This is a genomic window from Acinetobacter sp. 24-47-47 (assembly GCF_057737035.1).
Map to the genome: position 1 here is coordinate 2651441 of NZ_CM173216.1, position 57671 is coordinate 2709111.

The window sequence follows — 57671 nt, forward strand, 5'->3', positions numbered from 1 at the left end:
CGCGTAAGTTCCCTGACTTAAACAAAGCAGTTAAACGCGATCCTAAAACCAACAAACGTAGTGCAACCAACAACTGGGATTTTTGGACTTTACTTCCAGAAGCATTACATCAAGTGACGATTGTCATGTCAGACCGAGGTATCCCAGATGGTTACCGTCACATGCATGGTTTTGGTAGCCATACCTTCAGTTTCATTAATGCCAACAACGAACGCTTCTGGGTTAAATTCCATATGCGCACGCAACAAGGCATTAAGAATTTAACTGATGCAGAAGCTGAAGCGATTATTGCGAAAGATCGCGAAAGTTCTCAAACTGACTTATTTGATGCGATTGAACGTGGTGATTTCCCGAAATGGAAAATGTACGTCCAAATCATGCCTGAGCTAGATGCAGAGAAAGTTCCATATCACCCATTTGACTTAACCAAAGTATGGCCTAAAGGGGACTATCCTTTGATCGAAGTCGGTGAATTCGAACTTAATCGTAACCCTGAAAACTACTTCCAAGACGTAGAACAAGCTGCCTTTGCCCCAAGTAACTTAGTGCCAGGCATCAGCTTCTCACCTGACCGTATGCTTCAAGCACGTCTGTTCAACTATGCAGATGCTGCACGCTACCGTGTTGGTGTTAACCATTATCAAATTCCAGTGAATGCACCACGTTGCCCTGTTCACTCAAACCGTCGCGATGGTCAAGGTCGTACTGATGGTAACTATGGTGCTTTGCCACACTATGAACCAAATAGTTTCAGCCAATGGCAGGAACAGCCACAATATAAAGAGCCACCATTAAAAATTTCTGGTGCGGCAGATTTCTGGGATTACCGCGAAGATGACAATGACTATTTCAGTCAACCACGCGCATTATTCAATCTCATGAATGATCAGCAAAAACAGGCTTTATTTGACAATACAGCCGCAGCAATGGGCGATGCATTAGATTTCATTAAGTATCGTCATATTCGTAACTGCTATGCTTGTGACCCAGCATATGGCGAGGGTGTTGCAAAAGCATTAGGCATGACCGTAGCTGATGCACAGGCTGCACGTGCAACTGACCCAGCACAAGGAAATCCAGGCTTACTTTAATTAATATCTCCATAAAAAAACCGCTGTTATCAGCGGTTTTTTTTATTCAAACAATTAGTTTTTTACCTTCCCGAATACAATAAAACGGACTGATAAATTTAGATGCATTTTTCATCGCTTGGTGCAGATCCAACTCAGGTTGATTCCGATCTTCATCTGTCAACTGAAAAGTACGATAGTGAATCGCTAGTGAACGTTTTGCGTGTAAATCTTTATGTGCTTGGAATGCATCAGCAGGATTCATATGTAGATATTGCATCAATACTCTTGGTTCATATGCACCGATTGGCAGTAAAGCAATCCTTGGTGCACCTAAGCGCTGGTGAATCTCTTTAAAATGTTGTGCATAGCCTGTATCACCAGCAAAGTAACAATGACCATGCTCAGATAAAATTGAAAAACCACCCCATAATGCAAGGTTTTGATCACGAAGCCCTCGACCAGAACCATGTTGGGCAGGCGTGTAGACAATTTTAAAATCTTTGAATAAGGCAGACTGCCACCAATCCATCTCAATCACATGAAATGCTTTCGGCAAATAGGCTGCATTTCCTAGACCTGTATAGATCGGCATAGCAAATTTTTGATGTAGCCAATTCAAACTCGCTAAATCCATATGATCATAGTGATTATGACTGAGTAATACTGCGTGAATCTGTGGTAAATCTTCAAGTGCAATCCCTGCAGGGATAACACGTTTCGGTCCACTCCCGTGCTTTGGGCTTACATAATCCGCCCATACAGGGTCGGTTAAGAAGTTATATGGACCAATTTGAATTAAAACCGTAGCATGACCAACAAACCATACTTGCCAGTCTTCTAAATCTGCATGCGGACGAGCCTCAGGCTTAGCACGTTTGGTTTGAATAAAGTCCTGTTGCTCTTTCGCGAAATCACCTTGCCAGGTAAAGCTTTTACGAGCCATCAACCATTTATATAAATTCCATTGGTTGAGCTGTGCAGGACGTGGTTCCTGATTAACGAATCTTCGCCCATTATGGTGATCCAGTGAAACCAATTTAAGTTTTGGTTTAAACCACACATGCCGAATACAATCTTCAGTCTTTAGTTGATAGTGCAGATTAGAATCTTGCGGCTTCCGTCCAACAACAAGTGTAGACTCTGGATTACTCGAAGTCGTCGTTGGAATATCAGTCAAATTAGACATAATAAATGTAAGCACCTTAAACCGAAGCGATTTTGAAATAGTTGATTATTCAGTTATATAAATAGATTATGTTCATCATCTATTCGCATTTTTAAATTATGTTTTTAAAAGATACACTGTTCGTGTTTCATTTAAGACAACATCAATCTCAATTCCCATGAAGTGGTTATAATTTCATCAATAAATTGTGAAATAGAACACCACTCATCCCTCTATTATTCATCATATACAACTCAGACTTTCTTTTTGTTTATGATTTTGTTGTTTTTTTCTGATTTTTGATGTTTTTTTAATCACCCACAGAAATCTTAAATAGAGGAAGTTAAATTTTGTTTAGGATGTGACTTAACGCTGAACAACTGATCTCCCAAAGCTTCAACGTACTTTTCTCTACATTATTATTTTTCATAGACTTAAAGCCGAAACAATTGGTTTCAACTTTAATAGATACAATCTTTTCTAAACCTATACAAATCAGTCACTCATTCACGATGAGAGTTCGATCTTGAAATGTAAAATTTCTATCTAAGTAAGAAATTAAATGCATGTAAATTTTAAAATACATAAAAATGCTTCATTCACTAACTAAATACCAAAATACATCTACTTATTGATCAATTTCACTTATACTCATCTTTAGCAACATTAAGACATTTTTTAGATTATTCTCTGGAAGGCTATATGGAATTACGGCATTTGCGCTATTTTATTACAGTTGCAGAAGAGCTTAATTTTAGCAAAGCTGCACTTAAGCTCTACACAGCACAGCCTTCACTCAGCCAACAAATCAAAGATTTAGAAGAAGATGTTGGTGTGCGTTTACTAAATCGTACCAAACGAAAAGTTGAATTGACCGAAGAAGGCGCTGTGTTTCTGGAACAGGCGAGACTCACCATTGCTCAAGCAGAAAAAGCAATTAATATGGCGCGCCAAGTGTCTAAAGCAAAACAAAAAATGCTACGCATTGGTTTTGTGCCAGTTGCAGAAATGAAAATCTTTCCTTATGTATTACCTAACTTACGTGTTCAAAATCCCGAATTAAAAATTGAATTACAAAGCTTAAATAATATTGAGCAATTCAAAGGCATAAAGAAAGGTGAATTGGACATTACTTTTACTCGTCAACGTTTAGATTCTGAAGAGATCGAGAGTCGCTTTGTACTGCGTGAACCTTTAGTTTTTATTCTGCCTAAAGACCACCCTTTGGCAAAGTACGAACGTATTCCTGTAAAAGCGCTTGATGGCATTGATTTTGTTATTCCTTCAGATGAGCAATCTAAGACCCTGCATGACACCATTTTAGGCTTCGCTGAACAAAATGGCGTTTCTTTTAAAATTGTTCAAAAAGCTGACAATATCTTGTTTAACATTAACTCTATTGGTATTGGCTTAGGGTGTACGATTCTTCCTGGCTATATTATGCCACTTCTCTTGGAAAATAGTGTGACTCGTCCACTCGATGTAGAGCTACCTTCTCTGGATCTCTTTGTAAGTTATCGCAAGAATGCCACTGGTATTGCTGTGCAAAAATTTATGGAGTTACTTTCAAAAGTCTTTTATTTAGACTTTAATCAAAGTTCAACGTGAATAAAAAACCCGCTGAATTGAGCGGGTTTTTTATCGATGTGATTTAGCAAGCAACTGACTGATTAATCAAATTTTTTAAAAGTTGATGTAATTCATCAATGGAATCCACAACCGCAAGGGGATGATATTGCTGTAATACCTCAGGTACATGAACGCCATACGTCACCCCTACACTTGGCATACGAATATTCAATGCCATTTCAAGATCGTATGAAGTATCTCCTACCATTATCGCTTGATCTGCATTAAAACCAGTTTCGGCTAAAATGTCAGCCAACATCAACGGATCTGGTTTTGATTTTGTTTCACTGGCTGCACGTGTCGCTGAAAACAAACTCACACTCTGAGTTTGCCCCAGTACTCGATCTAGCCCCTTACGACTTTTTCCTGTCGCAACAGCCAAATGAATTCCTGATTCTTTGAGATCATGCAACATTTCAGCCACACCATCAAACCAACGATCATGTTTCGAGTGCTCAACATAATGCGCTGAATAAGATTGTAAAATTGCCTCGTGTAAATCAGGAACCTGAGGAAATAAAACTTGCGCAACTTCAGGTAATCCTAAGCCAATAATGCTTTTAGCATCCTCATCAGTCAAAGGTTGATTAAATTGTTTAGCGGCAAATTTTAAACTTTCAACAATTTGACCCACTGAATCAAACAAAGTGCCATCCCAATCAAAAATAATGAGTTTTACCGCTGATGTCATATTTTGTATCCTAATTTTGATCGGGCAGATGCCACTTAAATATCATCGTGACATATTAAGATCCCATCGTTGCATGACCTCGTCATGACACAACGATTCAATCTTTACACAACCACTGAGACGCAATCAGTCTTGTTGAGACTGCACTACAGGTTTATCCGCTTTTTGTGCGCGAAGTTGTGCAACCAAACTTTGCATATCCTCAGGCAAGGGTGCTTCAATTACTGGATATCCTGGAATCTCTAAGCGCATTGCGTGTAAACATAAACGACGTGGTTTAGGTCCACGATATTCCGTCTCATGCCCGTACTTTTCATCACCCACCAAGGGATGACCAATACTGAGTCCATGTACGCGAATTTGATGTGTACGACCAGAAAGCGGTGATGCATACACGAGTGATGCATGCATAAAGCGTTCTGCTACCTTCCATTGGGTTTTTGAAGGCTTTCCTTCTTTAGATACACGCACTCGACGTTCACCATTGGCTAGCTCATAGCGATGTAATGGTGCATCGATTAATTGGGAATCTAGTGTTACTTGGCCTTTCACCACAGCAGCATAAGTTTTTTGAATCTTGTGTTCACGAAGCATATCTTGAAGTGTTTTTAACACGCTCCGCTTTTTAGAAATCATCACCAAGCCTGAAGTATCACGGTCAATACGATGGATCAATTCTAAATATTTTTTCCCTGTCGCTGCGCGTAAGCCTTCAATTAAGCCATACGCAACACCACTTCCACCGTGCACCGCAATCCCAGAAGGTTTGTTCACCACTAAAAGACCTTCATCTTCATAAATCACACGGCTTAACAAGCCCTGCGCGACTTTGTCTGATACTGGAGCTTGAGATTCATCTTTTTGTTCATAACGAATCGGTGCAACACGGATTTGATCGCCAATATTCAATTTAGTTTCCGCTTTCACACGCTTTTTGTTGACCCGCACCTGACCTTCACGAATTAAACGATAGATTCGACTTTTCGGTACTCCTTTAAGACGAGCGAATAGAAAATTGTCGATGCGTTGCCCCAATTGGTGCTCATCCACTTCAAACCAAGTGACGCTTTGCCATTCTTGCGTAGAATTCATACAGTTACGTTGACCTAAAAAAATACTAAATTCGATTAAAAACTGATCATTTAGACTACCCAATTGACTAGAAATGTCTGTGTAGCCCATAGGCAGATGATCTAAGGTTTGCTATAGTCAGCGCACGGATACCGCCGTAAGTGAACATTTGTTTAGAGATTTCAAAATTTTGAAATTCAAACTAAATTTTTGTTTAGCATAAACTCGGAATGGTCCCAAAAGAATATGCCAACGCCGAAGGCTTATTATATCGGCAAAAAGACAAACTGTTGCGTTTAATTGTGCTTTTGCACATAAATCAGTTTGTTTAAAAAAATATGTCGCCAACAAATTATGTTGGTTTTTAAACGTTAACTGATACACATCAGAATGGTCGCAACCTGATTTCTCATTCAGGCTATAACGTTAGATGCATTGGATCTGCACAATTTGTAAAGATACGACGATAATTCCGTATCAAGACACTCTATCAAAAAATTGAAGAGATGATCTTCGAGCAATGTGACAGTGAAAGTAACGAACATCCAATGCACCGTTAGTCCGCCAGTGAATGTTCAGGCTTCTTTAATCAGTGACAGGATTAAAGCCGTATTGCCATCATCAATACGTGAATCAAAATACCGAAGCCCATCAATAAAGGCCGGTAATACACTTAGATCAATCTAATTATGGTGATCTAGGAATTGATCCATGCGGGTTGATGTTCGCTACGTAAATCGCGATGTTTTGCTTGTGTATCACTATTAGGTGTTACACCCATGAAACGTATGTTGATCAATGCAACACATGCCGAAGAAGTTCGCGTTGCACTCATCACTGGTCACCGTCTTTACGATTTCGATTTAGAAAATCGTACTCGTGAACAAAAGAAAGCCAATATCTACAAAGGTCATGTGACTCGCGTTGAGCCATCTCTTGAAGCTGTGTTTGTAGAATATGGTGCAGGCCGTCAAGGCTTCCTTTCAATGCGTGAAATCGCAAACTCATATTACAAAGCTGACCCTCGTCAAACTTCAAACATTCGTGAGTTAATCACTGAAGGTACTGAACTTTTAGTTCAAGTTGAAAAAGAGGAACGTGGCAACAAAGGCGCTGCTCTCTCAACTTTTATTTCCCTTGCTGGTCGTTACTTGGTCTTAATGCCAAACAACCCGAAAGGTGGTGGTATTAGTCGTCAAATTTCTGGTTCAGTTCGTGAAGAATTGAAAGAAATGTTGGCGTCTTTAAATGTACCTCGTGGGATGAGCGTGATTGTACGTACTGCAGGGATTGGTCGCTCACAAGAAGAGCTGCAACTTGATCTTCAGCACCTTCTCGATCTTTGGGCACGCATCCAAAGTACAGCAAATTCTGGACCTTCTCCAATGTTGGTTCATCAGGAAGCTGGTGTAGTTACTCGTGCAATTCGCGACTATTTACGTGATGATGTTGCAGAAATTTTAATTGATTCTGAACAAGCTTATAACGAAGCCTATAACTTTGTTAAAGCCGTGATGCCGAACCAATTAGACAAGTTAAAAACATATACTTTGAATGAGCCTTTATTTGCTCATTTTGGTATCGAAAGTCAAATTCAAACAGCTTACGAGCGTGAAGTGAAACTTCCTTCTGGTGGTTCAATTGTCATTGACCAAACAGAAGCATTGGTTTCGATCGATATTAACTCTGCAAAATCTACTCGTGGTCACGATGTAGAGGAAACTGCGCTTAGTACTAACTTAGAAGCAGCAGAAGAGATCGCTCGCCAACTTCGCTTACGTGATATCGGTGGTCTGGTCGTGATTGACTTCATTGATATGACCAAAGAACGCAATCAACGTATGGTTGAAGCGAAACTGCGTGAATCAACTCAAAGTGATCGTGCACGTATCCAGTTCGGTCAATTGTCTCGTTTCGGCTTAATGGAAATGAGTCGCCAACGTTTACGCCCTTCTTTAGAAGAAGCGACTGGCTATGTATGTCCACGTTGTCATGGCACAGGTATGGTTCGTGACTTGCGTTCTCTTTCACTTTCAATCATGCGTAAAGTTGAAGAAATTGCACTTCGTGAGCGTCAAGGTGAAGTTCAAGTAGAAGTTCCTGTTGAAATTGCAGCATTCCTTCTCAATGAAAAACGTCATAGCCTCGTATATTTGGAGCAAACTTCAAATGTACGTGTGACTGTACTCCCTCACCCGCATTTAGAAACGCCACATTACGAAATCTCCTATAATCCTGAAGGCTTTGCACCAACCAGCTATGAACGTACTGAAGCGACTCGTTCTAGTGAAAAAGAGTTGGGTTATGAGTCTTCAGAATGGCACTTAGAAGAAGAGCATACAGCTCCACCTACGCATGCCCCTGTAACGCAGGAAAAAGGCAATAAGCGTCATAAAAACAATCAAAATGCTACACAACCTACGGTAGCACAAAAAACTGCCCCAGCAGTAGCTGCTCCAGCAACTAGCCCATGCGCATGGTTAGAAAATCTTTTTGTTCAAAAACAAGCGAGTACGATTGACCAATCGCGTACGGCTAACTCTGCAGCGGCTGCAATTGAACAAATGGTGAACGGTGGTGCAGTAAGTCGCGGTCAATTCGGTCAAATTGCACCTGTGACACCTGTGGCAATTGAAGCATCTGCACCAGTTGAAACAAATGCGTATATTTCACATACGCCTGTTGCGAAAAATGATACACGCGACCAAGAACGTCAAGCTGAAAAAGACGAGCGTCCACAACGTCATAACAAGAAAAATCGCAATAAGCAACGTGACACACGCGAAGTTAACGCAGATCAACATGTGATTGAAGAAGTTGTACAGGCACCTCGCCATGAACAACGTCAAGACAATCGTCATGAGTCACGCAATGAAAACCGTCATGAGCAACGCCAAGAACAGCGTGATCAGAAACGTCATCAAAAGCGCCCTCAACAAAACGAGACAGCTTTCGAAGCACAAACTGAACAAGCTGTGCCACGTCGTGACCGTAATGCACAACGTCCACAACGTCCAAATCGTCACCGCGATCAAAGTGTATTAAATCAAGAGCAATCTTCAGCACCTGTTGCTCTAGAAGCTCAAGTTAAAGTTGATTTAATTGATGTACCTCGTAATGATGAGCTTAAAACAGCGTTAGTGGTTAATGTTGATCAAGCACAAAGTGAGATTGTTGCATTAACGCCTGAAGTAGCAGCACCTGTAGCAACTGCTCCAGCACCTGTTGTGACAGACGCTGAAGTGTCAGCACCTCAAGTGGAAATTACGGTTGATGAACCTGTCATTGAAGCTGAGGTTAAACCTCAACAAGCACCACAACGTGCAAGTAACGACCCACGTCAACGTCGTCGTAACAAGCATCAACATGACCAGAAAGCAAAATCAGATGCGCCGAAGCTTCGCCCTTCACAAGTGCCAGCTTTAGCACAACATACGGTTTTAAGTTTAATTCAACATGTTTATGGTGCGGATTGCTCTGTATTGATTGAGCAGTTTGGATTAATTCCAACCTTCAATCGCGCATTGCAAAAGTTCACTGAACAGTATGCAGCGAGTTTAAATACTCAATCTACTGAACCTGCTACTGAGAAAAAACCAGTAACACGTGATGTCGCTGTTCAACAAGCTCCAGCTGAAAAAGAGCCTGCACCTGTGTTGGACTTAACACCTCCAAAACCAGTGTCTGATAAGCGTGTTGCAAACGATCCACGTGAGCGTCGTCGTCTTGCAAAACTTGCAGCAGAGCAAGCAAAACAAGCGCGCCTTGAAGAAGTTGCAGCACTAGAAGCCGTGAAAGTTGAAGCACCTGTTACGGATGCTCCACAAGCAGCTGATGCAACATCTGAAGTTGCACATCAAGAAACAGCAACACAGACTGCTGAAGTGACTCAATCTGAAGTGAAGACTGAAGAAAAAGTTCAAACTTCTTCACAACAGCAACCTGAAGAAAAATCTTCTGAATCAACTGAAGTTGCGTCTACAGAAGCAGAAACTGCGAAAGTTGAAGTGGCGGAAGTTGCCGTAAGTGCTGAAGATAAATCTGCACAAGCTGAAGCAGATAAGGATGATGCAGAACAGCAGGAAGAAGATAAACCTGTTCGTCCGCGTCGCCCTCGTGGTCGCCCACCAAAAAAAGCAACACCATCAGCTGAGTAATTTGCTTAAACTACATTAGCTTTTGACAAACCTAGTCATTACGGTGGCTAGGTTTTTTTGTTATGGTCTTTAAAGTTTTGACTGAAAAATCCTGTTCAGAATTGATCAATTTTTCAAAATGGATAAGATATTCAGTGACAAAACCAAGTAAAAAACTTGCGAAAAATTAAAGACTAAACGGAATATCACAAAAAATAGGACCAGTATGAGCCAGACTTATCAAAACGATCTCATTGGAATCAAAGACGTAGCAGCACGACTCCCACATTTGGTCACGAAGTTGCCAAATATTCTTGTCGGGCTCAAACAGGCTTATTTACGTACCCCTAAAACGCCAGCAGGTCTTGCCCTCGCTTTTGAGCGTGCAGCGCAAAAAAATCCTCAAGGTATTGCGCTGTTATGTGAAGATCAGAAATATACCTACCAACAACTAAATGATTGGGCAAACCAAATTGCACACTACTACATCGCTAAGGGTGCAAAAAAAGGTGATGTGATTGCGGTCATTGTTGAAAACCGTAGTGAACTTATTGCCACCGTCATTGGTCTTGCAAAAATTGGGGTTGTTTCAGCGCTCGTCAATACGTCTCAAACAGGTAAGGTACTTACCCATAGTATTAATTTGGTTAAACCAATCGGCGTAATTGTCGGTGAAGAATGCCGTGAAGCTGTCGATGAAGTACGCGAACAACTGACTGTCGCAAAAGATAAGCTCTATTGGTTTGCTGATCAAAATACACGCCAAAATGCTGGTCAAGCACCTGAAGGCTATCATAATCTTGCACAAGAAATTTTATCTGAATCTAAAGATAATCTAGCTGAAACACATAAGGTGACTGGTGCTGACGGCTTATTCTACATCTATACGTCTGGCACAACAGGTTTACCAAAAGCCGTAGTCTTTACCAATAGTCGTTGGATGTTAGCGTATGGCACATATGGTCATGTCCTCAATCTAAATAAAGATGACGTTATGTATGTCACTTTACCGCTTTATCATGCTACAGGCATGGTGGTGTGCTGGTGTGGTGTAATTGCTGGTAGTTCGACACTAGCGATTCGTCGTAAGTTCTCAACCTCTTCTTTTTGGAAAGATGTTCAAAAATTTAATGCATCAGCAATTGGTTATGTTGGTGAGCTATGTCGCTATCTTCTAGATGCACCTGAATCACACCAAGATCGCAATCATCGCGTCACCAAGATGATTGGTAACGGCATGCGTCCAAATATTTGGGATAAATTTAAAAATCGCTTTGGCATTGAAGAAGTACTCGAACTTTATGCTTCAAGTGAAGGCAATGTCGGCTTTTCCAATATTTTAAACTTCGACAATACCGTAGGTTTCTCTCCTATTCCTTATGCCATTATCCAATATGACAAGGAAAAAGAAGCTCCTATTCGTGATGCAAAAGGTCATTGTATTAAAGTCAAAAAAGGTGAAACAGGCTTATTGATTGGTAAAATTACCAATCGCTCGCCCTTTGATGGTTATACCGATCCAGAAAAGAATAAATCCTCGATTATGCATGATGTTTTTACCAAAGGAGATTCTTATTTCATCACAGGTGACCTCGTGCGAGATATCGGGTGCCGCCATGCTCAATTTGTTGACCGTCTCGGTGATACCTTCCGCTGGAAAGGTGAGAATGTCTCTACAACTGAGGTTGAAAATATTTGTAGTGATTATGAAAAGATCACAGAAGCAGTGGTATACGGCGTTGAGATTCCAAATACTAACGGTCGTGCAGGTATGGCAGCCATCACTTTAGCAGAAGGTGCTGAACTAAATGAGCAAGATTTATCCGATATGGCTCAGTTCTTTAAGAAGTCTTTGCCTAGCTATGCAGTTCCAGTGTTCTTACGTGTACAGAAAACACTCGAAACTACAGGAACATTTAAATATCAAAAGAGTAAGTTAAAGGAAGAAGCTTATTTTCCAGACAAAACTTCAGATCGTATTTTGGTTTTATTACCAAATGAAGATGCATATTGCGATTTAAATGAAGAGATTCTGAAAAATATTGAACAGTATAAATATCGTTTTTAAGCTAAAATCGATTGTTTTTTGGCTAGAAAACACGAAATTGTGTCATTTCTAGCCAAACGTAACAAAGTTTTATATTTTTTACTTGCGCTACTCAAATAACTTGCTAAAATACGCAACATCAAAACGAGATGGGTCGTTAGCTCAGTTGGTAGAGCAGCGGACTTTTAATCCGTTGGTCCCGCGTTCGAGTCGCGGACGACCCACCACTTATTTTGAAACCCCTATGGGTCGTTAGCTCAGTTGGTAGAGCAGCGGACTTTTAATCCGTTGGTCCCGCGTTCGAGTCGCGGACGACCCACCAGATTCTTAAAAAAGCCTTTCATCTTGAAAGGCTTTTTTATTGCCTGCAATATAATACAAGCTACCCTCATAGAGGATCAATTCTTATATCTTCAAAGCTTTTGACGTTGCAAAGTATATGCACGTGACGGAAGCGGATTGTCTTTAAAGAAAGTTTGGTTCACTTCCGTTGCATTGGCAATTTTATCAAGATCCATGACCATATTACCCTGCTCATCCAAATCGTAAAAAAACTGAACCCCACTCTCTCTCAAAATAATGATTTGATGGTGATGCGGATCATACAACCAACGATCTTGGCGATATTGACGTTGCGTTGTAAATTCAACCTTACCACGATGCATAAAAATACGATGAGCTGTGCCATCAGCCAATAAATTGATAATAAACTCAGCTTCACCCTTATCACAACGAGCAAAGCCATCATCACATTGCATGGTGGTTTGGTAACGACCTACAAATTTCTGCCATTCTTTAGCAACAGACTGCGGTGTTGTATCCACATTCTCTTGAACTGGAGGCCGTGCCTTACCTGCGACATTCGTTAATGAGTTAGAAGACTCAGGCGTATGCGACTCCTGAATTTGGTTGATGTGTTCAATATGTGGCGATTCATTCTGGCTACATGCCGCAAGTGCAATATTCATGATGGCGATAATGCTGAACATTGAGACTGAATGAACTTTAAAATTTAAATTCATCATTTTATATCTTGAGCCATTTCATAAATTGCGATGTATAAAAATATTATCCTTATAAAATAGGGATATACAAGTATTAGACTGATCTGACTATTTATGCAGAACCTATACCACATCAAGGTTTTATCTTTTTCATTACATAAAATTACGATATTTTTTGAATAATCTCCTTTAAAACTAAAAATTATTCTCCATATAAAATGTATAGACAAACGTTAAAGAAAAATTGCGAAGTCTATTTCATGACTATTTTAGGTTCTAAAGGAGAACTCAATGGCCAATGTTGGTTTATATCGCTCAAACCGCTCTAACATGATTGCTGGTGTGATGGGCGGTATTGCTGAACGTTTTGGTTGGAATGCGAATTTATTACGAATTATTTTTGTTCTAGTGTCAGTGATGAGCGCTGCATTTCCAGGAATTTTAGTGTACTTAGTGCTTTGGTTAGTGATGCCAAAAAATAAAGTTCAGCACGAACATTCAAATACTTATGATCGTCCAATGCGCACTGTACATCAGGACAGATCACCGCTTTAACTTGAGTTTACCCTCAATCACCCACACAACCTCGGGTGAGTTTTTTAACACGATAATTTCCCCCAATTATCGTGTTTTTTTTATTCTCATTTTGCATCTTTCTCAAAATAGCGCTAACTTGAACAAAACAATAAATATGGACAATCAATGGCACAGTCGGAATGGATGGTATTGTGGCTATGCGCACTGGCCGCATTATTACATGGCCTGAGCGGTTTCGGCTTTCCCATGATGAGTACCGCCGTACTCTCTACTCAACTCCCGCTCAGCCTCGCTGTCACTTTGGTCATTCTTCCCTGTCTCATTTTAAATTTAATTCTGCTAACTGCTCACCCTCAGTATTCAATATGGCAGAGCATTCATCACTACAGCATAAGATTTTTTCCCCTTATTCTAAGTAGCTTAGTTGGCAGTCTGCTTGGGGTGAAACTTTTATTGTGGCTCAATGAAGGTTATTTAAAGCTTTTACTTGGCATGGTGATGGTACTGTATGTGATTGATCAATTACGACAACATTCATTCACCGTCAGCCCGTCAGTGCTCAATATGCTGATATTCGGTCTGTTAGCAGGCATTATCGGTGGTGCTACCAATGCAATGGCACCATTTCTAATGATGTATTTACTCAGCTGTCAGCTGAGTAAAACCGATATTGTGATCGTGAGTAATTTAAGCTTTATCGCCAGCAAATTGATACAACTCCTTCTACTTTACCCAATTTTGGTCAATATTGATAAGCATCAACAACTTTTAGTCATGTTGATCTGTGTTTTTGCAATATTTGGGGTATGGATCGGAGGATGGATCAGGCAACACATCTCTCAACAGTTTTTTAAAAATACAGTATTGATCCTATTACTTTTGCTCGGTATTCAAGCCCTGTGGCAAAGCTATAATTTATTAGAACAATCGATTTCATTGTTTAAATAGTATATTTTGAAAAGTGATAAGGATATTCATTCTTCAGAATTAAGAAGTTTAATACATGCAACTATAAAACCTATAGCGACATTCAAAAGGAGCGAATATGACGGAACAACTCGCGACCCCAACCAACATGATGCCAAAAGGGCTCATCAAAGGTTGGGTGTTGATACTGATCGCCGCTTTTATTTCTTATGGACTCTATCAAGTCTTACCCTATGATGAAAACGCCAATAAAGGGTTGGCATTACTTTGCTTTATCGGCATTTTATGGCTGACTGAGGCCATCCATATCACGATTACCGCCCTATTGGTACCCGTACTCGCGGTTCTTCTCGCGATGCCTATGGCTAAAGGCGATGAGCTTATACCAATCACAACACAAGCGGCATTAGCTACATTTGCAGATCCTGTGATTTTTTTATTTTTTGGTGGCTTCGCATTAGCGACCGCGCTGCATATTCAAAAGCTCGATAAAAAAATTGCGATGTGGATCATCTCTATGTCTGGTGGTCATCTCGGCATCTCTGTAATAGCGATTTTTGCTGTAACAGCACTTTTATCTATGTGGATTTCAAATACGGCGACTGCAGCAATGATGCTTCCACTTGCCCTTGGTTTACTTTCACATTTAGATGTCAGTCGAGATCGAAAAACATTTGTTTTTATCCTGTTAGGTATTGCCTATTCTGCAAGTATTGGTGGCTTAGGGACCATGGTTGGCTCTCCACCAAATGCAATCGCGGCTAAGGCTTTAGACTATGATTTTGCAGATTGGATGAAAATCGGTTTACCGATGATGCTGCTCATTTTACCTGCCATGCTCTTGAGTCTCTATCTGGTACTTAGACCTAAGCTCAACCATAAAGTCCAATTTGTGACTGAGGATATCCCTTGGACAGGAACTCGAATTGCAACAATGATATTGTTTGTCTGCACAGCTATCGCTTGGATCTTCAGTAAAAAGCTCACCGATACTTTTGGTATCACTCAACCTGATACCTGGATTGCTGTGTTAGCAGCATGCTTGGTCGTGATTATCGGTACTGCAACATGGAAACAAGTCGCTGAAAATACGGATTGGGGCGTTTTATTTTTATTTGGCGGTGGTTTAACCCTCAGTGCAATTTTAAAAGATTCAGGCAGTTCATTGGTGCTTGGTCAAACCCTAGCCAATGCCTTTGGTGATGCCTCCCCACTCCTCATTATTTTCGTCGTTGCTACGTTCATTATCTTCTTGACTGAATTCACCAGTAACACTGCATCTGCTGCACTGTTAGTACCAGTCTTTGCAGCGATTGCCGATCAAATGGGTATGCCCAAGGAAATTTTAGTTATTGTGATCGGCATTGGTGCTTCTTGTGCATTTATGCTTCCTGTTGCGACACCACCAAATGCCATCGTATTTGGTACCGGACATATTCAACAGTCTGAAATGATGAAAGTCGGATTCGTCCTGAATATAATGTGTATTTTCATTGTGTCACTATTTATCTATTGGTTCTTTAGCTAATTTAAAAAATGTTCAAAAAAGAAAAAAGCACGATATCGTGCTTTTTTCTTGTCGATTCAAAGCCAGTCTTTTATTTATTTTGCAACACCCAACCAAGTGAATTTTTGTGGTACGGCATCTAGCTTGATACTGCGTTCAATCTTGGCCAATTTCAAATCAATCTCATGAATCTGTTTCGTCACCACATTATTGATGAAAACACGATCTTGCTGACCATGCGCAATCAGCGCTGCCTTCTCTATCGCTTCTGAACCTTGCTCAATCACTTGAATACGATGTTTCACTGTCCAAGACTCAGTATCTAAAATCACCAATTGCCCCAATGAATCGAGTATCACGAAATAATCGCCAGATTGGCTATACGTCTGCTGAAGACGTTTCACATTGGTATCTTTCTCAGTCCATGGAATTTGTTGAACCAACTTATTTGCACCATTGATAATGAATAAATCAGGTGTAGCGGATGCCAATCCAACTAGCTCTTGCGCATTGGCTTGGCCAACGACTGTACCAATACGAACGTCCAACTTAATCTTCGAGTCTTTAAAAAGACCTGCAACACCATGCTCGACAAGCAATACGCCGTCTTCACAGCCAAATGCACTATAACCTTTAACCGATGAAGCCCCGTGCAAACCTGGACACGTATTTTCTAAATTATTTTGACCATGGAAATGATCACCATGCAGTTCGTAATTTCTCACCACACTTGCTAATGTTTCGCCTGATCCTGAATATGAACTCAATACATACTCACCCAACGGTTCAGCTACACCATGATGTTTAAATGGCAGCTTTTGCGATGCCACATTTTTTGAAGCGATTCCTGCATCTGTAAATACATCAAATTTTGATGTTTCAGTCTCGCTACCATCATAAAAAATAGCAGCCTGACCATTAAAATTCCGATAATGCGTAGGTGCAGCACCATTGAGTTGGAAGTTCAATAACTGAGGTGAAGCAGTTCCCTTATCACTTAAACCGCTGTCATAAAAATTAACAGTGCCACCAACTCGATCCATCAAGATGCCATAACGTGAACTGGGACTGCTATGTAACGCAAATGGCATCGTCTTCAGTTGTTTAACATCGATGACTTTTTGCTGTTCTAAATCGAATAAACTCAATTCTGGTCGATCGACTTGATCATTGATGATCAAAAGTCTCCCCTCTTGATTTACCACAGTTGTTGGTTTTTCAGGTGGATTATTCTGATTTGATTTGTTGTTATCACTACCACCACAAGCTGTCAGTAAAATAGCTGAAAGCAAAATGCTGATCTTTGGTAATTGGTTTTTCATGGAGATCATCTCTTATTATGACAATACATTACACTTGGAATGTTATAACATAACATTTATAACATAGTGATACAGAGATTCAAAGATTTATTCATTATCTCAGATGAAATATCTCCACTGAAAAGCCAAAAGTTAAAGTAAAAATGAAATCAACTGAGGTTGATTTCCTGCCATCTGATTAAAAACTTCAACATGTAGGCAAGAACACTACAGATGTCGTTCTGCTCCAAGTATGCAAACTTTTTAGCAATTGAGTTGGCCGCACAAATTTATGGACTAACCTTTGCCACTCCCTGCTAAAGCCCTTATAATTGAGCGCAATTTTTCTCTAATTTTAAGTGGAAGACCATGAGTCGCGCCATATCGCATATTGATACTTTCCAAGGCTTAATTCTTGCCTTACAAAACTACTGGGCGGAGCAAGGCTGCGTCGTGTTACAGCCTTACGACATGGAAATGGGTGCAGGTACATTCCACACTGCAACTTTCCTACGCGCATTAGGGCCTGAAACTTGGAACGCTGCATACGTTCAACCTTCACGTCGTCCGAAAGACGGTCGTTATGGTGAAAACCCAAACCGTTTGCAACATTACTACCAATTCCAAGTGGTACTTAAGCCAAACCCAGACAACATCCAACAGCTGTATCTTGACTCGCTTAAAGCGATTGGTATTGATCCGTTGGTACATGACATTCGTTTCGTAGAAGACAACTGGGAATCTCCAACGCTTGGCGCGTGGGGCTTAGGTTGGGAAGTATGGTTAAACGGCATGGAAGTGACTCAGTTCACTTACTTCCAACAAGTCGGTGGTGTTGAGTGCTACCCTGTTACTGGAGAAATCACTTATGGTTTAGAGCGTCTTGCAATGTACTTGCAAGGTGTAGACTCAGTTTACGATTTGGTTTGGACTAAAGGTCAGTTTGGTACAGTGACTTATGGTGATGTATTCCATCAAAATGAAGTTGAACAGTCGACTTATAACTTTGAATACGCACCTGTTGATAAACTGTTTGAACTCTTCGACTTCTATGAAACTGAAGCAACACGTTTAATCGAAGCAAAACTTCCACTTCCTGCGTATGAGCAAGTGGTTAAAGCGTCGCATAGCTTTAACTTACTCGATGCACGTGGTGCGATTTCTGTGACTGAACGTCAGCGTTATATTTTACGTGTACGTACATTAGCGCGTTCAATTGCAAATGCTTATGTGACTGCACGTGCGGAACTTGGTTTCCCAATGGCAGAACCAGCATTACGTGATGAAGTATTGGCACAGTTAAAGGCACAAGTTGAAGCAGAAGCAAAATCTGAGGAGAGCAAATAATGTCTAAACATACAGTATTGTTCGAATTAGGTTGTGAAGAACTACCACCAAAAAGCTTAAAAAAATTACGTGATGCACTGCAAGCTGAAACTGTAAAAGGCTTAAAAGATGCAGGCTTGGCTTTTGATTCTATCGAAGCATATGCAGCACCACGTCGTCTTGCCCTCAAAATTGTCAACGTTGATGGCGCGCAAGCGGACACGCAAAAACGTTTTGATGGCCCTGCTAAACAAGCAGCGTTTGATGCTGAAGGTAACCCAACGAAAGCGCTTGAAGGCTTTATGCGTGGTCAAGGCATCACGGTTGATCAAATCTCGACTTTTCAAGCGGGTAAAGTCGAAAAAGTTTGCTATTTAAAAGATGTCAAAGGTCAAAGCCTTGATGCTTTACTTCCACAAATTTTACAAAGTGCATTGGACAATCTTCCAATTGCGAAACGTATGCGTTCAGCGGCAAGCCGTACCGAATTTGTACGACCAGTAAAATGGGTGGTATTGCTTAAAGACAACGACGTTGTTGATGCAACAATTCAAGATCACAAAGCAGGTAACGTAACTTTCGGTCATCGTTTCCATGCACCTGAAGCAATTACTTTAACGCATGCTGATGAATACTTAAGCAAGCTTAAAGCGGCTTACGTTGTTGCATCTTTTGAAGAACGTCAAGCAATCATCGACGGTCAAGTCAAAGCATTGGCTGATGAAGTAAATGCGATTGCGATTGTGCCTAGCGACTTACGTGACGAAGTGACTGCACTGGTTGAATGGCCTGTTGCGCTTCGTGCAAGCTTCGAAGAACGCTTCCTTGCTGTTCCTCAAGAAGCACTCATCACAACAATGCAGGACAACCAAAAGTACTTCTGCTTAGTAAATAGCGACAATAAACTTCAACCGTACTTCATTACTGTGTCAAATATTGAGTCTAAAGACCCGACACAAATTATTGAAGGTAACGAGAAAGTGGTTCGTCCACGTTTGTCTGATGCTGAATTCTTCTTCTTACAAGACCAAAAACAACCGCTTGCTTCTCGTAAAGAGAAATTAGCAAATATGGTCTTCCAAGCAGAATTGGGTACGCTTTGGGACAAATCGACACGTATTGCAAAACTCGCTGTTGCTTTAGCACCTATCACAGGCGCAAACCCTGCGGATGCTGAAAAAGCTGCACTTCTTGCGAAATGTGACTTAACCTCTGAGCTTGTGGGTGAATTCCCAGAGCTTCAAGGGATTGCGGGTACTTACTACGCACGTCTTGAAGGTGAAAATGATGAAGTTGCTGAGTCTTTAGGTGAGCAGTACTTACCTAAATTCGCTGGTGACGTTTTACCAAAAACTAAAACAGGTACAACGATTGCCCTTGCTGACCGTTTAGATACGCTCACAGGTATTTTTGGTATTGGTCAAGCACCGACAGGCTCTAAAGACCCGTTTGCGCTTCGTCGTTCTGCAATTGGTATTTTACGTTTAGTGACTGAAAACGAGCTTGATGTGTCAATTGAAGACTTGATCAAACTTGCACTTGCTGCTTATGGCGATGTATTAAAAGACCACGACAAGACTTTAAACGATGCTGTTGCATTCCTTGAAGGTCGTTACCGTGCGAAATACGAAGACCAAGGCGTTGCTGTTGATGTAATTCAAGCTGTTCAAGCGTTGTCACCAAAATCTCCTCTTGATTTTGACAAACGTGTAAATGCGGTAAATCACTTCCGTGCATTACCTGAAGCGGCTGCGCTTGCTGCTGCAAACAAGCGTGTTGCAAACATTCTTGCGAAAGAAGCTGCACCTGAAGGCGCTGTGGTTGAAGCAAACTTGGTTGAAGATGCTGAGAAAGCATTGTTCGCTGAACTTGCGAAAATTACGCCTGTGGTTGGGCCGTTATTTGTTGCGAAAGACTACACTGCTGCATTGTCTGCACTTGCTGCTCTTCGTGCGCCTGTAGATGCGTTCTTTGACGGTGTAATGGTCATGACTGATGATGCTGAATTAAAAGCGAACCGTTTACGTATGCTTGCACAGCTTCGTGATTTGTTTACGAAAGTGGCTGATATTTCGGTGTTACAGCACTAATCATTCAGCATTAAAAAACCCACTTTAGAGTGGGTTTTTTATTTTTCAAAATTCTTATTTATGCTATAAAAACAGAATGATAATAAGAATATAAAATTATGATAGACAGTATTTTTACAGAAAGAATAGAAAAAGATCCAACTCGTATCTTCAATGGAAAGGTGATTTACCCTACATTATTAGATCCAGGTATTCATTCACTTACATTATCCCGTTTAGAAGCAACTGTTTTAAATCCATTTGAGGAGAAAAGAACTCGCTCTCATCTATGTAACCGTTTAAGGGCACTTATTCAGGAACTAGAAGCCTTTAAGGTGGAAATAATTATTTGGATAGATGGTTCTTTATGTTCCACAAAACCCCATCCTAGTGATATTGATATAGCTCTATTTCTGAATGAAGATGATCTCAACAAACTTTCATCCGAAAAATATAATGAATTACTTTCATTTTTAGAAAATCGTAATACAATTCGCGCCCGATATGGATGTGACTTGTTTTTCAACACTATGAGCGAAGTAGATCGCTATCATTATTGGCGTAGTCTATTCAGTTACAATCAACTATCTGAAGCTAAAGGTTTCATTCAACTTCGAGTAAACTCTCATGAACATCTCTACTCTTGAAGAACAAATACGTTTAGCTGAAGAAACACTCAATAAGAGTAGCCATACTGTAGATAAAAATGATCGCTTCAAAATGGCTGCATTCAATTCTTTTAAAGAACATATAAATAGCCTTCGAAAGCAACTCTACGATCTACAACTCCGTAGAGAAAAAGAAATTTTAGAAGTTCGCTTCATAGGTGATAAAGCTCATCATGGCTCACTTCCATTAATGCTGCATGCTACTTTGTCAAAAGGTTTAGCAGAGAGTCTAATTACTCTTTCTACAAAAGTAAGAACCCCTAAGAAACATGCTGATTTTATTAATCAATCTGAGTTAGATCTTCGTCTCGCTAATATTGTTCCAGGCTCGACAAAATTCATTATTAGTTTAGAAATTCAGCCTGACTTATTCGGATGGAGCCTATCTCAAAATACCCTTTCTTATTGGTTCTCATTTTTCCAATCATTAGAAAATCCCGAGAAAAATCAGGAAATTTTCTCACTTATGGGTGATAGAGGCATTGCAAGTATTAAATCTATGCTATCTGCCTTAAAAAGCAATAATTTAGACTTTGAAATTAACTGGAACTCTCACCACAATGAGAAACATTACTGGATGGGAAATGCACAAAAAATTGAAAATGCTTTGCATTTTTTGAATGAATTAGAACTTCTTGATCCAATTGTATGTGAAATTACAGGAAATATTCAAAGTCTGGATCACTCTGGAAAAATTAATCTTATTGATGAAGATAAAAAAGTCTATCGGATACGTTTAGAAAAATCATTATTATCTGAAATTGAGAAATTACATATTAATCAATTCGTGACTTTGAAAGTAATTAAACATCTAAGCACCCATCCAACTTTTGAAAAAATTATTGAAAGTTATGACTTCATCGAAATCATTTAGATATCAATTCATTCACCCAAAAGTACAATTTTTTAAAGATACATAACTATACTCAAAACATTAATTCTATAGCCAATTTTCATTCAAATCCCTATACTCAATCTGATAACACTCAACAAGAAACATTCTTATGCAATTCCAAGGAACGGTATTTATTTCTCTTATCGCTGTATTTGTTAGCGCTTGCTCAACAGCTCCATCAAATCCAAATACCCCTATCGTATTAGAACAACACAAAAACATCGCTGTTGAACCTGAAACTCAACACAATATTGCTCGCCTCATTAAACAAAAAGACAACTGCCTCATTGAATTTACAGGCAACTTTGAGACAGGCAAAGCTACTGAATACTGGTTCTTCCAAGGGGAAAAACTGATTTCAGCACATTCAAATTTAGATGCAGATGTCGAGAACAAACAGACCATATTTGATATTCAAGATTCAGTAAAACAAGCCAACTTTAACGCGCTCAAAAACCACTTTAAAGCGAAAAATCTTCAACAGTGTGAACATTTCTAAGAAGCTAAAACCATTCATCTGATCATTCATAAACTACGACAGCACAATTGGCTAAAACCAACTGTGCTTTTTTTATAAGTGGGGAGTATAAAGTGACTCGACCAGTGCCAAGTCTCACAAAAGATAGGTTTGAGTGAAAGGCTATCTCAGGTAGTTTCACATAAGATTAAAAAAATCGAATGATGCAAATTTCAATTATGACTTGGATTTGATTATACCTAAACCGTAAAGTGGCCATTTATGATTAGGTTTAATATTATTCACAATCATCGCAATCAATACTAAAGCCACAGATCCTAAAAGCACAGGAAATATGAGGAAATTCCATCCATAGCTGATTGAATCTGCTGTCAATAAAATGACCAATGGATTTGCTCCTGCTGGAGGATGCACACATCTAAAAAATTGCATTAAGGCAATCGCACAACCGACTGATAAAGCTACAGTCAAAATCGAATCATGAAAGAACTTAAGAAAAAATAGACCGATAAAAGCAGAAATAAAATGACCGAAAATCACATTTCTAGGTTGAGCTAATGGCGACTGTGATACTGCATAAAGAATTACACAAGTTGCGCCAAAAGGCGCCATGATATAAATATTTCCCGTTAATTTACTCAACAAAAGTAGCAAAAAAATACTAATTGTTCCTCCAATAAAGCTCCGAATCATTTCGTGCGGTTTAGGAAAAGCAGTAAGTTTTTCTTTTCCTTCAAAAATTGAAAGCATACTGATATCGCCTTTTTAATATTGTTTTAAAAGCATAATACAGATAAAATAAAAATAGTACAGATCTGTACTATTTTTATTTTCAGGATTGCAAGGATGTCAAAATCAGCATTAAAAATTCTTGATACAGCAGAAAAACTATTTAACCAAAATAGCTTTGTTGGCGTTGGTGTAGACTTAATTCGAGATCAATCAGGGTGTTCGAAAACCACGATGTACACGTACTACAAAAATAAGATGCAGTTGGTTGAATCCGTTCTCAAAGCTCGTGATGAAAAATTTAAAGCGAGTTTGTTTCAATATATCGGCAAATCAGAAGGTCTTGCTGCAATAAACAAAATTTTTGATTGGCATATGCAGTGGTTTCAACAAGACTCCTTTAAAGGGTGCTTATTCGTTAGAGCTGTTGCTGAATCGAACCAAGATGATAAATCTATAATCTCAGTTGCTCAAAATCATAAGCAATGGATAAAAGAATTAATATCAACACATTGCTTGAATATGGGCCGACAAGACTTATCCGAATTAATTTACACACTAATAGAAGGATTAATTAGCCGATTCTTGGTAGATGGATTTGATCCTCAACTTGGTGCTCTGATTAAGAAAAATATAAATCATCTATTAGAGGAATGACTTTGATTTAAAGCTACGCATATTTTGCCTAAATCAGTTTTGCTTCAGATATCAAAGTAAAAAAATTTGATTAATCACGATTTTTTCATAAAGGTGAAAGTCTCACATAGCGCTGAGTTTCTACAGTTTCAATAAAAGCTCCTGATTGGCATAAATGCTCACAATTTATAATTTTCTTTAGAAATCAGATAGAAGAAATATCTTCTAAATTATGATTAATTTATATACAGTTGTATTTTTTAAACTGACCCAATCAATATTTTTTTATATTAAAAATAAAATACTTAATCAAAACATCATTGCCAATCCGACAAACAGCAAGACCCCAACTTGTTAGTTAAACTAAACAGTGATACAACATCAAAGCCTAATCTGAATTATCTTTTTTGATCAGATTAGGAGACATAAAAATAAAATGAATGGAACGATTTTGCTTTATGCATATTTCATTCTTCACTCAAGCACTACTAAAAAAATGAAAAACAAAAAGGAATTATGTAATGAAGTTGCTAAATTCTTTCTATGCTGCTGTTGGCATCGGTGTCACGATACTTGCGACCACCATTGGCATAGCGAATAAAACAATTAATCCAACTCCAAATGTGACACCAGACTTAAGCTATTTAAGTCCTCAACCCGACCCGGTGACCTCCCCAGATGTCACACTCCCAGGTACTCCCGTTGCATTAAAAAACACCCGACTCGGAACTAGACAATCTCCGAGTCAACCTCAAGTCCCATTACTTTCCAATGCCAATGCTCAATGGCAATTGTATGATCGACCTGCTGAATATCCTAAGTCGGTGACCTTGCCAGCACAGTGGATTACCATGCGTGATGGAACGCGAATCGCCACTTATGTCACGCTCCCTGCGGATGAGTCAGGTCGTCCTATCAATGCAAAATTCCCTGTGATTGTTATTCAAACGGCCTATAGCGCAGGGGTTGCAGGTAAGGTTTCAGCAATAGCAGGTGGTGCAGACCCTGAAATGGTGAAACGTGGCTATGCAACAGTCGTTGCAGATGTTCGCGGAACAGGTAACTCTACAGGCAAGTGGGAAGCTTTTGGCAAAGTCGAACAACAAGATGCTTATGAAATTATTGACTGGTCAAGTAAACAAAGCTTCTCTGATGGAAATGTCGGCTTATATGGCGTTTCTTATTTAGGAATCACTGCGATGCTGGGTGCAGCGACACAACATCCAGCAATCAAGGCAGCGTTCCCAATCGTACCTATGGGTGATGCGTACCGCGATATTCTTTTCAATGGCGGGCAGCTAAATACGAACTTCATTCCACTTTGGATGAGTTTAATTACACTGTTGGGTACTTTACCGATTGATACCTTGGTGCAAGACCCGATTACTGGAAAACTGACCGCACTCGACAAAATTATTAACAGTACAGAATTCCAAATACCGCTTTTTGCCAATGCTCTAAAAGGCAAAGCTGATGCATTTGATAATGACTTTTGGCAAGAAAGATCGCTGTTAGAACAAGCCAATAATATTGAAGTTCCGACTTTTATTGTCGGGGGAACACGTGATTTGTTCCAACGCAGTGAACCGCTTTGGCATGAAGCATTAAAAGGTCATACAACTGTTAAAACCTTCATTGGCCCTTGGGCACATATTCAAGCAGCGCAACTTTTCCCAAGTTTGCCTAAAGGTAATGTACCGCGTTTAGACAAAATGCAACTTCAATGGTTTGATCAATATTTAAAAGGCATCAACACTGGCGCTGAAACTCTACCTAATGTCACACAATGGGTGCACGGTTATGAAGATTATGTCGTCAGTACGGATTGGCCGCATGTAGCATTAGAACCTGATCGTTTATTCTTAAATACACGTGGAAACCTTGCAAAAGATCGACCAACGTCAAGCTCTGGTGAAAACTACTTATTACAAGCACCAACTTTCGGTTTATGCTCAAGTACCGTTGAACAAGTTCTCATTGGTGCAACATCTATCCTACCGTTCCCATGTCTGGAAAATAGCAACTTAGCGAATATTCCTGCTTCGGTCTTTAACTCAGTACCTTTAACTGAAGACTATTATTTAAATGGGCCGATGCAAGCTGACTTGTGGATTTCATCCAGCTCTAAAGACAGTGGTTTAGTCGTACGTGTATCCGATGTGGACCCAAGAACGGGCAATGCTAAAACATTAAGCACGGGTATTATCACAGCGTCCATGCGTAAAGTTGACGAATCACGTTCTCGTTATATCAAAGGACAAATGATTCAACCTTGGCATACATTTAAAGCATCGGATATTGAGCCTTTAGAAAAAAACAAGCCAGTCTTGGTCAATGTTGAGATTCCAGCAACTGCTGCGCTTATTCCTAAAGGACATCGTATTCAAATTTCGGTGGTTTCCAGTGATGTATGGAAAGGCGTTGCCCCATTACCAAGTTTAACTTCATCGCTTTTGGGATCGATTTCGATCTATTCGAATTCACAATACCCATCCAGCGTGGTTTTACCAAAAGTCCCGACTCAATATCTGAAGCATTGATTTTTAGATTTCTTATAGACAGCGTCTGAGCATGAATCCTTGCTCAGACTTTTTTATGTTGAATATATTGGTTTGATCAACACCTGTCTTAGAATCGGAGGATAAACTTTACTTTTAATTTTATTGTCCACGATCCAATGCACACAATTTAGTGTTGTATCCTAAAAGCCTTTAAGCGATGCAAGATGAATAAAAATTGTAGCTTTAATCATTAAAACTGCCGAAGCACAACGTTACAGATACATTTCAACATTGAAACAGCCCCATCGCTCATGTAGTTTGCTTGGAAACTGATAAAAAATTCAAAAGTTTTGTACAGATGAGGCGATTGAGTCACAGCGCCACCCATACAGAACCGAGAAGAGGATCCTTCATGAATATAATGAAAACGATGCTGGTAAGTTGTATTACGCTATACTCAGCAACTACATTTGCTCAAGACTCTACTTTAACGGGCAACAATCCTGCTTACGGTGACAATCCAAATTTAGCCAAAGTACTTGCAGTCAAAGCACAAGAGACTTTGCAAAATACAGCCAACACCGTTGATGATGCGACCAAGCGTGGTATTGCTAAAATCAAACCATCCGTCGATTCAGCTTGGCAAAACACCAAAGAATTCACCAATGAAAAAGCGGTTGCATTACGTGACGGTGCTCGTCAAGGCGTAGATACAACTGTTAAATCTGTGCAGCATGTTAAACAGAACCTCGTCGGAGCAGGTGGTGTTCCCATCGAAAGAGGCAGTTTGAGTCAACCTAACCCAACGACAGCACCTGCTGCCATAGCCTCACCTGCTCAAACCACTGCATCGGTCGCTTTACACGTTCAAGAAAATTCAGTCAACCTTGAAACTGCGCAATCAGCCAACACCACGCTAACAAGTCAAAATCAAGCACCTGAAGCAGAACCGACCATTCAGCGTCAAAGTGTTGCTTTACCTAATAGTGGAGCTACCACCTCTAGTCCAGCTGTAGATGACAGTGATGCAGGTGTCCCACGTTAAACCATGTCGTTTTATTCAAACCTAAGTGGAGTTTATTTATTAGGTTGAGTTTATTTATATCTCTTCAAGAAAAAAGGTGCTTCTCACAGCACCTTTTTTATTACTTAACTTCAGTTAACTTGACGGATCGGTTGACCCGCTTTAAATGCAGCTGCGTTTTCCTGTACTTGTTGCACAATACGTTGACGTGCTTCAACACTTCCCCATGCACTGTGTGGTGTAATAATGAGATTAGGGATATCCGAATTCAATAACACATTGCCTTGCTGAGGCGGTTCTATACTCAATACATCAGTCGCTGCCCCTGCGATTCTCCGATTTATTAGTGCTTCCGCCAATGCTTGTTCATTCACAATGCCACCACGGGCACAATTAATTAAATATGCACTTTCTTTCATTAGACTGAATGCTTCCTCATCAATTAAGTCGCGTGTTGTTTCAGTTAATGGACAATGTAAGCTAATAAAGTCTGATTGACGCAGCAAGCTTTCTAAACTGACACGATCAGCGGCTGCAGGTCGTCCCGGTAAATGAGCCACAATCACCTTCATACCAAAGGCTTCAGCCAGCTTCGCTACTGCTTGACCAAGTTCACCATAGCCCAAAATCCCTAAGGTCTTACCATTCAATTCAGCAATGGGGAAATCTAATAAACAGAATTGTGATGCTTTATTCCATTCACCCGCACGAACTGCACGATCATATTGAATAAAAGACGTTGCCAAGTTCAGCATCAACATCATGGTATGTTGAGCTACAGCGGCAGTACCATATGCCTGACAGTTACATACCACAATGTTTTGAGCTTTTGCTTGGATTAAATCGACATTATTGGTGCCTGTGGCTGAAATTAAAATTAATTTAAGCTGCGGTCGTTGTTGCATCATGTCTGCCGTAATCACCACTTTATTGGTCACCACCACATCTACATCCGCAATGCGTTCAAGCACTTGATCTGGATCAGTGCGCTCAAAGAATGTTACCTCATCAAAGACTTGATACCACCCCGAAAAATCTAAATCATTCTGATCGAGAGAGAATTGATCCAAAAAAACAGCTTTCACGTTGAACCTCAGCAATATTGATCTGCATTTCGACTGCAAGATTTTCATGATAATTCAACTGATTGTAAGCTTAATTGTAGGTCAACAATAGCTGATTTGACTGGTTTTTTGTCTCAGATTGCGTCGTTGCTGCACGCTGTGCTTTTAGGGAAAATTGATCTTCTTTCAGCGCATTTAAATATGCCGTTGCCAAACGATACGCCTCCTCACAAATACGTTCAGAAATCCGATCTTCTGTGTAATAACCATGTTTCATACAAGTAAAGATCATTTCAATAATGATCAACATACTGTCAGGTTGTTGTGGTAAATAATCATCTACCCGAATTGCTTTAAGTGCATCTCTTAAATCTTGACTGAACTGTTTGAGTTCCATTTGATGACGTAAATACACTTGTCGGTTCAGTGGACCTGACAATATTAATAATCGTGCCACAGCAGATTCATTATAAAACTTGGCAGTGGTTTCAATCACAGCTGCAGCCACCATTCGACCATAAGCCGCCATACTTTCGTGCGGATGTTCGCGTATGACGTTTAAACCAGCTTCCTTGAGCAAGCTTACTAGTTTCTGCAAATGCAACTGTGCCATATGATGCAACAGATCATATTTTGTCGGAAAGAACTGATAAATACTCGCTCTTGGAATGTTTGAAGCATTGGCAATTTCAGGAATTGAAATTGACTCTAAGCCCATTTTAACTAAAAGTTTTTCAGCGGTTTGAATCACCTGCATAACACGACGATGTGTACGCGATTGTTTTGGAGGATTCATTCCTGTTTCAGTTTTTGCAATTTTCTTTTTATTCATTTGTCCCACCTAAATTCCATTTATATGGGTTTTTTTGTGCTCAAGTAGACACGTGAAAGATGCATGAATATTCCGATATTCATGAATACATCATCATTTGAATCATTCAAATTCGTTATATATTGCCTGATCTTAGCAACGAAACAGAGTCATTCCGTCGCTTTCGTTACAAAATAAACACGGGTAAATTTTAAACAATATCACTTTTTATGACAGATTGAGACCTATCACACACTCTATCTTTTTTACTTAAAGATAAAAAAAGCGCCGAAGCGCTTTGATCAATAACTATGAAAAATTCAGCCTTACTCCACTGAAAATTTTTCTGCTTCACCAACAGTATCTGATTCAAAAATACAGTTTCCTAACTCATCGCAGTGCATATAGAGATGCTTATAACTGATGCTAAAGAAACCTTCGCCCTTTTTCACAATCAAAGGGCTCATATCCGCACTGAGCGCATCATCCATTTTGATCAATTTGGTGACACGGCGATCATTCATACAAATGAGATAGTGCTGTTTTTTAATTTCAATCTGGGCCAATCCAGTACTTTCCACATGTAATGGAATAATATACTTACCATTAATATCAATCACATGTTGTTCATAGCTTTCTAGTTTTTGGGTGATCACGTTAAAGACCAACACTTTGCCAAAGCTGTCATGAAGTTGTGTTTTATTTTCAAACGGCAAATGAATCGAAATACCGAGCTTTTGTAGATCTTGTTCATCTACTCGTTTGTTGGTCAGTAAAATACGGGTAATCGTCTGTTTAAGACTGGCATCAAAAAAGCTACTGTCTAGTTGTAGATCGATGGTTTTTAAAATATTACCTAATGCTTCATTGTGGGTGCCAAGCAGATGTGCGATCACGCTTCGATAGTAAAATTTACTGTTCTTTTTAACTGCTCGAATCTGGCGATAAAAGTAAGTTGCATCAAATTCATGTTCAATAAAATCATGCAATAACGCAGAATTTGCTAATACAGCAACCGCATCATGACCCGTATAAGGTAAATGAAGTGTATTGAGTTGAGGAATAAGTGGCTTAATCTTTTCATAATGCTCGCGATCCAGATCAAAGTAAGGATCATAAACCACGATATATTCTGCATCGCACGCAATATCTGTAGCGGCAATTTGCATGTCAGCATTGACCTTAGGATCGTAAAAATCAGTATAACGGCGGTCTTCAATTTCAGCAGGATTAATTGAATATTGCGGCACCATTGAAACCACACGTGCTGCGCCCAATAACTTACTGTACTTAATCGCTGCGTAGCCGCCCATAGAACCACCATAAGCCACGACACGCTGAAATTGATTCAACAAAGGCGATATTTGCTCGATCAAAGCTTGCATGCTCTGTGATGGGAACCATGACTTTTGTTTTGGCATGATACCTATGACATTGTAGTCATATTTGGCTAAGGATTTTTCAGCATTAATGGCATTGCCTTTGGCACGACTGATCAAGTCACCAAAAGAGAGAACCAATGTTTCTGTTGTTCCTTTTAAATAAATTGCTCTGATGTGTTCGTCTTCAAATACTATTTGCTTATCCATTGCAATTCCAAAAAAGGGTTCTCATCATCTGGTTTGCAAAATGAATCAATCGTTCACTTGCTTACATCACATTGTCGGTGTCATATTTTATAGATACTGTTCAGATTAAAAAGCGCAAAATATGACACATTCACTTCATCCTGCTGCTGAAAATGGGTTTAGTTCTGCGGCTGAACTTTATCAACAAGTCCGACCAAATTATCCACAGGCTATCGTCACGTGGTTGAAAGATGAGTTGAATATTCATCCTGATGCAGTTGCGATTGACTTAGGTTCAGGGACAGGAAAATTCCTGCACTATCTAAAACAAGTCACCTCGAACATAATCGCCGTTGAACCGATTCCAGCAATGCTCGAACAATTGAAAATAGTACATCCTGAGGTGAAGACACTACAAGCATCAAGCCATCAAATTGCGCAATCAACGCATAGTGTTGATGCTATTTTATGCGCACAGTCATTTCATTGGTTTGCTGAACGACAAACATTGCAAGAAATGCATCGCCTTCTTAAACCCCAAGGGCATTTAGGTCTAGTCTGGAACCAACGAGATATCTCAGTGGATTGGGTCAAAGCATTGGCGGATTACATCGCACCTTTTGAGTCCGATACGCCACGCTTTCATAGCAACCAATGGCAAAATGTATTTCAGCAGCAAGAATTATTTGAATTCCAAAGTTTAAGTACCTTCACTCAGCATCAAGTCGGCAGTGTTGAACAGGTCGTCAGCAAACGACTGTTATCTACCAGTTTTATTGCGGCAATGTCAGCAGCAGACCAAGCACAAATGAAAACAGTATTTGAATCGATCGTATTTGAACATACGGGACTCATGCCCCATGATGAGGTTTCCTTTCCTTATATCACTTATGCCTATCACTATCGTGCGCGATAAACTAAACTTAATCTCGATCATTCATTAAAAAACCAACAGAGGTTTGACTCTCATGACGGCAAATCTTCACCCTATTCGACTTTCGATATTTGCACTCTGCTTGAGTATGCCTTTCATGCTCATTGGATGCCAAAAAACAGAACAAAACCCTCAGACCGAACAAAAAGAATCCGTTGATCCATCTGTTGAATTGAAAACACAAATTGAAGCACAGCCGATCAAATCGTTTGAATCCACTCTAAATGACGCACATGACGTTGCTTTGCTGAATCAATATGATCAAAGTTTTGAGCAATTAAGTGATGAGCTAGACGCAGAACTTCAGCAATTAAAAGCAGATGGCAATTTAAATGCGGATATGGAGTTTCAGCGTAAACGAGATCTCATTCAGTCCTCCCTCAATATGTTGAAAGACTTAGATCTTAAGACGGAACAAGGTAGATATATTCAAGGCTTATTTTATCAATACTGGGAAAATCAGATTGAGGTCTATCAAGAGCTCGAACAGTCTCCCGAAGATGAGCTTCGAAATCCTAAAGATGCAATTCGAAATATGAGTGATTATTATACTGCGAAAGCCCAACTCCAACATTGGAGTCAAAATACTAGTGTCACGAAAGAACAATAGCGTACATAGTAAAAGTACAGCACAATTTTAGAAACGGTCTTCTGCCTGCTTAAGAAATACGTACTCGACATTGCCACGATGTTGGGGCATCTGTTTGAGTACGGTCTTGAGCAACTTCCCAAGGTCGCACATACGCCAATTCAATGAGTTCCTGACCAGGATTTAGCGCAGTCAGCTTCACTGTCTTTTCACCTCCAACGCCTACCATCGCTTTTGATTTTTCAGTCGCCAAATATTGTTCTTCAACTTTAAAGAGATGAAGCGGTTGCATAATTTGCCATTGATAACCCGTACTTGGATTTTCTGCTGCATTAAATTCTAAGGTTTCACCCACTTTCATCACCAATAGTGCAGGACAATTTTGCTGATCAGTATAGTGATGGGACTCCGCTTGCACTTCAGAGACTGGGTTTTGACATGCGGCAAGACTACTCCCGAGTACGCCAATACATAAACTTATCCATAAGGATGTCTTGCCAACGCTCATGATCCACACTCTCTCATTTCTCTAATGATGAAGACTTTGAGCTGAAAGTCATTTCAAACTCATCAATCTCAAATCCTGTTTAAATATTGCGCTTTTCTAACCATTCAATTGATTCGACGCGAATTAATTTGCATGCACCATCGCCGATACCATTCCAATCCAAAGCTGACTTCCACACCAAATCTTTGGCATTAATTTGCACCAATTCCCCTTCTAAGCGCACCAGATCACCGCGTTGAACTTTCTTAATCTCTTTCGCAATTTCTGGATTAGCTGGGATAATGTGCATGTTACTCACCAACTGTGTTGCTAAGCGTGGATGAATCGGTGGTTTTGCCATTTTCCAATTTAAGTAGCGGTCATACTGATTAATCGAAATTTGTCGTGCAATTTCAGGTTCTGTGAAAATACCGCGGGTCACTGCATAATCGATGGGTGAAAATTGGGCTTGCGGATCATCGGTATATTCTTTTGAACCAAGAATACGAAATTCCCCTTCAAAAGGTTCCAATACCGAAATTTTTTGATCTGCCGAAGCTGGCGGCAAACCATTGGCAATATTAAAGTCGCTCGACTTCACACTGGCAGAGCTATAAGCCGAAACACCACCAAGGGCGATACATAATGCGAGAACTAACTTTTTCAACAGACATCCATCCTTCTTTCTAAGTGTCAAAAACAACTCAACAGCAGCACATACATCTACTATGGACAACATCCGACTGAATTGTATTTAACCTAAATCTATATGATCTATGTTAGAACTTCATTCTGAAAAGGAAATTGATGAACAGTAACAATCTATCGTGATTTAGTCACAATTTTGTCTACTGTTAAAAGTGTATTGAACGTGTAAAATAATCAAATAATGGAAGATGTTAAGAACAAAAATGATCTACAAATTTTATCAGCAACGAGTATTCCCTCATATTCTGAATCAAGTCATGCAGTTACCAAGTATGATGGACAGCAGACGCCGTCTTCTGCTTCCGATTCAAGGTGAGGTATTAGAAATTGGTTTTGGTACAGGAATTAACCTGCCATTTTATCAAGCTGTGGACAGTCTCTATGCGCTTGAACCGAGTCTAGATGTATACAAATTAGCTGAACAACGTATTCAAGATGCACCGTTCCATGTGGAACATGTTCATGCTAAAGCGGAAAATTTACCTTTTGAAGATCAATCTATTCAACATGTCGTCAGCACATGGACATTGTGTAGTGTGAGTCATGTTCAACAAGTTCTACATGAAATTAAACGTGTATTACGCATCGGTGGCACTTTGCATTTGGTTGAACATGTCGCTTACGATGCACAACAGCAAAAGAGTTTAAAGCGTCTTCAAGATCTTTTAACGCCAGTACAGAAAGTGATTGCTGATGGTTGTCATTTGAACAGAAATATCGAGCAAGCACTGCTTGATGCTGGCTTTGAGATTTCTGAACTCGATTATTTCGAAGCAGAAGAAGTGCCCAAAGTAGGTCGTCGCATGATGCTTGCTCGCGCGACTAAAACCAACTGACCACTTCACATAGTGGATTATTGATCCAAGCTAGTCTTGAAAGTCGATACGTATCGTCTCAAAACGCACACGCCCTTCGGCAATTGCATTCGCAATTGCCGTCTGACCTTTGGTGAGCCGTGCTCCACCACTTTTAATATCAATCAATACAACTTCAATATCTTCTGCCGCGCCATCACCATCACGGAAATCTGTATATCCATCAAATACCACATAGTCGACAGGATCACCTAAGAATTTAGCATCACTGGGTAAATATTGAAATTCTGGCATAATCGGTGCTAATTGTTCAGCCATTTTACCTTTCAGTACCGCACGACTGGTATTTACACTGCGTTTTTGAGCAGCAGCTAATGCGTGTTGATGCTCAAGTTCAAGCTCTGCAATATATTGTTCATATTCTGCTTTGATACGGCCATTGCGGGTCGAGCTCAACATCATTGTGGTGATTACCACGCCAATACAGGCGCCTATTAACATTGCCATCCAAATGGACATTGACGTTCTCTATGACTTGTTATGCGGACAATTTAAACAAGAACTAAACTTTTGTCATGTATGCGCGTTTTGGCTGATTTTAATGCTAAGCTAAGATCAGACCTTATTTGAAGCATGTATAATTTTAAACTCATGAAAACGATACTGATTGCCAACCAAAAAGGTGGCTGTGGAAAAACAATTTCTGCGATTACACTGGCGACAGCACTCGCACAGAAAGGTTATAAAGTTGCATTGGCGGATGCGGACAATCAAAAATCTGCATTACAATGGTTAAAGCAGCGCCCAGAATCAGCAACACACATTCAAAGTTTAGATTGGCGCCATGAAAAATCGATTGGTGATGCACCGAAGAATCTTGATTATCTGATTATTGATGCTCCAGGTGCATTAACAGGTGAACACGCTGAACAATTAATTGCAGAATGTCATGCAGTGGTCACACCTCTGCAACCTTCTTTTTTTGATATCGACAGCACGCGTCGTTTCTTAAAACACATTCATGACATTAAACGTATTCGAAAAGGTAAAGTTCAAGTTCATTTGGTGGCAAATCGTGTCAAACCAAATAGTCAGAGTGCTCAAGAGATCCAACAGTTCTTTGCCAAGATTGAACAACAACCTGTTGCTTGGATTTCTGAACGAACAGCTTATGGTCAATTGGCGATGCAGGGTCTCAATATTTTTGATAAAAATCAAAAAACTTATTTATCAATACAACAACAATGGCAACCCTTGTTAGATGTTTTAATTGATGATCCAAGTGATTGGTTCTAAATAAAGAATACAGATTGTCATCGCACTTTTTTTTCATTTTCATATATGATGTTAAATGCATACTCGAAATGAATCAGATGTGCGGCAGATACGTTTGAAAATCAAGAATATAGATCAGAGACTTTAGTGCAAGATTTTAATCCAACTTTACAGCGTGTACTTTTATTTGGCTTGTTTTTTATTCTGCTTTATTTGGGATATGACATTGTCAAATACTTTATCGTACCTGTGTTATGGGCTTGTATTATCGCCTATATGACTTGGCCTTTATACAAACGTATTCTCGCTTGGTGTGGTAATCGACCTACATTGGGTGCGTCTGTTATGACGTTCTTATTGGCACTCGTTGTCGGTTTACCGTTCACCTTTGCTATCTTCTTACTTCAACATGAAGGCCGAAACTTATTCTTTGATTTACAGCGCCAACTGGCTTCTGGTCATATCACCGTTCCTGACGTGATACGTGAGTTACCCATTGTAGGTAAAGAAGTTTCTCGAATTGTACGTGACATCAATGCCGACCCAAATGCACTTTTTAGTAATATTAGTGTATGGATTCAAGGACATCTAAATTACGGTAAATTCGTGATTAGCGAAATTACCAAAAATTTAGTCAAACTTGGTTTTGCCATGCTCTCTCTCTTTTTCTTTTACCGTGATGGACAAACGATTGTTCAACAGGTCAGTAAAGCGATGGAGAAAGTCATTGGTCCACGTATCCAACATTATATCGACACGATCTCTGAAACAACGCGTGCAGTGGTATATGGTGTTGGTTTGACTGCCGTTGCACAGTCGATATTGGCAGGAATCAGCTATTACGTTGCTGGTGTTCCAAATCCAATGCTTTTAACCATTATGACCTTTATCATGGCGCTAATTCCTTTTGGTCCTCCAGTGGCATATGGTGCTGTTTCACTGTGGTTATTTTCACAAGGTCAGACCGTTGAGGCGATTGGCGTAATGGCTTGGGGCGTTTGTGTGGTGAGTACAGCCGACAATGTCATTCGTCCTTTGGTCATTTCAGGTGCTACTCAAATTCCGTTCTTATTGATCATGTTTGGTGTATTGGGTGGTTTAGCGAGCTTTGGTTTAGTTGGACTCTTTATTGGTCCTGTAATTCTCGCCATTCTTTTAGCCATTTGGCGTGAATGGTTACATGAAACACTGGAACCAGAACCCGTGCCTAAAGCTACGATGGCCTACGATCAAGACAATGAAACACCACTCTCATAAGTGGTGTTTTATTTTTACTGATAAGAAATCTATACAATCAAATACTTAAATCATTCTTGTTGCTAAATGCCAAATTTGTTTCAATGCGTTATCACTTACATGGAACAAGGATAGAACAGCATGCAAATGCAATCGAAAGTTTCAGCATTCAAAGTTTCTATGCTCAGTGCATTGCTGAGTTTAGGCTTTGTGGGATGTGCAGCAACGCAAAATACATCTGCATCCAAAGAATCCAACTCTAAAATCCAAACCATTCCTGTAAATGCGGTGAGTGCTCAAGGAGTTCATGATCAAATTGGAACGATTAGCTTCCAAGATAGTGACAAAGGTCTTGTGATCACAACGGACTTAACTAAATTATCACCTGGATATCACGGGTTCCATATCCATGAAAAAGGCTCATGTGAACCTGCTGAAAAAGATGGAAAAATGGGTGCTGCGCTTGCCGCTGGTGGACATTACAATCCAAATCAAGCGCCTGGGCATGGTACGCCAAACGATGGTCATCTAGGTGACTTACCAGTGTTAAATGTTGACGCGTCAGGTAATGCAAAAACACAAGTGATTGCACCACGTCTCACACTTGCAGACATTCAAGGTCTATCCATCATGGTACATGCAGGTGGTGACAATTATTCAGACCAACCTAAACCACTAGGTGGTGGGGGTGATCGTGTAGCATGTGGTGTTATACGCTAAGCTACACTCAAGACTCATCAAAGGATTAAGCTCTAGCTTAGTCCTTTTATTATTTCACTGATGATCTATAAAATGTTGTGAGTATCACTTCATATTCATCTTTATAGACATGATTGACATATTAGCTTATTTTTAAATCTACTATCATAAAAAACGATTATTATAAATTATATTTCCCTTAAACAATGCGATCTAGTCCACATAGATTCTAACTTTGCTATAACAACGATTAGGTAAAATAGGATGTCTTCTTTTGTGGGGTTTGAGAATGAATATTAAGTCCTTACGTATTATTGGTTTACTTGAAGGGATTTCATTCCTACTACTGCTCTTTTTTGCCATGCCAATGAAATATATGTTAGATCAGCCTATTTATGTGAAATATATTGGCATGGGACATGGCGTTCTATTTGTGCTGTTTTTAGTCGTATTATTTGTGGTATGCGAGAAGCAAAAGTGGTCTATCAATGTATTTATTCTTGGGCTGATAGCTTCCGTTCTACCCTTTGCCCCTTTTATTTTTGATCGTAAACTCAAATATCTCGAACAAATACAATGATTAAAAAATCCTCCACAAGGAGGATTTTTTTATGCTGAAGTGGCTCTTTCTTGCATGATCTGATGAACAATTTTTCTTGGAGCACTAAACCACAGTGCAATAAGGATAAAACAAGCCAATGCATATGCCATCGTGCCGTAAGATTCATACATAATGCGTACAATTTCGATCACAACAAAGAATGCAATCATCATAATCATACCTACTGCGGCAGCAACAGTTCCTTTAGATACCTCAGATGCATCTAAACTGAAACGATAAAGCACAGAAAAACTGCAGCCCTCACCAAAACTGATTAAGGTCATACCGATAATTAAGCACCATAACAAATAATCCTGCCAAATCACACCTGCCAAAACAATAAGCGTTCCAACCAACATCAACGGCAATGCAACTAGCACGGTCTTTCCTACCGCATAGCGATCAATGACGCGAATCAGGACAATATTTCCAATAATTAAACCACCCAATACAGGCACCTGTGCATAGCCATATTGCATATTGGTCAGACCGAGCTGTTCGACCAAAATTACAGGTGACATAGCGATCCACAAAATCAGTGGAATTGAGACCATGGGTACTGACAAAGCCAAGCCCATAAATTTTTTATTTTTAAAAATGGCTTTGAAGTCATCCCATACATAGCTTAATGGTTGCTTAGGAATACTCAAATGCTGCTCAGGCATTTTTGCTTTAAGACCAAACCAACTTAAGGCTGCTAAAAAGGCAATCCCAATGAACCCCCAATGCCAAGACACATGGTCTATCATAAATGCGCCTAGCACAGGACCAAGTAATGGTGCGATCAATGAAATATTCGCCATTAAAGCCATGACTTTAATCGCATCTCTTTCCTCAAAAATTTCTTGGATGGCAGCATAACCCACAGCTGAAATAATGGTCAGCCCAATCCCTTGTAAAAAACGAAATGCAAGAAATTGCTCTATAGACTGGGTGAATAAAATGAGCAAACAACAGACCACAAAAAAGAAAACACCTCCAAGGAGTACTTTTTTACGACCTAAGCGATCTGATAACGGACCTAAAAACCACGCCAAACATGCTCCACCCAATAAAAAGAAAGACATGGATGATGGCGCCCACTCACTGCCTACACCAAACTCACGTGTAATCGTAAGCATCGCAGGTTGTACAAGATCATTACAGATATAGACTGAAAATTCGAAGAGCACCAATGCCAAAGGAAACATAATTGTTGCCCGACTTAAGGTTGCTTTACTCACCTTTTGCATGTTTTTTTTCACATGTTTGAATATTTTTTGGAAGCGTAGTTTACGTGAAATGCATCACAATGCCATGACAAAGTTTTGCGTTTTTGTAACCCTGAACTACGAAACAAAGTCTGAAAATTAAACGAAAATTTAGCCTTTATCTTAAATCAATTTCTCACCCAAACATTGACATCATTTGGCATCAATTGCATGGCTTTTCAAAAAAGTACCATGCTTCATTTCCTCAATCGCTTCAACAATCTCATCTTGCGTATTCATGACATAAAAACCACGCCCGACTAAAGGTTCATTTAGTGGCTGTCCCATGAGATATAAAATTTTGCTATCAGACAATGTGGTGAATTCAACGTTTTCACCATGACTTGAAAATACTGCCATTCCCTGATCAGTCAGTAATTCATCATCTGTACCAAATTCAACTTTACCACGGCGCATATACATCAGTGTGGTATCCAAATGTCCTGCTGGTAATATGAGTGTGTGACCTGCTTTTAAATCCAAATCCAAAACCAGCAAAGGACTATGGACTAATGCTGGTCCTTTCACTTGCATAAAGGCTCCAGCAATGACACGCGCAGTACCCGCATCATGAGCTAACTCTACAACCGGGATATTAGATTTGAGTAAGCTTTGATAACGCGGATTCGATTTTTTTGCAGTTGCTGGCAAATTCACCCACAGCTGAATCATTTCAAATCGTCCACCTTCTCGGGAAAATGACTCACTAAATTTTTCTTTATGAATAATGCCTGATGCAGCAGTCATCCACTGTACATCACCTTTCTGAATAACACCTCCACCACCTTGCGAATCCCAATGCTCTAACTCACCTTCATACACGAACGTGACTGTCTCAAAACCACGATGTGGATGTTCTTCAATACCTTTACGCAGTTGAGAAGGTTTCAACGTACCGGGACCAATATGATCGAGAAGCAAAAATGGGGATACTGTATTTCCCAGTTCATAGTGTGAAAAAACAGATACAACCGGATTAAAGTCTCCAACTGAAAAATGACTGTCGTTACGATGGATAAAAGCGAGTGTTTTCATTTTTTATCTTATTTATTGAATAACTTTAGTTTAATGGGGTTTTAGATTTTCCTCTACGTTAATTTTATGATGCTTTCAGTTGTGTTTTATCAATTGAAATATTTTTGTCATCAAAATTTGATGCAATTTGAAACATATAAAATGTTAGAAATCATCTAATCTCAACATTCACCACTGATCAATATGAAACTTTTAATTACTTAATGTTCATGTGGATTAATTCCACAAAGCAAAGGATCTGCAGACTCGATAAAACACTTGTTTTGTCGATGTAATCTCTCAGTACACCTTGAGCTTTTAGAACTATGTCAAAATGCTACATACCAATTAAAAATCGCTGGCGACATCATCATGAAGCTTCGATTCTATCGCTCGTCGGTGGTTGGCTAAATACCGTTGGATTTATTTCATTATTTGGCATTTATACCAATCATGTTACTGGCTATATCGTGACTGCAGGCAAAGAAACGATCTTAGGAGGATTAGGACTGTGGGCTCTTTTTATTGGCATTTTCGTAGTTACGATTGGTATTACTGCGTGGTGTGAACAACGTTGGAAAGACAAGTATCCAAACATCTTACTGGGGTTCTTTATTGCAGAGACAATACTGTTAACGCTCTTCATGCTGGCGGGACTTAATTTCAGCCCCTTTTATACTTTGGCTGAATTTGGCGCAATACTTACCGCAACATTGGGCATTGCTGCAATGGGAATTCGAAATGCCATTATCCGAACATTACTATCTACAATGGCTACCTCAACCTTAATGACGGGCAATCTTGCTCAACTGACCATTGATTGTACTATTGCTTATGGGGCGCCTCATGTATCAGAAGAACGCAAACAAGTTGCCAAACAAAATATTCTAAAAATCTTACCGACTATTTTATCCTTCAGTTCAGGTGCAATATTAGGTGCGATTACTTATATGTTGTTTGGCTTCTTATGTATGATTTTTCCCATTTTAGCGATGGGCTATATTTGCTATCGTGAGTGGCGCTTCTCGTCTACTCATCCTTATTCGACTCAATAATGCATGCAATAAAAAAAGCATAACTCACTATGCCTTTTTAAACCGAATTTCTGGTCTGATGTCATGGACAAAGCGCAGTTTGGAAAGATTTTGTATTTTTTCCTCGCACACATTTGTATTCCGTTTTCTTATTAACTTGCTGCCATTTACCATCGTTCAATTTAAAACTATAGATAAAGCGCTCGGCAGCAATTGAGTCATCCATCAAGCCTGTTTGTGTCACTTTGACTTCGGCTACGGTCGGTGCTTCGGCACGATTGAAATACTGACGTAATTCAACAGTCGCAAGCTGATTGCGTAATTCAGGATGTAGCTTCAAGACTTGCTCTAAAGGAGTGTCATTCCCATGTACTTTAGAAATAACATTTTTCGTAGTAGCACACCCCGTGAGCATCATACTAACTAGACCAACTGTGGTCATTATTTTCATCATCATTGTTTTACTCAGTTCGCCATTGATCTTTTACATATGATGTTCTGAACTGTTGTGACAAAAAAGAACAGATATGTATGTTATTTTTTCTAAAGCTCATTAAAAATGATTAATAGAACGAGAAATACGAATAAAAAATGCAGCATATTGATGCTATATTTTTGGATTTAATCAGTTCAAATGACGCTCGTAACAATTTTATGGAAAATTTCGAAAGTAAATTTTTAAGGGCATAATTTATTATGAAAATTTGTAGTATCTGGTCCACGACCACATTTCCAAGTTTCATCTTTTGATATTTCTTTCCACTCACTATTAATATATTCAAATTGGTAAGTTTCACGTTGTGCAGAAACAGAGTCATCCGCTAGTCCACCATAGGTGACAGTTACTTTTGCATGAGATTTTCCAGATTCAGGTGTATCGAATTCCTGTTGTAAATCTACTGTTCTCATATCTTCAAAGCTTTGAATTTTCCGATACACTTGATCTAAAGGAGAGTTTTGAACAGAATTGGCATTTTGTTTCGACGTTTCTACTTGACCAGCTTCAGAATTATGATTTTTAGTATTGATCTCATTCAACTGTTTTTGACCTATACATGCATTAAGTGAAAGTGCAATTGCACTTAGAAAAATTATTCTTTTTAACATTAAAATTTCTCATGAAATAAAAAAACAGCATGACAAGCATGCTGTTTTTTAGACCTTATTTATAGATAGATTTTGTTTCACAAATCAAATAATTTACCTGGATTCATAATCCCATTTGGATCAAATACTTGTTTGAGTGCTTTCATATATTCAATTTCTTCAGCTGAACGTGTGTAGTCAAGATATGGCTTCTTCGTCATACCCACACCATGTTCCGCAGAAATTGAACCATCATACTTTTTCACAGTATCAAATACATACTTGTTGACCACCTGACATTTCGCAAAGAATTCATCTTTGGTTAAATTTTCAGGCTTTAAGATATTTAAGTGCAAGTTACCATCGCCAATATGACCAAACCAGCAAATTTCAAAGTCAGGATAATTGTCAGCAACAATTGCATCAATTTCTTTAATGAATGCAGGTACGTGTGTGATGAGCACTGAAATATCATTTTTGTATGGGATAAATGGTGCGATTGACTCAGAAATATCTTCACGCAGACGCCATAAGCTTTCTACTTGGTCTAAGCTTTGACTAAGCACGCCATCAAGTACCCAACCTTGTTCCATACAATGCTCAAAGATTTCCATTGCCTTGTCCATAATTGGCTCAAATGGCGCTTCAAACTCAAGCAATACATAGAATGGGCATTCAGTTTCAAATGGACGTTGCACGTGACCATTTGCCAATACTTTTTGCATCGCAAGTTCACCGAAGAACTCGAACGCAGTTAAATCAATTTTCGCTTGGAACGCGTGAAGAACTGGCATCACTGCATCAAAGTCAGGTACACCGAGCACCATTACTTGCAGATCTTGTGGTTGACGCTCAAGTTTAATTTCCGCTTCAGTCACTAAACCTAACGTACCTTCACCACCAATAAATAAGTGTTGCAACGCATAACCTGTCGCATTCTTGATCATGCCTTTGTTTAAACGCAGCACATCCCCTTTACCAGTGACTACAGTCAGACCGAGTACCCAGTTACGTGTCATACCGTATTTAATGACTTTAATACCACCAGCATTAGTACCGATGTTACCGCCAATTTGTGATGAACCAGCTGAAGCGAAATCAACTGGATAATACATACCTTGCTCTTCAGCATAGTTCTGAAGTTGCTCAGTCACCACACCTGCTTGTACACGTACCATACGGTCTGCTGGGAAGAATTCCAAAATTTGGTTCATCTTGTCCATGCTGACCACGATTTCACCGTTGGCAGCGACAGCCCCTGCAGAAAGACCAGTACGACCACCTGACGGTGTCACAGCAACATTAAATTGGTTTGCTAGTTTCACAATTGCCTGAACTTGTTCAGTCGTCGAAGGAAAAACGATGACTGATGGGTTTGGATCAAAATGTTTAGTGTGATCGCGTCCCCAATTTTGTAGGCTGTCCGCATCAGTTTTGATACGGTTTTCACCAACAATTGACGTTAATTGAGTCAATAACTCTGGGGTTAAAGCAACTGGAGCATTCATCGTTTGCAGACCTAGCAAGAAAGATACAAGTTGTAGATTGCTTAAAAAACAAACCTTTAATCAAGATTTTAAAAGCGTATTTGTTAAGCGAATGTGAAGAAAATATCACCACGACTGGATGAGTCAATTTCACGATTGTGCATTATAAAGCATTTTCCCATGAAACCCCGATAAAATCAGACATTTTGCGAATGTTACTTAGATATGATGCAGTTAATTCAACCGCTGTTTGTCTGATAAGGACTATATCTTGCAAAAATATCCATAGCTCAAGTCATAAAGGAAATGTATATAGCACGCTCACGTATGCTATCATACTGCCACTAAATTTGGCCTTTGTAGCGGAGCCGTAATGAGCCAACATCTCTCTTTGCCTAAAGATAAAATTCGTTTCCTATTGTTAGAAGGCGTTCACCAAAACGCAATCGACACTTTGAATGCTGCTGGATACACCAACATCGACTATCGTAAAACTGCGCTTGAAGGTGAAGCGCTGAAAGAAGCGATTAAAGATGCTCACTTCATCGGTATTCGTTCGCGCACACAATTAACTGAAGAAGTTTTTGAAGCTGCGAATAAATTGATCGCGGTCGGTTGTTTCTGTATTGGTACAAACCAAGTGAACTTGAATGCTGCGATGAGCCGTGGTATTCCAGTGTTCAACGCACCATACTCAAATACTCGTTCTGTTGCTGAACTTGTATTAGCTGAAGCTATTCTTCTCCTTCGTCGTGTACCTGAAAAATCTACAGATACACATGCAGGTGGTTGGAACAAATCTGCAGTAGGTTCATTTGAAACACGCGGTAAAACTTTAGGTATTGTGGGTTACGGTTCAATTGGTTCACAACTTTCTGTACTTGCTGAAAGCATGGGTATGAAAGTGATTTACTTTGATACAGTAACAAAATTACCTTTAGGTAATGCTCGCCAAGTTGGCTCAATGGGCGAACTTCTTGCCAATGCTGATGTTGTATCACTACACGTGCCAGATGTCCCTTCTACACGTAATTTCATGACCAAAGAGCAATTTGCTCAGATGAAACAAGGTTCAATCTTCATCAATGCTGCACGTGGTACATGTGTAGTAATTGAAGATTTAGCTGATGCTCTGAAATCAGGTCATTTGGCTGGTGCTGCTGTTGACGTATTCCCGAAAGAGCCTAAAGCGAACGGTGAAGAGTTTATCTCTCCACTACGTAATATCCCGAACGTGATTTTAACACCGCACGTGGGTGGTTCTACGATGGAAGCTCAAGCAAACATCGGTCTAGAAGTTGCAGAGAAATTCGTTGCTTACTCTGATAAAGGTATGACATTGTCAGCAGTTAACTTCCCTGAAATTGCGCTTCCGTTGACTGAAGGTAAACACCGTTTACTTCACATTCACAAAAATATTCCAGGCGTGTTGTCTAAAATCAACAACCTGTTTGCTGAACACGGCATTAACATCTCTGGTCAGTCTCTTATGACCAAAGGTGATGTGGGTTATTTAGTCATGGACGTTGATGCTACCGCTTCTGCTGAAGCACTTGATACACTTCATAACGTAGAAGGTACAATCCGCGCTCGCGTATTGTTCTAATCTCTAATACGTTTGGAAAACCACAGCTTTTTTGAGCTGTGGTTTTTTTATGGTGTCTCATCTGAGTTGACGTTGGCTCCGCCAACTTAGATGAAAGATATCCCTTTCTAATCTAACCATCATACATTTAAAACCATGTCTTTGTTAAAAATAAACCCGCAGTTACAAGCACTCGGTTTGTTATTGATCGCCATGATCAGTCTACAAAGTAGTGGTTCATTAGCAAAAGTTTTATTTGAACAATTCCCTATCGTTACGGTGTCAGCCCTACGTCTGACATTTAGTGCTGTGATTTTGGCAATTATTTTTCAAGTTTGGAAAATTCAATTCAAACAAATTAAATGGACAGCCATTGTCAGTTATGGTGTCGCTTTAGCTGGCATGAACATGTTGTTCTATCTTGCTATTGATCGTCTTCCGCTCGGTTTAGCAGTTTCATTTGAATTTATTGGTCCACTCAGTGTGGCTTTATATTATGCGCGTCAAAAGTTTGATTTTATTTGGGTTGGTTTGGCCATAATTGGACTGATCCTTTTATTTCCCTTTGACCAAGCCAAACAACCTTTGGATTTACTTGGTGTATTTTTTGCGTTGGCAGCTGGCGCATGTTGGGCACTTTATATTATTGCTGGTCAGCGGCCTTCGGGAGTTTCAGGTAATCACACCGTATGTTTAGGCATGTTTGTTGGAAGTATCATTCTTATGCCGATTGCCCTCAGTATCGGTTTGCCAGCAAGCGTATTTGAAATTAATCATCTAATGTTATTCATCACTTTAGCGATACTCGCCAGTGCCTTACCCTTTACTTTAGAAATGATTGCACTACGAAATCTAACAGCATTAAGTTTCGGTACCTTGATGAGTGTTGAACCAGCTGTTGCCGCATTATCTGGGTTTGTATTTTTGGGTGAGCAATTGTTATGGAATCAATGGCTAGCATTGTTTACCATCATTTGTGCCTCAATTGGCTGCACCTATACCACTCAACACGCCAAACAAAAATGATCTCATACTTAATTTAAACTACATTTTCCATGATGGATTGAAGCACTGTGGTCATCATAATAATGTTAAAATTTGAGCAGTCTCACTCTTTTTAATTCGGCTTCGTTTTCCCAATGCCAAATGCTCAACTCACTGCCGTGCTGTTCATGGTCTTATCCATGATCGCCTATCAAATTAGTGCATCCTTCGCAAAGCAGCTTTTTGAAGTTTTAGATCCATTTACTGTGGTCACTTTACGTCTATGCTTTGCATCAATTATGGTTGTATTGATGTTCCGTTCATGGAAAATTCTTCGTCGCCTTCCTTATTTAAAATGGAAAGATCTTCTCTTTTATAGTGGTTCAGTCGCTTTAATGAATGTCTTGTTTTATGCATCATTAGGAAAACTACCACAAGGGATTGCAGTAGGACTTGAGTTCCTAGGCCCACTCACGTTGGCTTTACTGTCAATCCAACATCGAAGTGATTACATTTGGGTCATCCTGGCAATTTTCGGTGTAGCACTGATGGTGCCTTGGCAAGATGCCAATGCGACTAACTTTTCATATCTTGGGGCTGCTATGGCCATTGGTGCGGGCGTTTGTTGGGCATTCTATATTTATTTTGGACAGAAAGTCGTTCGGCAGAATATCGGCATGCATGCTCTCAGCATTGCAATCGTCCTCTCAGCGTTGACATTATTACCGATCAGTATGGTTCATAATCCATACGCATTAGTTCAATTTGAATATTGGCCACAAGCCATCGTCATTGCGCTTTTGGCTACAGCCATTCCCTATGCATTGGATTTATTGGCATTAAAGAATTTAAGTAAAATGTCTTATGGAACGCTATCAAGTTTGTCACCAGCATTAGGCGCATTGACAGGTTGGTTACTGTTGAATGAACACATTACCTTATTACAAGCCGTTGCTTTGGGTTGTATTATGATTGCATCAATTGGTGTTACTTATCGCGCTGCTAGAATGAAATCACATGGCATAGAAACATAAAAAAGATGGCACATGCCATCTTTTTTTATCATGGGATTAAACCAAACTGTCTTTATCTAATTTCTTATATTTCTTATATTCAGTTTGATATTTTTTAGCCAAACTCTCTTTTTGTTTATCCTCTAGAATTTTTCCTGCTTGCTGAAAAAAGCCATGCTCTTCTTCTTCAAGATGATGATGCACGGTTTCTGACAATTTTTTCGCGATGGCTAACCATCCTGGATTACTGAATTCAGTTTCGGTGAGTTGCTCAAGTAGTTCGTCCATTTCATGATGTTCAGCTAATGCATGACGCGTAATATTCAAACCTGAATCGGTCATCATCAGTGGAATATAGAAGTATCGGTCTTCTGCCACTGCATGAGCAAACAATTCATTTTTTAGTTGCTCAAATAATGTTCGGCGTTCTGGCGTGTCCCCTGAAGTTTGAACCAGCTTCTCAGCAAGTTCACGTTGAACATCATGACTTTCACGTAAAGCTTCAAAAATATTCATCTTGTTATCCTGTCTTATAAATATGATTTGAAAAAAGAAAAACTTGAATGATCTTCAAAACACTCAACTTACTATAAGAGCTTAGTCGATAACTTCGTGATAGGTTTAATAAGCGATTTGTATAGAAAAGTTTAATGTTGAGAATGGTTTACATTAAGATCATCTGATAACTTAATCGAACAATTAAAATAGATACCAGAATTAAAAACAGAATACGAATAAAACCGCTACCGTATTTAAGCGCCAACTTCACCCCGACAATCGAGCCGATCATATTAGCGACAGCCATCATGGCACCTACTGCAAATAAAATGTGGCCTGCAGGAATAAAGAATGTAAGAGCGGCTAAATTGGTCATCACATTACCAATCTTGGCCAAAGCTGCTGCATGCAAAAAATCGACTTGTAAATATCGAATAAAATAAAAAATAAAAAAACTTCCCGTTCCCGGACCGAATAATCCGTCATAAAACCCAATCGCCAAACTTCCTATTCCAGCCAAGATCAGAATTTTAGTGTTTACCGTTTGTGCAATATGAACCTGTCCAAACTCCTTCTTTGACAATGTGTAAATTGCCATCACAATCAGCATCACCAAGACAAAGGGCTGCAAGATTGATTTCGGAATCATGGAAACACTGGCAGCTCCCGCAAAAGAACTGATGGCAGCACATATCGCCACCACCAGTAATAACTTCCATTCAAACTTAACTTTTTTAGCGAAAGTCCACGCAGATGTTGCTGTTCCAACAACCGCAGCTAGCTTATTGGTGCCAAATAATGTTGCTGGCGCCATATGAGGAAAAGCACTCATCAATGCTGGAATCTGAATGAGACCACCACCACCGACTGCTGCATCAATTGCGCCTGCGCAAAATGCAAAAAAAATCAGGCTGAGGATGATGTCTAATTCCATAATTGAGTTCGCTTATAAATTTAATACACGTTTAGGAACTAGACGTTTTTTATCAGTAATTTCAGCTAAACCTAAACACTTTTTTTCGTCAAAAACGAGGACTTGAGATTCGGCAGGATGATCAATATTGCTTTCCATCCCACGACAAAAATATTCTGCACGACCTTCTGGTACTTGAACTTTTGGAAAATGATCCACAGGCGCATAAGCAGGTAACAACAATGCTTCACGTTGTTGTTCAGTTAGACTTTCTAAGTATTCAATGGTGTACTCTGGCACAATACCAAAATGTCCAGTTTGAATACGATGTAAATATGTTAAGTGCCCATAACTTCCTAAAGCTTTAGCAATATCCTCTCCCAATACTCGGATATACGTTCCTTTTGAGCATGTCACATCCAAAGTAATTGAATCTTGAGTGAAAGACATCAGTTCAATCGCGAAAATATGAATTGGACGAGCCTCACGTTCGATTTCAATTCCTTTACGCGCCAGCTCATACAAAGGACGACCTTCTTTCTTTAAAGCAGAATACATTGGAGGAACTTGTTGAATGTCTCCAACGAATTGCTGAATCACGCTTTGAATTTTATCTTCGTTAAGTTCAATCGGTTGTGCTTCGAGCAAAACTTCACCCTCGACATCACCTGTAGTTGTACTATTTCCCAATTGAATCGTCGTTTGATAACGTTTAGTAGATTCCAGTAAAAAGTGTGAAAACTTGGTCGCTTCACCTAAGCAAATCGGGAGTAAGCCTGATGCTAATGGATCTAAAGCGCCAGTATGACCACCTTTTTCAGCACGATAGAGCCAACGCACTTTTTGCAATGCTGCATTTGAGCTAATCCCCAAAGGTTTGTTGAGTAGAAATACACCACTTATAAGACGTCGAGTAATTTTTGGAGATTTAGCAGACATTAGATAATATTCAGATCAGTAAAATACTGCTATTTTATCAAATCCATTTATCGAATATTGATTAAATTTTTATGCATAAAATGTGACATTTGTGGCAAATTATTCTACACCATTAATAATAACTAAATGATTTCATAGGATGTGAAATGAATTCAAAAGCTAAATTTAAAATTACACTGCTGATTGTGGCGTGTCTGATCGTTTTATTCCTTCTCTTTCAATGGTTGAAACCTGACTCAGCTGAATCTGCTGAAAACTCACAACGAGCAGCACAAGATGCCGAAATTCAATCAGAAAATATGGCGCTACAACAAAGTACAACCGTGAATGGTTCTAGCTTTGCAAGTAAAAGTCAGCAAGATATTCAAATCAATTGTCAAATCCAAACCGATAACGCCAACCGTTTGATTGTGAATGAAAATACTAAGAACTGTTTTGAGTTTTTTATTACCCAATACGGCGAAAAAGAGATTCCGCAAATCAAGGCTGATTTTATTAAATTTGCTCAAAGCACCTATCAAGAACCATTACTAGGTCAACTGACAGATTTATGGTCACGTTATGTTCAATATCGTGAAAAAATGGGTGACCTAACACCACCAAACCATGACAAAGAAAGTGCGCAGTATTACAAAGCTATTTTTAATCAGATGAAATCATTCCGTAAACAATTTTTTTCAGACTATGAAATTGAAGGTTTATTTGGTATCGAAGATGAATATCATGATTATACCTTGGCTCGAATGAGTGTTATGGAAGATAAAAATTTATCTGAAAAACAAAAAGCCGATAAATTAAAAGAACTATTCAATGATCTACCTGAAGATTGGAAAGAAAATTTAAAACAACTTTCTCAACTTGAAGATCTGCGTCAATTAACTGCAGAAATTAAAGCTCGTGGTGGTAGCGCAGAAGAAATTCGTCAAATGCGTCTCAGCTTAGTGGGTCCTGAAGCAACACAACGTCTAGAAAATCTTGATGGACGGCGCTTAAATTGGAAAAGCAAAGTCAATCAATATTTGTCTGAGCGTGACAGCATTGTCAAAAGTAATATGAGCCCTAGTGCAAAGCAGGAAGCTGTACAACGCCTCCGTTCTCAACATTTTAATAATTCACAAGAGCAACTTCGGGTAGAAACATTCGAGCAAGTTCATGATCAAGGCGGTCAACTTCCTTTTGCCGATTAATCTCTTCAAGGAACACATTCATTCACAGGGAAGAACGATGAAAAACTTAAAACTTAAATTGATACCTACGACGTTAGCATTCGTCATAACGCTATGCTTATCAGGCTCATTCACTGCCCACGCAGGTCCGGGATTACTCGAAGTAAATGAGACAAAGATCGGTAGTTACGCAAAAACCAAATATCCTATTGTGATGACACACGGTTGGTTAGGCTGGTCTCGCATAGGCAATGAAACATTCAATATTGACTATTGGTATCAAATCTTACCTGATCTATCGCGCAATGGTGCACGCGTTTTTGCAGCACAACTCTCACCTGCTCATACGACTGAATTTCGAGGAGAACAATTAATTTCTCAGGTTGAAGAAGTAATTGCGATCACTGGGCAGAAAAAGGTCAATTTGATTGGTCATTCGCACGGCGGACCGACTGTACGTTATGTTGCAGCAGTAAAACCCGACTATGTTGCTTCTGTTACTGGTGTAGGAGGGACTTTCAGAGGTTCTATGGTCGCAGATAAAATTCAAAATAATGAAGCAACTCGAACAATATTTAATATTTTAGGGGATTACATCATTCCCCCATTAATTGCTTATGCACAAGGTCGTCCTGATATGCCGATCAGCTTTGATGCTTCGATGAAATCATTAACTGAAACAGGCTCTGCTGCATTTAATGAACGTTTTCCAACAAAAGCTCTCGCGTCAAGTTGTACTCGTTTAGGCAGCCCAATAGACAACGGAATCTTTTATTATTCTTGGACTGGTGTTGCACAAACCACCAACCTCTTAGATATCGATACCATTTTAATGCAGCTCGGGCCTTTAGCGTATGGCAATAAAGATAATGATGGCATGGTTGGACGCTGTAGCACGCATATTGGACGTGTGATTCGTGATGATTACAAACTAAATCATACCGATTTAGCTAATATGATGTTCGGTCTCAGAGGTTTATTTGCCCCAGATCCTATTTCACTTTATCGCCAACATGCCAATCGTTTGAAACTGACAGGACTCTAGACGCACAAAATAGCGCAGTCAAATGGAAAGCTATTCATCAGAATAGCTTTTCCGACCATCAGCGACTCTCGACAAAATTTAAATAATGCTTTTTGAACACATTTGCTAATGATTAAATCCTTTAATTATTTCAACTTTTGATTCTTTTTTGCTTTTTATATGTTAATTCGGCAAGCTAAATTGGCATTTTTTGTATCTTGTTGCATTCAATAACATCTTTTAAGGTCTTCTGTATGTTCATCTGGAAGAACATCATAGATTCACTAAAAACTAGGAATAATAATGAAAATAAAACACATTCTAGGCTCGCTGGTGACAGCGCTATGTCTAACATCTACGACAACTTATGCTACTCAAGCTCAACAGATCAAAGTCTCAAGTGTCAAATCTGACTATGCCAAAACGAAATATCCTATTGTATTCGCTCATGGAATGGTTGGATTTATACGTTTGGGCACTGAAAGTCTAGGCATGGATTACTGGTATCAAATTTTACCTGATCTAGCGAGAAACGGTGCAAACACATGGGCGGCTAGAATGTCTCCTTTCAATTCTTCTGAAGTCCGAGGTGAACAATATGTTCAACAACTTGAAGAAGTCATGGCGATTACTGGTGCTGACAAACTCAATCTGATTGGTCATAGTCATGGTGCAAACTCTGTTCGTTATGCCGCAGGTGTAATGCCTGAACATGTTGCATCGGTGATGACTGTAGCCGGTGCCAACAAAGGTACAATCATCGCGTCAGATGTATTAAAAATCGCAGATAAAACAGGAACATCAGAGCTACTGAATGTTCTCATCAGCACTTTTGGTAAAGTCATTATGTGGGCGCAAGGTCTTCCTGCTGATACGTTCCCACATGATGCGATGGCCGCTGGTGTGAGTACATCTGTTGAAGGAACTGCCTTGTTTAATCAAAAATTCCCTCTCGGTTTACCATTAACCCACTGTGGCGAAGGTGCTTATCAAGAAAAAGGAATTCATTTATATTCAATGACAGGAAACAAGCCTTTTACGAATGCCTTGGATCTAGGTGACCCTGTCATGGTTCTACTTGACCGTTTGTCGGTTCATAAAGCAGGAAAAAATGATGGCATCGTTCCAGTTTGTAGTGCCCATTTTGGTAAAACTATTCGTGATGACTTTCCGTGGAATCATTTAGATGAGGTGAACTTGCTGTTCGGAATTAAAGGATTTTTTGCTCCTGACCCAGTTGCAGTTTATAGACAGCACGCCAACCGCCTTAAATTACAAGGACTTTAAATCTCTAGCTCTTTAATTGAGTAATTGCTTTCAAATTCATTAGGCTGGATTTGAAAGCAGATTCAAATCTTCATCAAGATAGTTCATTGATCAAATCTACCTCTCTTTTTTAACCTTAAAAATTTACCATTCATCTATTCGATATTTAAAATGTGATTTACATCACTATAATCAATTTAACTCTAGGATTAGGGTTTGATAATAAAAAGTTGAGGATGATGATGAAATACAACAAAATTATGGCGTGCCTACTTACGTCTGCAGCTTGCTTAACGACTCAATTATCTAATGCTTCTGCATTAGAAGTGAAACCTGTAACCTCGACACTTGGCAAATACAATACCTACGCAAAAACTAAATACCCAATCGTATTTGCACACGGACTAACAGGATTTGTCCGTCTTGGTACAGAGAGCTTTGGTTTAGATTATTGGCACCAAATCCTGCCAGATCTAGCGCGTAATGGTGCTAATGTCTGGCCTACACGAGTATCTCCATTCAACTCCAACGAAATTCGTGGAGAGCAATTGCTTCAACAAGTTGAAGATATTTTAGCCATTACTGGTGCACAAAAAGTGAACTTAATTGGGCATAGTCAAGGTGGACCATCAATACGTTATATTGGTGGAACAATTCCTGAACATGTGGCATCCATGACCACTGTCGCTGGTGTAAATAAAGGATCACCTATGGCAGACTTTATCTTGCGTTCAGAAGGAACAGGACTTGATACTGTGCTTGCGACAGCGATGAATTTTGTCTCGGGAGCAATTGTTTGGGCACAAGGATTAAATGCGAAAAGCCTACCACATGATTCGCTTGCCTCGGCTAAAAGTTTATCTACAGCAGGCTCATTAGCATTTACACAACGTTTCCCTGCTGGTGTACCAACCACAAAATGTGGTGAGGGTGCATATCAAGTCAATGGCATACGTATGTATTCATTTACTGGTAATACACCGTTTACCAATGCCCTTGATCCATCGGATTATGCAATGCAAGCGGCATCTTTCATTGTATCTAAGGAAGGTGCAAATGATGGTTTAGTCCCAGTTTGCAGTGCTCGCTTCGGACAAACGATTCGGGATGATTACCGTTGGAATCATTTAGATGAGGTCAATCAAATGATGGGAATGACTAGCATTTTTGCAGCAGATCCAGTATCGGTTTATCGACAACACGCAAATCGTTTGAAACTTCAAGGACTATAATCTTCTCAAGCCTCCATACGGTCATCACGAAATTATGGAGGCTTATCTTAAAAATCGTTCCCTAAAATTTAAATCCACTTTTCTTTCCTCTTACTTCGCTATACTCTTATTGTGACAACGGAAATTGTCGAGTATTTCAATCCATCTAAGGAATAGAGATGAGAAAATTTATTTTGGGGACATGCCTCTCTTTCGCATGTTTAATTGGCACGAGTTACGCTGCTACAGCACCTGAACAAGTGACTTCAAAATTTCAAACTACTTATGCAAAAACCCAGTATCCAATCGTATTTAGTCACGGAATGTCTGGTTTTATCCGTATTGGCACTGATCCACTCGGTGTAGATTATTGGTATCAAATTTTACCTGATCTCGCCCGTAACGGTGCAAATGTATGGGCTTCCCGTGTATCGCCATTTAACTCATCAGAAATTCGGGGTGAGCAACTTTTACATCAAGTTGAAGAAGTCATTGCACTCACTGGATCGCCTAAGGTCAATCTAATCGGTCACTCTCACGGCGGGCCCACAATTCGATATGTCGCAGGTGTAAGACCTGAATTAGTCGCATCAATGACAGCGATTGGGGCACCACATCAAGGCTCACCAGTGTCTGATTTTATATTAAAAATTCGTGATACAGCACCAATCCTTGAAACACCTATTGTGGCTGTAGTCAATCTACTGTCTAAAGCTATTATTTGGGCACAGGAACTTGATCCAGTATCCTTCCCTCATGACTCACTTGCGGGAGCCAATAGTTTGAGCTTAGCAGGATCAACAATATTTAATCAAAAATATCCTATAGGCGTTCCTCAAAACTCATGCTCTGAAGGTTTATATCGTGAACAAGGAATATATAACTATTCCTTTACGGGTATCGGAACGGTCACAAACCCACTTGATGTAGACTCAGCTTTAAAAATTACCAGTTTATTAATTGATGGTGGTCAAGAGAATGATGGTCTAGTTTCACGCTGTAGTGCGAAATTCGGTAAAACCATCCGTGATGATCTTAATTGGAATCATCTAGATGAAGTCAATCAAGTGCTTGGTTTAAAAAGTGTCTTTGCGCCAGATCCAGTCTCGATGTATCGTCAACATGCAAATCGCCTTAAACAACAAGGTCTCTAATATATTTTTTTGTCTGCACTCATCTCTAGATGGGTCCAGACTGTTTAAATAGCCCTCATTAGGATGACATATCTATCCTATAAATGAGTCACCCATCCAATTTATATCAATAAATTTGCACTTTATCTCTTTTTTATAGACTTAAGTCACAATTTTAGTATCTTAAATTATGGCGATGGATATCGCCTGAATCATAAAAATAAACGAATCACTGAATGAGTATCGAAAATGAAACTAAAAAAAATAGTCATGAGCCTATGCATAGGTTCATGTTTTCTTCCTGTTGCACAAGCCTCAACGCAAATTAAAGATTTAGCCGTTAACCATACCGTCAAAACACCTAAATCAAATTATGCACAAACCCAATACCCTATTGTGCTTGCCCATGGCTTATTTGGCTTTGGTAGTATGGTCGGTGTTGACTACTTTTATCAGATCACTCCTGATCTTGCTCGAAATGGTGCAAACATCTGGCAAACACGTGTTTCAACGATGAACTCAAGTGAAGTGCGAGGCGAACAAGCACTGAGTCAAGTTGAAGAGATACTTGCCATTACCGGTAAGCAAAAAGTGAATTTAATCGGACATAGTCATGGTGGTCAGACTGTTCGATATATTGCAGGTGTTATACCTGATCATGTCGCATCTGTTACGACAATTGCTTCTGGAAATCAAGGAGCAAGAATGGCTGATATACTAGAAGGTGTTCTGGTAGGTAATATTTTAGAAGCACCTGCTCGCGCGATTTTTGACAATCTGGTATCGCCAGTGATTACATTCGCATCTGGTCTTGATCCAAAAGTCTTTCCTTATGATGCTAAAGCAGCCCTACAAAGTTTAGGAACGAAAGAATCACTCAAATTTAGTCAGAATTTTCCAAATGGTGTACCTACAACCCAATGTGGTGAAGGGGCTTATCGTGTCAACAATACTCATTATTATTCATTTATGGGTAACTCTCCATTTAATACCGCTTTAGATCCATCTGATTATGGCATGTTAGCTTCTTCTCTTTTGGCTGAAAAAGATGGAGATGGAATTGTAGGGCGTTGCTCTGCTCGATTTGGCAAGGTCATTCGTGATAATTATAAATGGAATCATTTAGATGAAATTAACCATCTACTCGGTTTAAAAAGCATTTTTGCACCAAGCGCTGTAGATGTTTATCGTCAGCATGCAAATCGACTTAAACTCCAAGGGCTATAAAACCTAAACACAAAGGGTGAGATTTTCACCCTTTCTTTCAGTTTAATAATGATTAACATTTAGTCGGATTTATCTTATTTTTGTTTAGTTTTTTTTTACAATATTTTTTGACAATAAATATTGTCTTTTTAAGGAAGAAAAAATGAAAACAAAAAAAATGATCCCAGCACTTCTGCTAAGTCTCGTAGGATTATCTCAACTTACATATGCTTCCGGCCTGATCGATGTCGAAGCTAAATACGTAAATACCAATTATGCGCAAACTAAGTACCCTATTGTAATGGCCCATGGCTTTGCATTAGGTTTTAGCCGCATTGGTACAGCACATTTCGGTTTAGATCAGTTCTATCAAATTACCCCTGACCTCGCACGAAATGGTGCACGTGTTTTTGTCGCTCAAATGTCTCCTGTCGAATCAACTGTGGTTCGTGGTGAGCAACTGTTACAACAAGTGGAAACAGCTTTAGCTATTACGGGTAAAGACAAGGTCAATTTGATCGGCCATAGTCATGGAGGACCTACTGTACGTTACGTTGAAGCCATTGCTCCTAAGAAAGTTGCCTCTCTAACTGCTGTTGCAGGCAGTATTAAGGGCTCTCCCCTAGGAGATACTTTCGTAAATAGTAAAGTGCTTAATAGT

The 57671-nt window shown here is 39.5% G+C and carries 53 protein-coding genes and 2 tRNA genes (2 of these 55 running past the window's edge); 35 read left to right on the plus strand and 20 right to left on the minus strand.

Annotated features, from left to right (window positions below; all coding sequences use genetic code 11):
- Positions 1-1091: the 3' portion of a catalase gene (locus tag AC1M9E_RS12405; RefSeq protein ID WP_035264193.1), read on the plus strand. It extends 430 nt beyond the left edge of the window; only the last 1091 of its 1521 coding nucleotides appear in the window; the start codon falls outside the window, past its left edge; the stop codon is at positions 1089-1091.
- A gap of 46 nt (positions 1092-1137) precedes the next feature.
- Here AC1M9E_RS12405 and AC1M9E_RS12410 read toward each other — a convergent pair whose 3' ends face one another.
- A complete protein-coding gene (locus AC1M9E_RS12410) occupies positions 1138-2259 on the minus strand; it encodes an MBL fold metallo-hydrolase (RefSeq protein WP_180028632.1) in 1122 nt (373 codons plus the stop codon).
- Positions 2260-2940: 681 nt separating this feature from the next.
- Between AC1M9E_RS12410 and hcaR the strand changes: the two genes are divergently transcribed.
- A complete protein-coding gene (gene hcaR / locus AC1M9E_RS12415; protein WP_035264195.1) occupies positions 2941-3846 on the plus strand; it encodes a DNA-binding transcriptional regulator HcaR in 906 nt (301 codons plus the stop codon).
- 43 nt (positions 3847-3889) lie between these two features.
- Here the strand turns inward: hcaR and AC1M9E_RS12420 are convergent, their stop codons facing one another.
- The gene (locus AC1M9E_RS12420; protein WP_481588640.1) at positions 3890-4558 is read right to left on the minus strand and encodes an HAD family hydrolase; all 669 of its coding nucleotides are present in this window, start codon (positions 4556-4558) and stop codon (positions 3890-3892) included.
- A 126-nt stretch (positions 4559-4684) separates the two neighbouring features.
- Positions 4685-5650: an RluA family pseudouridine synthase gene (locus AC1M9E_RS12425; protein WP_481588736.1), complete on the minus strand. Its 966-nt coding sequence runs from the start codon at positions 5648-5650 to the stop codon at positions 4685-4687.
- 758 nt (positions 5651-6408) lie between these two features.
- Here AC1M9E_RS12425 and AC1M9E_RS12430 point away from each other — a divergent pair.
- From AC1M9E_RS12430 to AC1M9E_RS12445, 4 genes are all read left to right on the plus strand, one after another.
- The gene (locus AC1M9E_RS12430) at positions 6409-9786 is read left to right on the plus strand and encodes an Rne/Rng family ribonuclease (RefSeq protein ID WP_488224831.1); all 3378 of its coding nucleotides are present in this window, start codon (positions 6409-6411) and stop codon (positions 9784-9786) included.
- 205 nt (positions 9787-9991) lie between these two features.
- Positions 9992-11833, plus strand: a complete 1842-nt coding sequence (locus AC1M9E_RS12435) for a long-chain-acyl-CoA synthetase (RefSeq protein WP_481588638.1) — start codon at positions 9992-9994, stop codon at positions 11831-11833.
- Positions 11834-11963: 130 nt separating this feature from the next.
- Positions 11964-12039 (plus strand) — tRNA-Lys (locus AC1M9E_RS12440).
- 19 nt (positions 12040-12058) lie between these two features.
- Positions 12059-12134, plus strand: a tRNA-Lys gene (locus AC1M9E_RS12445).
- Between the two features lie 91 nt (positions 12135-12225).
- Here the strand turns inward: AC1M9E_RS12445 and AC1M9E_RS12450 are convergent.
- Positions 12226-12837, minus strand: a complete 612-nt coding sequence (locus AC1M9E_RS12450; RefSeq protein ID WP_488224832.1) for a hypothetical protein — start codon at positions 12835-12837, stop codon at positions 12226-12228.
- A 270-nt stretch (positions 12838-13107) separates the two neighbouring features.
- Between AC1M9E_RS12450 and AC1M9E_RS12455 the strand changes: the two genes are divergently transcribed.
- The 3 genes from AC1M9E_RS12455 (at position 13108) to AC1M9E_RS12465 (ending at position 15808) form a co-directional block, all read left to right on the plus strand.
- Positions 13108-13371, plus strand: a complete 264-nt coding sequence (locus AC1M9E_RS12455; protein WP_179998741.1) for a PspC domain-containing protein — start codon at positions 13108-13110, stop codon at positions 13369-13371.
- Between the two features lie 147 nt (positions 13372-13518).
- Positions 13519-14301: a sulfite exporter TauE/SafE family protein gene (locus AC1M9E_RS12460; protein WP_488224833.1), complete on the plus strand. Its 783-nt coding sequence runs from the start codon at positions 13519-13521 to the stop codon at positions 14299-14301.
- A 97-nt stretch (positions 14302-14398) separates the two neighbouring features.
- Positions 14399-15808 (plus strand): SLC13 family permease, encoded by a 1410-nt coding sequence (locus AC1M9E_RS12465; protein ID WP_481596197.1) that lies wholly within the window; start codon positions 14399-14401, stop codon positions 15806-15808.
- Between the two features lie 74 nt (positions 15809-15882).
- Here the strand turns inward: AC1M9E_RS12465 and AC1M9E_RS12470 are convergent, their stop codons facing one another.
- Positions 15883-17109 carry a hypothetical protein gene (locus AC1M9E_RS12470; protein WP_488224834.1) on the minus strand — a complete coding sequence of 409 codons (1227 nt, stop codon included), beginning with the start codon at positions 17107-17109 and terminating at the stop codon, positions 15883-15885.
- Between the two features lie 348 nt (positions 17110-17457).
- Between AC1M9E_RS12470 and glyQ the strand changes: the two genes are divergently transcribed.
- The 5 genes from glyQ to AC1M9E_RS12495 all read left to right on the plus strand — a co-directional run bounded on the left by glyQ (position 17458) and on the right by AC1M9E_RS12495 (position 22545).
- Positions 17458-18435, plus strand: a complete 978-nt coding sequence (gene glyQ, locus AC1M9E_RS12475; protein WP_488224835.1) for a glycine--tRNA ligase subunit alpha — start codon at positions 17458-17460, stop codon at positions 18433-18435.
- The gene (glyS, locus tag AC1M9E_RS12480; RefSeq protein ID WP_488224836.1) at positions 18435-20504 is read left to right on the plus strand and encodes a glycine--tRNA ligase subunit beta; all 2070 of its coding nucleotides are present in this window, start codon (positions 18435-18437) and stop codon (positions 20502-20504) included. The genes glyQ and glyS overlap by 1 nt, the downstream gene beginning before the upstream one ends.
- A 98-nt stretch (positions 20505-20602) precedes the next feature.
- On the plus strand, positions 20603-21130 hold the full coding sequence (locus AC1M9E_RS12485; protein WP_488224837.1) for a DUF6932 family protein: 528 nt from the start codon (positions 20603-20605) through the stop codon (positions 21128-21130).
- A 73-nt stretch (positions 21131-21203) separates the two neighbouring features.
- Positions 21204-22025, plus strand: a complete 822-nt coding sequence (locus tag AC1M9E_RS12490; RefSeq protein ID WP_488224838.1) for a hypothetical protein — start codon at positions 21204-21206, stop codon at positions 22023-22025.
- Positions 22026-22155: 130 nt separating this feature from the next.
- Positions 22156-22545 carry a hypothetical protein gene (locus AC1M9E_RS12495; RefSeq protein WP_488224839.1) on the plus strand — a complete coding sequence of 130 codons (390 nt, stop codon included), beginning with the start codon at positions 22156-22158 and terminating at the stop codon, positions 22543-22545.
- A 195-nt stretch (positions 22546-22740) separates the two neighbouring features.
- Here the strand turns inward: AC1M9E_RS12495 and AC1M9E_RS12500 are convergent, their stop codons facing one another.
- A complete protein-coding gene (locus AC1M9E_RS12500; RefSeq protein ID WP_481608881.1) occupies positions 22741-23274 on the minus strand; it encodes an HPP family protein in 534 nt (177 codons plus the stop codon).
- A gap of 96 nt (positions 23275-23370) precedes the next feature.
- Between AC1M9E_RS12500 and AC1M9E_RS12505 the strand changes: the two genes are divergently transcribed.
- The 3 genes from AC1M9E_RS12505 (at position 23371) to AC1M9E_RS12515 (ending at position 27435) form a co-directional block, all read left to right on the plus strand.
- A complete protein-coding gene (locus AC1M9E_RS12505) occupies positions 23371-23910 on the plus strand; it encodes a TetR/AcrR family transcriptional regulator (RefSeq protein ID WP_481614072.1) in 540 nt (179 codons plus the stop codon).
- Between the two features lie 500 nt (positions 23911-24410).
- The gene (locus tag AC1M9E_RS12510; RefSeq protein ID WP_488224840.1) at positions 24411-26429 is read left to right on the plus strand and encodes a CocE/NonD family hydrolase; all 2019 of its coding nucleotides are present in this window, start codon (positions 24411-24413) and stop codon (positions 26427-26429) included.
- 373 nt (positions 26430-26802) lie between these two features.
- Positions 26803-27435 carry a hypothetical protein gene (locus tag AC1M9E_RS12515; RefSeq protein WP_481597535.1) on the plus strand — a complete coding sequence of 211 codons (633 nt, stop codon included), beginning with the start codon at positions 26803-26805 and terminating at the stop codon, positions 27433-27435.
- Positions 27436-27545: 110 nt separating this feature from the next.
- Here the strand turns inward: AC1M9E_RS12515 and AC1M9E_RS12520 are convergent, their stop codons facing one another.
- The 3 genes from AC1M9E_RS12520 to AC1M9E_RS12530 form a co-directional block, all read right to left on the minus strand.
- The gene (locus AC1M9E_RS12520) at positions 27546-28499 is read right to left on the minus strand and encodes a 2-hydroxyacid dehydrogenase (protein ID WP_481597534.1); all 954 of its coding nucleotides are present in this window, start codon (positions 28497-28499) and stop codon (positions 27546-27548) included.
- A gap of 70 nt (positions 28500-28569) precedes the next feature.
- A complete protein-coding gene (locus AC1M9E_RS12525; protein WP_092766779.1) occupies positions 28570-29310 on the minus strand; it encodes a TetR/AcrR family transcriptional regulator in 741 nt (246 codons plus the stop codon).
- Between the two features lie 305 nt (positions 29311-29615).
- Positions 29616-30878 carry a hypothetical protein gene (locus AC1M9E_RS12530; RefSeq protein WP_481596186.1) on the minus strand — a complete coding sequence of 421 codons (1263 nt, stop codon included), beginning with the start codon at positions 30876-30878 and terminating at the stop codon, positions 29616-29618.
- Between the two features lie 121 nt (positions 30879-30999).
- On the opposite strand from AC1M9E_RS12530, the gene AC1M9E_RS12535 reads away from it, so the two are divergent.
- Entirely contained in the window at positions 31000-31773 is a 774-nt protein-coding gene (locus AC1M9E_RS12535) for a class I SAM-dependent methyltransferase (protein WP_488224841.1), read from the plus strand.
- Positions 31774-31825: 52 nt separating this feature from the next.
- Positions 31826-32401 (plus strand): hypothetical protein, encoded by a 576-nt coding sequence (locus AC1M9E_RS12540; protein ID WP_481607287.1) that lies wholly within the window; start codon positions 31826-31828, stop codon positions 32399-32401.
- Positions 32402-32450: 49 nt separating this feature from the next.
- Here AC1M9E_RS12540 and AC1M9E_RS12545 read toward each other — a convergent pair whose 3' ends face one another.
- The gene (locus AC1M9E_RS12545; protein ID WP_481607286.1) at positions 32451-32888 is read right to left on the minus strand and encodes a protease inhibitor I42 family protein; all 438 of its coding nucleotides are present in this window, start codon (positions 32886-32888) and stop codon (positions 32451-32453) included.
- 79 nt (positions 32889-32967) lie between these two features.
- Entirely contained in the window at positions 32968-33534 is a 567-nt protein-coding gene (locus AC1M9E_RS12550) for a hypothetical protein (RefSeq protein ID WP_171076732.1), read from the minus strand.
- A gap of 244 nt (positions 33535-33778) precedes the next feature.
- Between AC1M9E_RS12550 and AC1M9E_RS12555 the strand changes: the two genes are divergently transcribed.
- A complete protein-coding gene (locus tag AC1M9E_RS12555) occupies positions 33779-34411 on the plus strand; it encodes a class I SAM-dependent methyltransferase (protein WP_035264378.1) in 633 nt (210 codons plus the stop codon).
- Positions 34412-34441: 30 nt separating this feature from the next.
- On the opposite strand, the gene AC1M9E_RS12560 is transcribed toward AC1M9E_RS12555, so the two are convergent.
- On the minus strand, positions 34442-34909 hold the full coding sequence (locus AC1M9E_RS12560; protein ID WP_035264256.1) for a Holliday junction resolvase-like protein: 468 nt from the start codon (positions 34907-34909) through the stop codon (positions 34442-34444).
- Between the two features lie 132 nt (positions 34910-35041).
- On the opposite strand from AC1M9E_RS12560, the gene AC1M9E_RS12565 reads away from it, so the two are divergent.
- From AC1M9E_RS12565 to AC1M9E_RS12580, 4 genes are all read left to right on the plus strand, one after another.
- Positions 35042-35686: a ParA family protein gene (locus tag AC1M9E_RS12565; RefSeq protein ID WP_488224842.1), complete on the plus strand. Its 645-nt coding sequence runs from the start codon at positions 35042-35044 to the stop codon at positions 35684-35686.
- A 126-nt stretch (positions 35687-35812) separates the two neighbouring features.
- The gene (locus AC1M9E_RS12570) at positions 35813-36922 is read left to right on the plus strand and encodes an AI-2E family transporter (RefSeq protein ID WP_035264258.1); all 1110 of its coding nucleotides are present in this window, start codon (positions 35813-35815) and stop codon (positions 36920-36922) included.
- Between the two features lie 120 nt (positions 36923-37042).
- Positions 37043-37621 carry a superoxide dismutase [Cu-Zn] SodC gene (gene sodC / locus AC1M9E_RS12575; RefSeq protein ID WP_481590082.1) on the plus strand — a complete coding sequence of 193 codons (579 nt, stop codon included), beginning with the start codon at positions 37043-37045 and terminating at the stop codon, positions 37619-37621.
- A gap of 268 nt (positions 37622-37889) precedes the next feature.
- Positions 37890-38180 carry a DUF3817 domain-containing protein gene (locus AC1M9E_RS12580; protein WP_488224843.1) on the plus strand — a complete coding sequence of 97 codons (291 nt, stop codon included), beginning with the start codon at positions 37890-37892 and terminating at the stop codon, positions 38178-38180.
- Positions 38181-38209: 29 nt separating this feature from the next.
- Here AC1M9E_RS12580 and craA read toward each other — a convergent pair whose 3' ends face one another.
- Both craA and AC1M9E_RS12590 read right to left on the minus strand, forming a co-directional pair.
- Positions 38210-39433 (minus strand): chloramphenicol efflux MFS transporter CraA, encoded by a 1224-nt coding sequence (gene craA / locus AC1M9E_RS12585; protein WP_481607283.1) that lies wholly within the window; start codon positions 39431-39433, stop codon positions 38210-38212.
- Positions 39434-39604: 171 nt separating this feature from the next.
- On the minus strand, positions 39605-40486 hold the full coding sequence (locus AC1M9E_RS12590) for a pirin family protein (RefSeq protein ID WP_481607282.1): 882 nt from the start codon (positions 40484-40486) through the stop codon (positions 39605-39607).
- Positions 40487-40791: 305 nt separating this feature from the next.
- Here AC1M9E_RS12590 and AC1M9E_RS12595 point away from each other — a divergent pair, with 305 nt between their 5' ends.
- Positions 40792-41520 (plus strand): YoaK family protein, encoded by a 729-nt coding sequence (locus AC1M9E_RS12595; RefSeq protein WP_180028907.1) that lies wholly within the window; start codon positions 40792-40794, stop codon positions 41518-41520.
- 61 nt (positions 41521-41581) lie between these two features.
- On the opposite strand, the gene AC1M9E_RS12600 is transcribed toward AC1M9E_RS12595, so the two are convergent.
- The 3 genes from AC1M9E_RS12600 to AC1M9E_RS12610 all read right to left on the minus strand — a co-directional run bounded on the left by AC1M9E_RS12600 (position 41582) and on the right by AC1M9E_RS12610 (position 44093).
- Positions 41582-41941, minus strand: coding sequence for a hypothetical protein (locus tag AC1M9E_RS12600; protein WP_481597528.1), 360 nt, complete (start codon positions 41939-41941; stop codon positions 41582-41584).
- A gap of 236 nt (positions 41942-42177) precedes the next feature.
- Entirely contained in the window at positions 42178-42606 is a 429-nt protein-coding gene (locus tag AC1M9E_RS12605; protein ID WP_035264268.1) for a hypothetical protein, read from the minus strand.
- A gap of 77 nt (positions 42607-42683) precedes the next feature.
- Positions 42684-44093: an FAD-binding oxidoreductase gene (locus tag AC1M9E_RS12610; protein ID WP_488224844.1), complete on the minus strand. Its 1410-nt coding sequence runs from the start codon at positions 44091-44093 to the stop codon at positions 42684-42686.
- Between the two features lie 352 nt (positions 44094-44445).
- On the opposite strand from AC1M9E_RS12610, the gene serA reads away from it, so the two are divergent.
- The 3 genes from serA to AC1M9E_RS12625 all read left to right on the plus strand — a co-directional run bounded on the left by serA (position 44446) and on the right by AC1M9E_RS12625 (position 47675).
- Complete coding sequence (gene serA / locus AC1M9E_RS12615) at positions 44446-45678, plus strand: phosphoglycerate dehydrogenase (protein WP_035264273.1); 1233 nt, start codon at positions 44446-44448, stop codon at positions 45676-45678.
- Positions 45679-45813: 135 nt separating this feature from the next.
- Positions 45814-46683 (plus strand): EamA family transporter, encoded by an 870-nt coding sequence (locus AC1M9E_RS12620; protein WP_481607279.1) that lies wholly within the window; start codon positions 45814-45816, stop codon positions 46681-46683.
- Between the two features lie 113 nt (positions 46684-46796).
- Positions 46797-47675: an EamA family transporter gene (locus AC1M9E_RS12625; RefSeq protein WP_481607278.1), complete on the plus strand. Its 879-nt coding sequence runs from the start codon at positions 46797-46799 to the stop codon at positions 47673-47675.
- A gap of 36 nt (positions 47676-47711) precedes the next feature.
- Here the strand turns inward: AC1M9E_RS12625 and AC1M9E_RS12630 are convergent, their stop codons facing one another.
- The 3 genes from AC1M9E_RS12630 to truB form a co-directional block, all read right to left on the minus strand.
- On the minus strand, positions 47712-48170 hold the full coding sequence (locus AC1M9E_RS12630) for a hemerythrin domain-containing protein (RefSeq protein ID WP_035264279.1): 459 nt from the start codon (positions 48168-48170) through the stop codon (positions 47712-47714).
- 148 nt (positions 48171-48318) lie between these two features.
- Complete coding sequence (locus AC1M9E_RS12635) at positions 48319-49086, minus strand: sulfite exporter TauE/SafE family protein (protein WP_481607277.1); 768 nt, start codon at positions 49084-49086, stop codon at positions 48319-48321.
- Between the two features lie 12 nt (positions 49087-49098).
- Complete coding sequence (gene truB / locus AC1M9E_RS12640; RefSeq protein WP_481607276.1) at positions 49099-50004, minus strand: tRNA pseudouridine(55) synthase TruB; 906 nt, start codon at positions 50002-50004, stop codon at positions 49099-49101.
- 146 nt (positions 50005-50150) lie between these two features.
- On the opposite strand from truB, the gene AC1M9E_RS12645 reads away from it, so the two are divergent.
- The 7 genes from AC1M9E_RS12645 to AC1M9E_RS12675 form a co-directional block, all read left to right on the plus strand.
- Positions 50151-51191, plus strand: a complete 1041-nt coding sequence (locus AC1M9E_RS12645; protein ID WP_481607275.1) for a lipase secretion chaperone — start codon at positions 50151-50153, stop codon at positions 51189-51191.
- 37 nt (positions 51192-51228) lie between these two features.
- Positions 51229-52215 carry a lipase family alpha/beta hydrolase gene (locus tag AC1M9E_RS12650; protein ID WP_481607274.1) on the plus strand — a complete coding sequence of 329 codons (987 nt, stop codon included), beginning with the start codon at positions 51229-51231 and terminating at the stop codon, positions 52213-52215.
- 282 nt (positions 52216-52497) lie between these two features.
- Complete coding sequence (locus AC1M9E_RS12655) at positions 52498-53481, plus strand: esterase/lipase family protein (RefSeq protein ID WP_092766675.1); 984 nt, start codon at positions 52498-52500, stop codon at positions 53479-53481.
- Positions 53482-53702: 221 nt separating this feature from the next.
- The gene (locus AC1M9E_RS12660) at positions 53703-54692 is read left to right on the plus strand and encodes a lipase family alpha/beta hydrolase (RefSeq protein ID WP_481607273.1); all 990 of its coding nucleotides are present in this window, start codon (positions 53703-53705) and stop codon (positions 54690-54692) included.
- Between the two features lie 158 nt (positions 54693-54850).
- Complete coding sequence (locus AC1M9E_RS12665) at positions 54851-55825, plus strand: lipase family alpha/beta hydrolase (protein WP_481607272.1); 975 nt, start codon at positions 54851-54853, stop codon at positions 55823-55825.
- Between the two features lie 228 nt (positions 55826-56053).
- Positions 56054-57031: a lipase family alpha/beta hydrolase gene (locus AC1M9E_RS12670; RefSeq protein WP_481590092.1), complete on the plus strand. Its 978-nt coding sequence runs from the start codon at positions 56054-56056 to the stop codon at positions 57029-57031.
- 142 nt (positions 57032-57173) lie between these two features.
- Positions 57174-57671 carry the 5' portion of an esterase/lipase family protein gene (locus tag AC1M9E_RS12675; protein WP_481607270.1) on the plus strand. The gene runs 483 nt beyond the window's last position, so the window shows 498 of its 981 coding nt (coding positions 1-498); it begins with the start codon at positions 57174-57176; its stop codon lies beyond the right edge, outside the window.

What these genes read in the sequence shown, in the direction of transcription:
- AC1M9E_RS12460 (WP_488224833.1), top strand. Translation starts at nt 13,519, where the DNA reads ATGGCACAGTCGGAATGGATGGTATTGTGGCTATGCGCACTGGCCGCA.
- AC1M9E_RS12450 (WP_488224832.1), bottom strand. Translation starts at nt 12,837, where the DNA reads ATGATGAATTTAAATTTTAAAGTTCATTCAGTCTCAATGTTCAGCATT.
- AC1M9E_RS12565 (WP_488224842.1), top strand. Translation starts at nt 35,042, where the DNA reads ATGAAAACGATACTGATTGCCAACCAAAAAGGTGGCTGTGGAAAAACA.
- AC1M9E_RS12515 (WP_481597535.1), top strand. Translation starts at nt 26,803, where the DNA reads ATGAATATAATGAAAACGATGCTGGTAAGTTGTATTACGCTATACTCA.
- AC1M9E_RS12620 (WP_481607279.1), top strand. Translation starts at nt 45,814, where the DNA reads ATGTCTTTGTTAAAAATAAACCCGCAGTTACAAGCACTCGGTTTGTTA.
- AC1M9E_RS12485 (WP_488224837.1), top strand. Translation starts at nt 20,603, where the DNA reads ATGATAGACAGTATTTTTACAGAAAGAATAGAAAAAGATCCAACTCGT.
- AC1M9E_RS12500 (WP_481608881.1), bottom strand. Translation starts at nt 23,274, where the DNA reads ATGCTTTCAATTTTTGAAGGAAAAGAAAAACTTACTGCTTTTCCTAAA.
- AC1M9E_RS12625 (WP_481607278.1), top strand. Translation starts at nt 46,797, where the DNA reads ATGCCAAATGCTCAACTCACTGCCGTGCTGTTCATGGTCTTATCCATG.
- AC1M9E_RS12490 (WP_488224838.1), top strand. Translation starts at nt 21,204, where the DNA reads ATGGCTGCATTCAATTCTTTTAAAGAACATATAAATAGCCTTCGAAAG.
- AC1M9E_RS12595 (WP_180028907.1), top strand. Translation starts at nt 40,792, where the DNA reads ATGTCAAAATGCTACATACCAATTAAAAATCGCTGGCGACATCATCAT.
- AC1M9E_RS12470 (WP_488224834.1), bottom strand. Translation starts at nt 17,109, where the DNA reads ATGAAAAACCAATTACCAAAGATCAGCATTTTGCTTTCAGCTATTTTA.
- sodC (WP_481590082.1), top strand. Translation starts at nt 37,043, where the DNA reads ATGCAAATGCAATCGAAAGTTTCAGCATTCAAAGTTTCTATGCTCAGT.
- AC1M9E_RS12530 (WP_481596186.1), bottom strand. Translation starts at nt 30,878, where the DNA reads ATGGATAAGCAAATAGTATTTGAAGACGAACACATCAGAGCAATTTAT.
- AC1M9E_RS12670 (WP_481590092.1), top strand. Translation starts at nt 56,054, where the DNA reads ATGAAACTAAAAAAAATAGTCATGAGCCTATGCATAGGTTCATGTTTT.
- AC1M9E_RS12435 (WP_481588638.1), top strand. Translation starts at nt 9,992, where the DNA reads ATGAGCCAGACTTATCAAAACGATCTCATTGGAATCAAAGACGTAGCA.
- AC1M9E_RS12605 (WP_035264268.1), bottom strand. Translation starts at nt 42,606, where the DNA reads ATGTTAAAAAGAATAATTTTTCTAAGTGCAATTGCACTTTCACTTAAT.
- craA (WP_481607283.1), bottom strand. Translation starts at nt 39,433, where the DNA reads ATGCAAAAGGTGAGTAAAGCAACCTTAAGTCGGGCAACAATTATGTTT.
- AC1M9E_RS12545 (WP_481607286.1), bottom strand. Translation starts at nt 32,888, where the DNA reads ATGAGCGTTGGCAAGACATCCTTATGGATAAGTTTATGTATTGGCGTA.
- AC1M9E_RS12655 (WP_092766675.1), top strand. Translation starts at nt 52,498, where the DNA reads ATGAAAATAAAACACATTCTAGGCTCGCTGGTGACAGCGCTATGTCTA.
- truB (WP_481607276.1), bottom strand. Translation starts at nt 50,004, where the DNA reads ATGTCTGCTAAATCTCCAAAAATTACTCGACGTCTTATAAGTGGTGTA.
- glyS (WP_488224836.1), top strand. Translation starts at nt 18,435, where the DNA reads ATGTCTAAACATACAGTATTGTTCGAATTAGGTTGTGAAGAACTACCA.
- AC1M9E_RS12590 (WP_481607282.1), bottom strand. Translation starts at nt 40,486, where the DNA reads ATGAAAACACTCGCTTTTATCCATCGTAACGACAGTCATTTTTCAGTT.
- AC1M9E_RS12535 (WP_488224841.1), top strand. Translation starts at nt 31,000, where the DNA reads ATGACACATTCACTTCATCCTGCTGCTGAAAATGGGTTTAGTTCTGCG.
- AC1M9E_RS12510 (WP_488224840.1), top strand. Translation starts at nt 24,411, where the DNA reads ATGAAGTTGCTAAATTCTTTCTATGCTGCTGTTGGCATCGGTGTCACG.
- AC1M9E_RS12630 (WP_035264279.1), bottom strand. Translation starts at nt 48,170, where the DNA reads ATGAATATTTTTGAAGCTTTACGTGAAAGTCATGATGTTCAACGTGAA.
- AC1M9E_RS12560 (WP_035264256.1), bottom strand. Translation starts at nt 34,909, where the DNA reads ATGTCCATTTGGATGGCAATGTTAATAGGCGCCTGTATTGGCGTGGTA.
- AC1M9E_RS12555 (WP_035264378.1), top strand. Translation starts at nt 33,779, where the DNA reads ATGATCTACAAATTTTATCAGCAACGAGTATTCCCTCATATTCTGAAT.
- AC1M9E_RS12430 (WP_488224831.1), top strand. Translation starts at nt 6,409, where the DNA reads ATGAAACGTATGTTGATCAATGCAACACATGCCGAAGAAGTTCGCGTT.
- AC1M9E_RS12495 (WP_488224839.1), top strand. Translation starts at nt 22,156, where the DNA reads ATGCAATTCCAAGGAACGGTATTTATTTCTCTTATCGCTGTATTTGTT.
- AC1M9E_RS12600 (WP_481597528.1), bottom strand. Translation starts at nt 41,941, where the DNA reads ATGACCACAGTTGGTCTAGTTAGTATGATGCTCACGGGGTGTGCTACT.
- AC1M9E_RS12465 (WP_481596197.1), top strand. Translation starts at nt 14,399, where the DNA reads ATGACGGAACAACTCGCGACCCCAACCAACATGATGCCAAAAGGGCTC.
- AC1M9E_RS12660 (WP_481607273.1), top strand. Translation starts at nt 53,703, where the DNA reads ATGAAATACAACAAAATTATGGCGTGCCTACTTACGTCTGCAGCTTGC.
- AC1M9E_RS12410 (WP_180028632.1), bottom strand. Translation starts at nt 2,259, where the DNA reads ATGTCTAATTTGACTGATATTCCAACGACGACTTCGAGTAATCCAGAG.
- AC1M9E_RS12580 (WP_488224843.1), top strand. Translation starts at nt 37,890, where the DNA reads ATGAATATTAAGTCCTTACGTATTATTGGTTTACTTGAAGGGATTTCA.
- AC1M9E_RS12645 (WP_481607275.1), top strand. Translation starts at nt 50,151, where the DNA reads ATGAATTCAAAAGCTAAATTTAAAATTACACTGCTGATTGTGGCGTGT.
- glyQ (WP_488224835.1), top strand. Translation starts at nt 17,458, where the DNA reads ATGAGTCGCGCCATATCGCATATTGATACTTTCCAAGGCTTAATTCTT.
- AC1M9E_RS12505 (WP_481614072.1), top strand. Translation starts at nt 23,371, where the DNA reads ATGTCAAAATCAGCATTAAAAATTCTTGATACAGCAGAAAAACTATTT.
- AC1M9E_RS12610 (WP_488224844.1), bottom strand. Translation starts at nt 44,093, where the DNA reads ATGAATGCTCCAGTTGCTTTAACCCCAGAGTTATTGACTCAATTAACG.
- serA (WP_035264273.1), top strand. Translation starts at nt 44,446, where the DNA reads ATGAGCCAACATCTCTCTTTGCCTAAAGATAAAATTCGTTTCCTATTG.
- AC1M9E_RS12420 (WP_481588640.1), bottom strand. Translation starts at nt 4,558, where the DNA reads ATGACATCAGCGGTAAAACTCATTATTTTTGATTGGGATGGCACTTTG.
- AC1M9E_RS12425 (WP_481588736.1), bottom strand. Translation starts at nt 5,650, where the DNA reads ATGAATTCTACGCAAGAATGGCAAAGCGTCACTTGGTTTGAAGTGGAT.
- AC1M9E_RS12635 (WP_481607277.1), bottom strand. Translation starts at nt 49,086, where the DNA reads ATGGAATTAGACATCATCCTCAGCCTGATTTTTTTTGCATTTTGCGCA.
- hcaR (WP_035264195.1), top strand. Translation starts at nt 2,941, where the DNA reads ATGGAATTACGGCATTTGCGCTATTTTATTACAGTTGCAGAAGAGCTT.
- AC1M9E_RS12650 (WP_481607274.1), top strand. Translation starts at nt 51,229, where the DNA reads ATGAAAAACTTAAAACTTAAATTGATACCTACGACGTTAGCATTCGTC.
- AC1M9E_RS12540 (WP_481607287.1), top strand. Translation starts at nt 31,826, where the DNA reads ATGACGGCAAATCTTCACCCTATTCGACTTTCGATATTTGCACTCTGC.
- AC1M9E_RS12525 (WP_092766779.1), bottom strand. Translation starts at nt 29,310, where the DNA reads ATGAATAAAAAGAAAATTGCAAAAACTGAAACAGGAATGAATCCTCCA.
- AC1M9E_RS12455 (WP_179998741.1), top strand. Translation starts at nt 13,108, where the DNA reads ATGGCCAATGTTGGTTTATATCGCTCAAACCGCTCTAACATGATTGCT.
- AC1M9E_RS12665 (WP_481607272.1), top strand. Translation starts at nt 54,851, where the DNA reads ATGAGAAAATTTATTTTGGGGACATGCCTCTCTTTCGCATGTTTAATT.